General features: G+C 47.7%; 47 protein-coding genes, 2 tRNA genes and 1 pseudogene (1 of these 50 running past the window's edge). 29 read left to right on the plus strand and 21 right to left on the minus strand.

The annotated features are described in order from the left end of the window. Nucleotides 1-182 precede the first annotated feature (182 nt). The 3 genes from ACZND6_RS05790 to ACZND6_RS05800 form a co-directional block, all read right to left on the minus strand. Nucleotides 183-1724 (minus strand): FAD-dependent oxidoreductase, encoded by a 1542-nt coding sequence (locus ACZND6_RS05790; RefSeq protein WP_300874691.1) that lies wholly within the window; start codon nt 1722-1724, stop codon nt 183-185. A 4-nt stretch (nt 1725-1728) separates the two neighbouring features. Further along, a complete protein-coding gene (locus ACZND6_RS05795) occupies nt 1729-2040 on the minus strand; it encodes a cytochrome c3 family protein (RefSeq protein ID WP_008864068.1) in 312 nt (103 codons plus the stop codon). A 200-nt stretch (nt 2041-2240) separates the two neighbouring features. Then, nucleotides 2241-2792, minus strand: a complete 552-nt coding sequence (locus ACZND6_RS05800) for a biotin transporter BioY (protein WP_300874694.1) — start codon at nt 2790-2792, stop codon at nt 2241-2243. Between the two features lie 218 nt (nt 2793-3010). On the opposite strand from ACZND6_RS05800, the gene trhA reads away from it, so the two are divergent. After that, nucleotides 3011-3673: a PAQR family membrane homeostasis protein TrhA gene (gene trhA / locus ACZND6_RS05805; protein WP_293737466.1), complete on the plus strand. Its 663-nt coding sequence runs from the start codon at nt 3011-3013 to the stop codon at nt 3671-3673. A gap of 447 nt (nt 3674-4120) precedes the next feature. Here the strand turns inward: trhA and ACZND6_RS05810 are convergent, their stop codons facing one another. From ACZND6_RS05810 to ACZND6_RS05835, 6 genes are all read right to left on the minus strand, one after another. Next, entirely contained in the window at nt 4121-4741 is a 621-nt protein-coding gene (locus ACZND6_RS05810) for a PhzF family phenazine biosynthesis protein (protein ID WP_300874697.1), read from the minus strand. A gap of 118 nt (nt 4742-4859) precedes the next feature. Continuing rightward, nucleotides 4860-5672, minus strand: a complete 813-nt coding sequence (locus tag ACZND6_RS05815; RefSeq protein ID WP_300817113.1) for an MBL fold metallo-hydrolase — start codon at nt 5670-5672, stop codon at nt 4860-4862. A 121-nt stretch (nt 5673-5793) separates the two neighbouring features. After that, nucleotides 5794-6045: a hypothetical protein gene (locus ACZND6_RS05820; protein WP_300874702.1), complete on the minus strand. Its 252-nt coding sequence runs from the start codon at nt 6043-6045 to the stop codon at nt 5794-5796. Between the two features lie 232 nt (nt 6046-6277). Next, nucleotides 6278-7462 carry a site-specific integrase gene (locus ACZND6_RS05825; RefSeq protein ID WP_293737461.1) on the minus strand — a complete coding sequence of 395 codons (1185 nt, stop codon included), beginning with the start codon at nt 7460-7462 and terminating at the stop codon, nt 6278-6280. A gap of 671 nt (nt 7463-8133) precedes the next feature. After that, a tRNA-Met gene (locus tag ACZND6_RS05830) sits at nt 8134-8210 on the minus strand. Between the two features lie 78 nt (nt 8211-8288). Then, a tRNA-Met gene (locus ACZND6_RS05835) sits at nt 8289-8365 on the minus strand. A gap of 370 nt (nt 8366-8735) precedes the next feature. On the opposite strand from ACZND6_RS05835, the gene ACZND6_RS05840 reads away from it, so the two are divergent. From ACZND6_RS05840 to ACZND6_RS05885, 10 genes are all read left to right on the plus strand, one after another. Then, complete coding sequence (locus ACZND6_RS05840; RefSeq protein ID WP_293737460.1) at nt 8736-9692, plus strand: bile acid:sodium symporter family protein; 957 nt, start codon at nt 8736-8738, stop codon at nt 9690-9692. Nucleotides 9693-9776: 84 nt separating this feature from the next. Next, a complete protein-coding gene (locus ACZND6_RS05845) occupies nt 9777-10331 on the plus strand; it encodes a hypothetical protein (RefSeq protein WP_293737459.1) in 555 nt (184 codons plus the stop codon). Between the two features lie 54 nt (nt 10332-10385). Further along, nucleotides 10386-10949 (plus strand): NUDIX hydrolase, encoded by a 564-nt coding sequence (locus ACZND6_RS05850; protein WP_293737458.1) that lies wholly within the window; start codon nt 10386-10388, stop codon nt 10947-10949. Between the two features lie 199 nt (nt 10950-11148). Continuing rightward, nucleotides 11149-12558, plus strand: a complete 1410-nt coding sequence (locus tag ACZND6_RS05855; RefSeq protein ID WP_489524467.1) for an ISAs1 family transposase — start codon at nt 11149-11151, stop codon at nt 12556-12558. A 182-nt stretch (nt 12559-12740) separates the two neighbouring features. Continuing rightward, nucleotides 12741-13799, plus strand: a complete 1059-nt coding sequence (locus tag ACZND6_RS05860; protein WP_293738436.1) for a quinone-dependent dihydroorotate dehydrogenase — start codon at nt 12741-12743, stop codon at nt 13797-13799. Nucleotides 13800-13804: 5 nt separating this feature from the next. Further along, complete coding sequence (gene thpR, locus ACZND6_RS05865) at nt 13805-14302, plus strand: RNA 2',3'-cyclic phosphodiesterase (protein WP_293738438.1); 498 nt, start codon at nt 13805-13807, stop codon at nt 14300-14302. 16 nt (nt 14303-14318) lie between these two features. Beyond that, a complete protein-coding gene (locus ACZND6_RS05870; RefSeq protein WP_489524468.1) occupies nt 14319-16319 on the plus strand; it encodes a heterodisulfide reductase-related iron-sulfur binding cluster in 2001 nt (666 codons plus the stop codon). 59 nt (nt 16320-16378) lie between these two features. Then, the gene (locus ACZND6_RS05875; protein ID WP_300817084.1) at nt 16379-17182 is read left to right on the plus strand and encodes an IclR family transcriptional regulator; all 804 of its coding nucleotides are present in this window, start codon (nt 16379-16381) and stop codon (nt 17180-17182) included. 276 nt (nt 17183-17458) lie between these two features. Beyond that, a complete protein-coding gene (locus tag ACZND6_RS05880; RefSeq protein WP_370747713.1) occupies nt 17459-19855 on the plus strand; it encodes a DMSO/selenate family reductase complex A subunit in 2397 nt (798 codons plus the stop codon). Between the two features lie 11 nt (nt 19856-19866). Next, entirely contained in the window at nt 19867-20472 is a 606-nt protein-coding gene (locus ACZND6_RS05885; protein ID WP_021867342.1) for a DMSO/selenate family reductase complex B subunit, read from the plus strand. Between the two features lie 85 nt (nt 20473-20557). On the opposite strand, the gene ACZND6_RS05890 is transcribed toward ACZND6_RS05885, so the two are convergent. Continuing rightward, complete coding sequence (locus ACZND6_RS05890; RefSeq protein WP_293738444.1) at nt 20558-22318, minus strand: cation:proton antiporter; 1761 nt, start codon at nt 22316-22318, stop codon at nt 20558-20560. A 342-nt stretch (nt 22319-22660) separates the two neighbouring features. Then, the gene (locus ACZND6_RS05895) at nt 22661-24427 is read right to left on the minus strand and encodes a cation:proton antiporter (RefSeq protein WP_293738591.1); all 1767 of its coding nucleotides are present in this window, start codon (nt 24425-24427) and stop codon (nt 22661-22663) included. Between the two features lie 425 nt (nt 24428-24852). Between ACZND6_RS05895 and ACZND6_RS05900 the strand changes: the two genes are divergently transcribed. From ACZND6_RS05900 to ACZND6_RS05920, 5 genes and pseudogenes are all read left to right on the plus strand, one after another. Next, on the plus strand, nt 24853-25347 hold the full coding sequence (locus ACZND6_RS05900; RefSeq protein WP_008864051.1) for a phosphate-starvation-inducible PsiE family protein: 495 nt from the start codon (nt 24853-24855) through the stop codon (nt 25345-25347). A 119-nt stretch (nt 25348-25466) separates the two neighbouring features. Continuing rightward, the gene (locus ACZND6_RS05905) at nt 25467-27260 is read left to right on the plus strand and encodes a flavocytochrome c (protein WP_008811289.1); all 1794 of its coding nucleotides are present in this window, start codon (nt 25467-25469) and stop codon (nt 27258-27260) included. A 214-nt stretch (nt 27261-27474) separates the two neighbouring features. Continuing rightward, nucleotides 27475-28248 (plus strand): Sir2 family NAD-dependent protein deacetylase, encoded by a 774-nt coding sequence (locus ACZND6_RS05910; protein ID WP_293738570.1) that lies wholly within the window; start codon nt 27475-27477, stop codon nt 28246-28248. A gap of 131 nt (nt 28249-28379) precedes the next feature. After that, nucleotides 28380-28658, plus strand: a pseudogene (locus ACZND6_RS05915) (4Fe-4S binding protein); the annotation flags it as partial. Between the two features lie 159 nt (nt 28659-28817). After that, nucleotides 28818-29519, plus strand: coding sequence for an NADH-quinone oxidoreductase subunit I (locus tag ACZND6_RS05920; protein WP_293738571.1), 702 nt, complete (start codon nt 28818-28820; stop codon nt 29517-29519). Between the two features lie 5 nt (nt 29520-29524). On the opposite strand, the gene ACZND6_RS05925 is transcribed toward ACZND6_RS05920, so the two are convergent. Both ACZND6_RS05925 and ACZND6_RS05930 read right to left on the minus strand, forming a co-directional pair. After that, nucleotides 29525-30100, minus strand: a complete 576-nt coding sequence (locus ACZND6_RS05925; RefSeq protein WP_293738572.1) for an adenylate kinase — start codon at nt 30098-30100, stop codon at nt 29525-29527. A gap of 13 nt (nt 30101-30113) precedes the next feature. Next, nucleotides 30114-31391 (minus strand): amidase family protein, encoded by a 1278-nt coding sequence (locus ACZND6_RS05930; RefSeq protein WP_279174855.1) that lies wholly within the window; start codon nt 31389-31391, stop codon nt 30114-30116. Nucleotides 31392-31585: 194 nt separating this feature from the next. Between ACZND6_RS05930 and ACZND6_RS05935 the strand changes: the two genes are divergently transcribed. Continuing rightward, entirely contained in the window at nt 31586-33379 is a 1794-nt protein-coding gene (locus tag ACZND6_RS05935; RefSeq protein WP_489524469.1) for a flavocytochrome c, read from the plus strand. 390 nt (nt 33380-33769) lie between these two features. Here ACZND6_RS05935 and ACZND6_RS05940 read toward each other — a convergent pair whose 3' ends face one another. Next, entirely contained in the window at nt 33770-34222 is a 453-nt protein-coding gene (locus ACZND6_RS05940) for a DIP1984 family protein (RefSeq protein ID WP_489524470.1), read from the minus strand. Nucleotides 34223-34245: 23 nt separating this feature from the next. Beyond that, nucleotides 34246-35265, minus strand: a complete 1020-nt coding sequence (locus ACZND6_RS05945; protein WP_489524471.1) for a hypothetical protein — start codon at nt 35263-35265, stop codon at nt 34246-34248. 236 nt (nt 35266-35501) lie between these two features. On the opposite strand from ACZND6_RS05945, the gene ACZND6_RS05950 reads away from it, so the two are divergent. Both ACZND6_RS05950 and dcuC read left to right on the plus strand, forming a co-directional pair. Further along, nucleotides 35502-36911 (plus strand): amidohydrolase family protein, encoded by a 1410-nt coding sequence (locus ACZND6_RS05950; RefSeq protein WP_489524472.1) that lies wholly within the window; start codon nt 35502-35504, stop codon nt 36909-36911. Nucleotides 36912-37582: 671 nt separating this feature from the next. Continuing rightward, a complete protein-coding gene (dcuC, locus tag ACZND6_RS05955) occupies nt 37583-38965 on the plus strand; it encodes a C4-dicarboxylate transporter DcuC (protein WP_008811273.1) in 1383 nt (460 codons plus the stop codon). Between the two features lie 91 nt (nt 38966-39056). Here dcuC and ACZND6_RS05960 read toward each other — a convergent pair whose 3' ends face one another. From ACZND6_RS05960 to ACZND6_RS05975, 4 genes are all read right to left on the minus strand, one after another. Continuing rightward, the gene (locus ACZND6_RS05960) at nt 39057-40562 is read right to left on the minus strand and encodes an RtcB family protein (RefSeq protein WP_008811272.1); all 1506 of its coding nucleotides are present in this window, start codon (nt 40560-40562) and stop codon (nt 39057-39059) included. After that, complete coding sequence (locus ACZND6_RS05965) at nt 40555-40965, minus strand: RNA 3'-terminal phosphate cyclase (RefSeq protein ID WP_008811271.1); 411 nt, start codon at nt 40963-40965, stop codon at nt 40555-40557. Before ACZND6_RS05965 ends, ACZND6_RS05960 begins: the two co-directional genes overlap by 8 nt. Further along, the gene (gene iscB / locus ACZND6_RS05970; RefSeq protein WP_083769651.1) at nt 40931-42214 is read right to left on the minus strand and encodes an RNA-guided endonuclease IscB; all 1284 of its coding nucleotides are present in this window, start codon (nt 42212-42214) and stop codon (nt 40931-40933) included. Before iscB ends, ACZND6_RS05965 begins: the two co-directional genes overlap by 35 nt. A 207-nt stretch (nt 42215-42421) precedes the next feature. Beyond that, a complete protein-coding gene (locus ACZND6_RS05975; RefSeq protein ID WP_008811269.1) occupies nt 42422-42790 on the minus strand; it encodes an RNA 3'-terminal phosphate cyclase in 369 nt (122 codons plus the stop codon). 166 nt (nt 42791-42956) lie between these two features. Here ACZND6_RS05975 and rtcR point away from each other — a divergent pair, with 166 nt between their 5' ends. The 3 genes from rtcR to amrS all read left to right on the plus strand — a co-directional run bounded on the left by rtcR (nt 42957) and on the right by amrS (nt 46950). Next, nucleotides 42957-44549, plus strand: a complete 1593-nt coding sequence (gene rtcR / locus ACZND6_RS05980; RefSeq protein WP_293738621.1) for an RNA repair transcriptional activator RtcR — start codon at nt 42957-42959, stop codon at nt 44547-44549. A 167-nt stretch (nt 44550-44716) separates the two neighbouring features. Then, nucleotides 44717-46102 (plus strand): AmmeMemoRadiSam system protein A, encoded by a 1386-nt coding sequence (gene amrA / locus ACZND6_RS05985; RefSeq protein ID WP_418805465.1) that lies wholly within the window; start codon nt 44717-44719, stop codon nt 46100-46102. Further along, nucleotides 46099-46950, plus strand: a complete 852-nt coding sequence (gene amrS, locus ACZND6_RS05990) for an AmmeMemoRadiSam system radical SAM enzyme (RefSeq protein ID WP_487713116.1) — start codon at nt 46099-46101, stop codon at nt 46948-46950. The genes amrA and amrS overlap by 4 nt, the downstream gene beginning before the upstream one ends. Before the next feature lie 20 nt (nt 46951-46970). On the opposite strand, the gene ACZND6_RS05995 is transcribed toward amrS, so the two are convergent. Continuing rightward, complete coding sequence (locus ACZND6_RS05995) at nt 46971-48641, minus strand: putative transporter (protein ID WP_008811265.1); 1671 nt, start codon at nt 48639-48641, stop codon at nt 46971-46973. 651 nt (nt 48642-49292) lie between these two features. Here ACZND6_RS05995 and ACZND6_RS06000 point away from each other — a divergent pair. Together ACZND6_RS06000 and ACZND6_RS06005 are read left to right on the plus strand one after the other, a co-directional pair. Then, nucleotides 49293-50810: an FAD-dependent oxidoreductase gene (locus tag ACZND6_RS06000; RefSeq protein ID WP_418805948.1), complete on the plus strand. Its 1518-nt coding sequence runs from the start codon at nt 49293-49295 to the stop codon at nt 50808-50810. A 240-nt stretch (nt 50811-51050) separates the two neighbouring features. Beyond that, entirely contained in the window at nt 51051-52106 is a 1056-nt protein-coding gene (locus ACZND6_RS06005) for a C45 family autoproteolytic acyltransferase/hydrolase (RefSeq protein ID WP_418806104.1), read from the plus strand. A 148-nt stretch (nt 52107-52254) separates the two neighbouring features. Here ACZND6_RS06005 and ACZND6_RS06010 read toward each other — a convergent pair whose 3' ends face one another. Then, nucleotides 52255-53376, minus strand: coding sequence for a porin (locus ACZND6_RS06010; protein ID WP_418806102.1), 1122 nt, complete (start codon nt 53374-53376; stop codon nt 52255-52257). Nucleotides 53377-53561: 185 nt separating this feature from the next. Between ACZND6_RS06010 and ACZND6_RS06015 the strand changes: the two genes are divergently transcribed. The 5 genes in view from ACZND6_RS06015 to ACZND6_RS06035 are tightly spaced (at most 27 nt apart) and all read left to right on the plus strand, a layout consistent with a single transcriptional unit that may run on beyond the window. Beyond that, the gene (locus ACZND6_RS06015; protein WP_293737999.1) at nt 53562-54716 is read left to right on the plus strand and encodes a 2-hydroxyacyl-CoA dehydratase subunit D; all 1155 of its coding nucleotides are present in this window, start codon (nt 53562-53564) and stop codon (nt 54714-54716) included. 17 nt (nt 54717-54733) lie between these two features. Further along, nucleotides 54734-56038 (plus strand): 2-hydroxyacyl-CoA dehydratase, encoded by a 1305-nt coding sequence (locus ACZND6_RS06020; protein ID WP_300877037.1) that lies wholly within the window; start codon nt 54734-54736, stop codon nt 56036-56038. A 27-nt stretch (nt 56039-56065) separates the two neighbouring features. Next, on the plus strand, nt 56066-56887 hold the full coding sequence (locus ACZND6_RS06025; RefSeq protein WP_293738001.1) for an acyl-CoA dehydratase activase: 822 nt from the start codon (nt 56066-56068) through the stop codon (nt 56885-56887). 21 nt (nt 56888-56908) lie between these two features. After that, on the plus strand, nt 56909-57601 hold the full coding sequence (locus ACZND6_RS06030; protein WP_370747743.1) for a hypothetical protein: 693 nt from the start codon (nt 56909-56911) through the stop codon (nt 57599-57601). A gap of 12 nt (nt 57602-57613) precedes the next feature. Continuing rightward, nucleotides 57614-57671, plus strand: the 5' portion of a protein-coding gene (locus ACZND6_RS06035; protein WP_489524473.1) for an AAA family ATPase. 521 nt of this gene lie beyond the right edge of the window; 58 of the gene's 579 nt are visible here — the first part of the coding sequence; it begins with the start codon at nt 57614-57616; the stop codon falls past the right edge of the window.

The following is a 57671-nucleotide window of genomic DNA, read 5'->3' on the forward strand; positions in this document are numbered from 1 at the left end:
ACTGCAGACACCTTGGGGTTCGCTAGTCTTTCCCACTAGCGGGCAGACTCGGGACTTTCACCCTATAGAGAATGCTCATGCCGAGCACACCAAAAAACGGCGCCCGAAGACGCCGTTCTCATCCAAATTATCGGAGAGGGACGCCTTGCGGCGCCCCATTCTTTCGTCAGATCACAGGAGAATTAACCGATCTGTTTGCCCATAACCTTCTGGCCTGCAACCCAACCAGAGGTGTGAGCGAAGCCGCAGGCGTTACCGCCGCAGTAGAAGGCTCCGTGAACACCGGCAACGGTTTCACCGGCTGCATAGAAGTGGTTAACAGGTTTCATGTCCCAACCCAGAACCTGGAGGTCTTCGTTAACACGAACACCGCCGCAGGAGAGGTTGTTCCACGGTTCCATACGAATCATGTAGTACGGGCCTTTGCCGAGAGGATACATATCCTTGTCGCTGCGACCGAACTGCAGGTCATTATGGTTCTTAGCTGCTTCGTTCCATGTGGCGATCTGTTTCTTCAGACCGTCAAGGTTCATACCGGACTTCTGGCAGAGTTCTTCAAGAGTATCGCATTTCCAGAGGTTCTTACCGACTTTGAATTCTGCTTCAACACGTTCGGCAGGCCAACTCGGCAGACCGATCAAAGCACCGAGTTTGATCTTGCCGAGGGTACGATCCCAACCGGCTTGGTCGCAGAGGACATAGTGGCAACCGTCAGGCTGAGAAGCCAGGGACGGAGTAACGTGGCAGATACCTTCTTTTTCTGTAATGAAGCGCTGACCGTTCTTGTTGACCAAGATACCGCCGTTATTGGTGATGAACCACCAGCGGCAGTACGGGCCGTTACGTCCGTTGACAACGATACCGCAGGGATAAGAAGCGATGTACTGCATGTGAGACAGAGGAACGCCGACGTCGCGAACGGCAACCATCATAGCTGTACCGTCATTCTTCGGACCGCCGATGGCAACGCCCTTACCTGCAACGCTCGGAACCCAGCGGTCCAGAGACTGCGGTGTGCCGGTGATACCGCCGGTAGCCATAATAACGCCCTTATTGGCCTTGACGTTCTTGGCTTTGTCGCCTTCACCTACCTGAACGCCGACAACGGTGTTAGTAGCCGGGTCATAGTAGAACTTGGTAACTCCCATACCGTGGTTGATCTTGATGCCGCGCTTGTCGAGCTGTTTGACCAGAACTTCAATGTAGTCACGGCCCTTGAAAGAGTCCTGACGATGAGCGCGCAGACGGCTGTGGCCGGCATACGGTTCAAGGTGATGTTTGGCAAGACCGGCGTCTTCAAGGAAGTCGAATGCTTTGCCGGAGTTCTTTGCGAAGCAGTAAACCGGTTCCTTCAAGCTCATGTAGTTACCATAAGCCATGATGTCTTCGGCGAACTGCTGCCAGGAGTCTTTACGGCCTTCGGGGTCGGCATTCTGCATCTTGGAACCCCAAGCTGTGAACAAGCCGCCGCAGAGGTTGGTAGCTGTATGGAAGGGAGACTGACCTGCGTCATAAACGGCAACTTTACCGCCGGCATCGTGTGCCTGGCAGGCGGCCATCATACCGGCACCGCCGCAGCCCAAGACGACGACGTCAACTGTGTCATCCCATTTGGCAGGAAGATTGTTTCCGGAAGTGGAAGCAGCCATTGCAGGAGCGGCGACAGCGCTAACGGAAGCAGCAGCGGCTGTTCCAAGGAAAGTACGACGAGATACGCTTGTCATTTTATTATTCTCCTTTCATCTTGATTGCGAATGTATGGCAGTCATTGCATTCGAGGTGCGGTTTGCCCTTAACGCTATGGCAGTTGGTGCAGTTTTGTTCACCGCGGTGGTTGCTGTGAGGATTCGGATTCATCTTGGCTGTTTTTTGAGCTACGGCCTGATAGGACTGATGGCAAACCAAGCAATCTTTTGTTGTTGCATTGTCAGGAAGGTTGGCATGCATCGGCGAATTTTTCAACTGAGCTTGGGCGCTCATGCTGAAAGCGGCTGCGCAACAGAGTGCTGCGGCAAAGCTCAAAAGAGTCTTAACTTTCATATGTTTTCTCCGTGATCGAGGTGATTCGAAACATTGATTGTTTCGATATGTGAAATTTAAGACTTAGCTCAGGATTGGAATACATCCCAAAGTTCATAAGAAAAAACCCTGAGTAATGTGGTAAAAGCTAACCTCTTGAATAAGTATAAAAAAATCCGAAGATTAATACCTCCGGATTATGCCTTCAAGGAATATTCCTATTATTGTCTGCTGCTTAATTCTTTTGCATACAGAACTGCGGTTCCAAGGATTGCCTTAAGCAAGGCGCCGATGACAAACGGCACAAAGCCGACCAGAACAGCCTTTTCTACGCCGATGGAAGCAGAAAGCCAGAGTGCGCCGAAAGCGACAATAAAAATATTGGCGGCGTACTGGCTGATGAAGGAAGCAAAAACACGTTTGCCTGCCCAGCCTCTTTCAGCAAGCAAACCGCTGATGGCAGCGGCCATCGGGAAAGAAACTAAGTAACCGGCAGTCGGACCCATCAAAGCGGCCGGGCCGCAAAGCGGCGTGGCAAAAACGGGAAGACCTGCAAAACCGAGGGCTAAGTATGCGATAACAGCGGCGACGCCCTGACGCGTTCCGAGCCAAGCGCCGACGACAGCGACGGCAAATGTCTGCATGGTCAGAGGAACAGGACCGATCGCAAAAGAAACCTTAGACGCAGCAACTAACAGAGCAACAGCGGCAGCACACTTAATAACTGCCCTCTTATCAAAAGCTGCTGTTCTGTTCTGAGCAAAAACTTTCACAAAAAATCTCCTTGTGTATTAGAGGATTCAGAAATCTTAACCCATTGCCAGTTCATGCGCCTGAGGCAAAAGACGAGTTTTGCCTATTTGCCTCGCTGTGAATAGCTTTGTTACAAAGTCAGCTTTTTTACTTTCGCTAGGGATCTCAGAGACTTTTATATTGGGATTAACAATCAGACATAAGGGAGTCGGTTTCGAAAGAAACCGACTAGATAAGAATGGACCGTACTTATTCAGGTTTTCTGAGAACGCAGGAGAAGTTTTACACCTGTGGTGAGGAGATTGCCAACGCTATTTCTCACGGCTTGGCGGTCGTTGCTTCCATAGTGGGACTTGTCTTCTTAATTCTTTACGGAATCCGGCACGGAAATGCTTTGGCAGTAACTACTTTTAGTATTTTCGGGTCTTCTCTGATCGTTCTTTATTTAGCAAGTACGCTATATCACGCTATACCGAACGTCAGAGCCAAAAAGGCGCTCCAGTATGTTGACCACTCCTGCATTTTTCTTTTGATCGCAGGAACCTACACGCCTTTTATGCTGAATCTTATGCCGAATTGGATCGGCATCACGATTTGCACGGCCTGCTGGATTATTGCTGTCTTCGGTATTATTTTCCAGCCCTGGCTGATGAAGAAAAGCGACAGGCTTAACACCTTCCTGTATCTCTTTCAGGGTTGGCTGGTTCTGTTTGCCTTTAAACCGGTTGTAGAAGCCCTGCCCGTCACTGGCTTAGTCCTGCTTGTAGCCGGAGGTCTGCTCTATTCCTTCGGTACGATCTTCTATAACTGGCAAAGACTTCCTTATCACCATGCGGTTTGGCATTTATTTGTCTTAGGCGGAAGCGTCACGCATTATTTTGCCGTCATGTACACGATCTAAATTAAGCAGCAGATCAAACCGTATACAGACGGCAAACTCCGGTTTGCATTGAAGCTCTATAGACTTCGATGCACAGTTCTCCGCGAGAATTAAGGACGGCTTTACCTGCAAGTTTGACCCGCTTTCCGTCAAGCTCGCATTGACTTCCTCCTCTCCATAAATGAAGAGGATTCCTACCGCTTCTCCGACAGCCGTAGCTTAATGTCGAAGTTGCCTCGGCGGGTTTCTGCTTCAGCGAGATTGCCCAAAGGAGTACAGCTTGGTTTTTGCACATTCTCCAAAAGGAGATACGTGCTTGGACACAACCGTATACTCCTTCAGGTCTCACATCTCTCCACAGACTTAACTTAGGGACAGCCCGCCCCTAGATCTGAAAAGATAGAACCAGTTTAGTATAGCCAGTCCTTCGGACTGGGCCCTTATATCACCGTCATAAATGACGGTGCTTTACGGGCCTAGCTGGTAAAGGACGCCTCCTCGAGAAGAAGTCTGGTAGGCCAATATCTCTTTCTTTCCGAGCTTTTCCGACCATAGCGGCACTAAGTGGCAATGACCGGATCCGCATACCGGGTCTTCGTCTACGGCTAATTTCGGTGCAAACGTCCTGCTCACGCAGTCGTACTTGTCTTTTCCTTTGGCAGTTATGTGCAAAAGTAAACCGTCTAAAGCTTTGGCCTTTTCAAGATCCGGTTTGGCTTGGATAACTTGATCCTCGTTTTCAAGTACACAAACTAAGTCACGGCCGATCCAAGCTTCTAACGGCTTACAACCGATAGCCTTTTCCATTGCTTCAGTGACCTCAATTTTCTTAAGTTCGTACGCCGGAAAATCCATTTCGAAGAGATCGTTCTTTTTCTTTGCGGAAAGTTTTCCGCTGAGCGTGGAAAATTGAACCTCAGTTAGATCAGGCTCGACAAAGTTCATTAGCACAAATACAGTAGCCAGTGTTGCGTGCCCGCACAAATCGATTTCGCCGTCTGGCGTAAACCATCTGAGCTTCCAGCCGCTGGCTTCTTTCACTACAAAAGCGGTTTCTGAGAGGTTGTTCTCAGAAGCAATATCCTGCATCAGTTTGTCTGTCGGCCAATGCTCCGGAAGCAAATGGCGGCTGGATTTCCGTGGAAAATCTTATCGGTGAAGGCATCCGCAATGAATTGCTTAATCATTTTCGCTTCCTTTTCGTGAATTAGAGTACGTAGCTGCGGCCCGCACCGGCCCAGTCAACATCATCGAATCTAGCAGCCATGGCCGCCGCGGCTTTAAATCCCGTGCAATGATTCAGGCGCCATTTTTCGACAGGAAACTCAGCCAGTCGATCAAACCAAACGCCGTAATCTTCAGGATCGACACCGCAAAGGTGGGAACCTCCGACAACCATGTGCAGACGTTCGATGGCAAACAAGTCTTTTGCTCTCTGCATGATGTTCGGTAATCCCGCATGTGCGCAGCCAAGCAGCAAGCTCCAACCCTTTTCTCCTTTTACAGCCAAGGAGACATCGTCTTCAAAACGGTCAGCAAAAATTTGCCCGTCAGGACCAACTTCCCACATGTTGCGGCAGCAAACATACTGAGTACGGCGATTTTGCTCAGGGACTCGGAAGGCATATACGCCAGGCACGATTTCTACATAATCCTCGATGAGGTGTGCATTAGGAAAATGACCTACAGGCACGCCGCCGCTTCTTCTCGATGCGTCGGCATCTCCTCTTCTCTCAATCTCGATGCCTTTACCTGCGTAGATCGGAATTCCGGGGCAACTGAAAACAATATCAAGGAGACCTGAGATATGGTCATGGTGGCTGTGAGAAAGGACTAAAGCCGAGAGTTTCTTGAGATCAACTTTAAGAAAGTCGAGATTGTGCCTTAAAACATGACCGGTTCCGCCGGTGTCAATCATCACGCTGCCATGCTCTGTCTCTAAGAGACTGCAGTAGCCCCATTCAGCGAGCATGCCTGACTTGGCACAATAGTTATCGATGACGACCGTGAATTTCATCATTCTTCTCCGGAAAAAACTTTGATTTTTCTTTTGAGAAAAGTTTACAACGATGCCTTTGCTTGCTTGTGCGGAAAAACAAAAAAGCCCGAGATTTACTCGAGCTCTAAAGGAATGATGTTCATCAATCCGCAGCACTTGCCATAGCTTTTTGTTCTTCTACTTGTCTGGCTGCTGCAACTTGTCTTGCTTTAGGATGGAGCGTTCCATGTCCTGAACGAATCAGGAAGAACCATCCGGCCAACATAACCAAAAGGCCTGCAACAATGACGGCTGTACTATCGGCGCCGGCGACCGCAATAATATAACCAAGGGCAATCAGTCCGACAGATTCCATCATGTGGCGAACTGTCTTTCTTTCTAACTTACTAAACACAATTAATCTCGATTTATTTCGACATAAGGGATTCTACCTGAAATTTGTAAAATCTGCCTGCAAAATTGTGTTCAACTATTTGTTTTATATAAATTTTACCTACTTACACCCTCTCCAAACCCTTGATTTACATGGGTTTGATGAAGGTCATAAGTAATTTCCCGAATTGGTACTATATTTTGAAAATTTAGGCTTTTCAGAAGGAAAAAATCGGAAAATCTGCCATTTTTCACTATTTGAAAAACAAGTTGGCATCGAACGGCGCCATCACGTTTTTCTCGATCCAATCAGCCGGACAACACTGATTGAATTGGATTAGGAACTGTTCAGCGGTTGACTTCGTACTTATCGATGAAAGTTTTTCCATCAATACTTCTTCGGTATAGAGATTGCGTTTCTTTCCGAAAATCGCTTGCTTTCTTGCGGCCAATGCCTCCAAATCCCGACCTTCATCAGAAGAATAAACGCACCAAAACAGAACCGAAAATGCCAAGAATGTATGGGAGACAAGAAGCTCACGAAAGAACATTTTGAGCCTGTCCTCCGTGCTTGAATGCATCGGATTAGAGACCAAGGCAACTAATAATCCGGGGATTGTGTCTTGCCCGGCGCGTTCCATGTTTCCGACATAAACAGCCGTCACCTCGGCTCGGTGATGCCCAAGGTCTTCAGAGACTTCCAATGAGGACCTTTCGCCGTTTGGGTTATATCCGTCCATCATTCTCGAAGCAAAAGAATGTCTCATTGAATAGGCAGATCCTTCAAAAACTTCTTTTGAAAGTCCCAATTCCTCTACGAGCTGCTTTCTTTGAATTTTTAGGGCTTCTTGCACCGAAAGGCTAGGATCTCGGAAGAGTTCAATGCCCTTCTCTGTACAAAAAGTGCTGAGTTGTTCGAAGGCGTCGTGCTGATCAACGGTTTTCATCAGGATTTTTCTAGGCTTTCCGCCTTTTGACCCTTTCAGCACATGGATGTAAGGACGTCCGCCTTCGGAACAGAAAGACTCCTGATGCTCAAGACAGACCGACTCGGCCGGACGAAGTCCGAAATAAGCCATAGCCATCACTTGGACGCCTAAGTAATCACTGATTTTGAAAGCATCATCGACTTTCTTTCTAAGCGCAAAAGTGTCCGTATGAGCGCTGCGAAAGTTAGACATCGGACAGTTTTCCAGACGAAACCTTTCCGCTTTCATGATTTTTGAGAACTTCGGAATGCAATTGGGTTTTGAGATCCACCAAGCAAAGAATTTCAAATGACAGAGTTCGTTGTCTACTCTCTTAGCGATGGCCTTCGGATCCACTCCCCGGTTCAGTCGTTCGGTGATTTTGTAATGGAAGTAGGCTTCCACGTGTTCCGTTTTTAGTTGACGCGGATCAATCCTAAATTCTTTAGCCGCGTAGTGAAAAAACTTCATATAAAACTTTTTTCTGCCAACTGAGGTTTCTCTTGAACAACATTTGTTCTTAGTGGAATGGAAACAGTTGTAGATTCGGCACAGCGTTAAAACCACCAACTGCCAGTTATCCGGATGGCGCTTTAGGCCTACAAGACAATATTTATTTTTGGGCGGAAAAAGGAAACGATATCTGCGTAGCCCCTTAACTGCATCGGTTCTCCGTTTTGAGAATTCTTTCATGGGTTCTCCTAAAAAAGTGCGGCTGCGCGTTTACACGCAGCCTGAATATTGCTGAAAGATCTGTAAGACGATGTGCTATTTCCGTTGTCCGTAAAGGATCAATCGGGTTATTCCGTTTCCGTCCGGTGGTAAATCGGAGGCCGGGATAGCGTCGGCAATCAAAGGCCGTGGTTAAGAATGCGAAGCCCACATCAATGGGTAAAAATTAATTCGCACCAACCGATTTATGCAGGCATATGAACGGACATATGCGGAGAACCTGCATATAAATTTAGATGGTTAACAGCGCAATTATATAGTGAGTAATGATAATTAAAGAAAGGATTAACGGGAATTAACCCCTGATTACATTTTTGGGAAGGATTTTGGGATCTTCTGGAATCCAAAAAGCAGACATGAAAAAAGCAGCCCAACAGCTGCCTTAGACATCACCAATTCAAAAAAAGAATTGGTAGCGGAGACAGGATTTGAACCTGTGACCTTCGGGTTATGAGCCCGACGAGCTACCAGACTGCTCCACCCCGCAATTATTGGGTGTTTGACGTAACCGTCGTTTTACGTTTTGGTATGCCTTCCCAAAACAACCAACTCCTACAAAAGGAATTGGTAGCGGAGACAGGATTTGAACCTGTGACCTTCGGGTTATGAGCCCGACGAGCTACCAGACTGCTCCACCCCGCAATCAATGTGAAACATCTCGTGTAACGAGGAGTGTGACTATATCACTGTTCTATAAGTCATGCAAATTCCCGATGACAATAAAAACCTATTTTGAGTTTCTAAATATGAATCGAACAATGAAGAAAGCACGAGATTAAATTATAACTAATTGAATTTATTGGAATATAAAAATATCACGTTGCGAAAATTAATTTTGTCTTTCGAAAAGTTAAAAGCAATATTTTTTGGCGTTAAATTATTCATCACGTTGATCGGTGATCCCGACAACGTTTAAAAGGCAGTTAAAAGCTGCAAACCACGATTCGAATCGCTTTTACCCAAAGACGTTCGAACGTCTATAAGAGATTTTGTTTAACACTAGAAAATTAAAATGGCGTTCCTTGCATCTGTTAGTCAATTCCTTGGCAAAACATTTGCCCTGTGGGTTCTTGTTTTTGCCGGTCTTGCATATGTCTCTCCAGATTCTTTCAAGTTTTTTGCTCCTTACATCTCTCCGCTGCTAGGCATCATTATGTTCGGTATCGGTTTGACACTGAAGGCAAGCGATTTCTCCGAAGTATTCCGTCGGCCGATGGCTGTTGCCATCGGAACCCTAGGCCAATTCACAATCATGCCGATTTTGGCTTGGCTGCTCTGCTTAATCTTTAATCTTCCGCCCGACATTGCCGTCGGCGTCATTCTGGTCGGCTGCTGCCCTGGCGGTACAGCCTCCAACGTGATGACTTATCTGGCTCGCGGCGACGTCCCGCTTTCCGTGACCGTTTCCTCTCTGAGCACCATTCTTGCTCCGATCGTGACTCCGGCATTGATTTATCTCTTTGCTCACTCCTGGATTAACGTGAATCCTGTCGCGATGTTCTGGTCCATTATTCAGATCGTGATCCTGCCGATTATTCTCGGCTTGATCGTCAAAGCGATCTTCAAGTCCAAGATTGACGCTGCCGTGACTGCCCTTCCGGCCATTTCCGTTATCGCGATCATCATGATTGTGAGTGCTGTCGTTGCCGTCTCTCAGAAGAGGATTGCCGAAATCGGTCTCCTCGTCTTCGCCGTCGTCGTGCTTCACAACGGTTTAGGCCTCCTGCTCGGTTTCTTCTTAGGCAAGATCACCGGCATGGATGTGGCTAAGTGCAAAGCCTTGAGCCTTGAAATCGGTATGCAGAACTCCGGCTTAGGTGTCGCTCTTGCAACGGCACACTTCAATCCGATCGCCGCGGTTCCAAGCGCCATCTTCTCGGTTTGGCACAACATTTCTGGCCCGATCGCTGCCGCTATTTACCGTCGTATGCAGGATAAAGGCTCGGCCGACCAAAATGATCCGACTTGATCCCGCTTTTCTGTAATCTATCTAAAATCACAACGGACGGCTTCAAAACCGTCCGTTTTGCCTTTCAATTAAGCTATTAATAATATGTATTACATACCTACCACTTATCTAACGGTCAGAGATGACGAGGGTCCGATTGTTTTCCAGCGTGAAGATTTAATGCGCTACAGCGGAAATCGCGGCTTAATCGCGAGCGGCGTCACTTTCCGTCTTCTAAACGCAGCATTCGAAGACCTTTGTCCTAACGAGATTCCGCACCGCGAATATTTCCGCTTCCGCACTTCTTTCCCCGGAGACGAAGTCCGTGACGGCATTGAGTTGGTGACGCGTGCTGTCTTAAAAGGCAGATATTTTGTCGATACTTCGATCGCACCGGACTTTGCCCCTCAAACGCCTGCCAACGGCGCCATGTACTTTGAGGTCGCCTATTTAGACAGAGCTTTTGCCTACAGCTTTGATCACCATATCTTTACTAAGGAATGGACCGAAGAAGTCATCAAGCATCAGGAAGGCAGTCTTTCGGAAGAAGAGCACGCTCGATATCTTGAGTACAAGTATGAAGTCCTCGGAAAGCTGCTCACTCGAATGAACGTCTTTAATTACAGAGAACCGATTCCGGTTTCTCGGTTTAACCGCTAAGGCTCCTACAGGCAAAATCATTTGCCTGTTTCTCCTTCTTTTCGGAGGTCGGTAATGAGTAAAAAGCCAATTCTTTTCTGCACACAGTGCGGAGCGCCCGTAGAGAGAAAGATTCCTGAGGGCGACGATCATGAACGTTATGTCTGCACGGCCTGCGGAGAAATCTTCTACGAGAATCCGCTAAATATCGTGGGCACCCTTCCCGTCTGGGAAGACAAGGTTCTGCTTTGCCGCCGAGCCATAGATCCGAGAAAAGGCTATTGGACGCTCCCTGCCGGGCACCAGGAAATGAAGGAGACCACAAGAGAAGGTGCGGCTAGAGAGACCCGGGAAGAAGCCGGGATCGATTTCCGGATTGCCGACGAACCTTACGTCTATTTAGATTTAGCGCATGCCAGCCAGTCGCATGTGATTTTCCTTGCTGTCATGGAAAGCCCCGAAGCCAATCCCGGTCCCGAATCCTTTGAAGCCAGACTCTTCAGCGAAGACGAAATTTCGTGGGACAAGATTGCCTTCAACTCGGTCGACAAAATCCTCAGGCTTTATTTTGCAGATGCCAAAACAGGAAACTTTCCTTTCCACTACATCGAGCGGCACAAACAAGGGGAAATCCCATAATCACCATTGAAGGCGTATTTTCCTTCTAAATATTTGCAAGACGGCCTTGATTTTCCATGTCAAGGCCGTTTTCGTTCAGGGCTAACGCACATAATTTTTAACGAAACATCCTTAACTCATTAAAAAGTCGACAAAAACTGTTGATTTTTTTTGAAATATGACATATAATATATATGTCTATAATTCAATAGGTAGCATGATGGCTGTCAGCAAGGAAATCCTAGACCTTATCCCGGAAGGCTGCAAGGTCAACTGGAACGAGAAACAACAACGCTTCTGTGTGTACAAGTCCACTTATTACTACAGTAAGGAACACAAAAGATCTCGTGAACAGCGTACCCAGGTCGGTACGATCGTTAACGGCGTATTTACTTATGCCAAAAGCTACCTGCTTAAACAGCAAATCAAGGATTTGAAGCAGGAGGTTAAGTCTTCGACTGCTGATGTCGTTAACAAAACTTCTGAAATTCTGTCCAATGAGGTCATTGATCCCCGTCAGGCTGCGAAGGTTCAATATCCTTTGGCGTACGTGTATTTGGTTGCTCTGCTCAGCTCGTTGTCCGGGCAGACAAGCTGTGTTCAAATCGCTGATTATTGGAGCAACCATCGAGCGGCCCTGGAGACAGTATTTGAAGACTTTCCCAAGCAGGATGTTTCTCACGATACCGTTCGGCGTCTTCTTATGCTGATAGATCCCGAACAATTCCAGAGCTTTTACGGCAGACTTGTAGAACCGCTGCTCCACAAATTTACTTCTCGAGTTGTTGCAGTGGACGGTCAAGCAGTTAAAGCCTCTAGAAGAGGCGGTGAAAGAGCCGGTAAATACATCCTTACCTTCTATGACACTGAAAATGGAATTGCTTTAGGACAAAAGCTCATTGGGAATAAGGAAAATGAGATTACGCATGCCGCCTCAATGGTTGAGGGACTCAATTTGGCAGGATGTATTGTTACGGCTGACGCACTCAATACACAGGAAAAGTTTGCTTCAGCTCTAATCCAAAAAAAGGCAGACTACTGTCTTGCGGTGAAACAGAACCACAAATCGTTGTTCTATGACATACAGTTAAGCTTTATGGACCGCACTGAAACTCGTACCGTGGAGATCGAAAAAGTTGAACTCGGACATGGAAGAATCGAGACAAGAAAGATTTCGGTGCTTCCCGGAAGTTGTCTGCCCGCAGTCTTATTGAAGAAGTGGATAGGGCTCGATGAAGGCACGATCGTTAAAACTACGACTGAGAGCGTTAGCAAGACAACCGGCGAGATCAGTTCTCTTGATCGCTACTATATTAGCTCCCTGAACTTCTTGAATGCCCATATCGCAGAACAATGTGCCAGAGCCGTTAGACGTCACTGGGGAATTGAAAACGACCTCCACTACGTTCTGGATGTTAACTTCTATCAAGATAGGACACAGTGCAAAAACGCTAACTATCTGCAAAACAGAGTCCTCTTGAATAAATGGGCGCTCGGAATGATCAGAAAACTTCAAAAAGAAGAGGAAACCGAAACCGGAAAAGAGGCTAAAAGCGTGAAGCGGATCATGGCTAAGCTGCAGTCCCCGTCAGCGGCTCTGGAGGCGTTGGCCACGCTAATTAACAAATAAATTCATGCGTAGCCCCTGGTTTTCGTTTGATTTTCGTCACCACCTGAGTCCGATTTGAGCATTGATTCGGTATACTTTTCGGTTGATATTGAATTGCCTTCCGGCAGCTCAATAGCGTTCGGACCGTCCTTATCGGCGGATAATATCGGGAAGACCTTTTTACAGTCCTAAGACGAAAAAAAATGAACTCAATTTACAAACTTGCTAAGTCAGTTTTGTTCCGTTTTACCCCTGAACAAGCTCACCACATTATTCTTTCGAACCTTGACTGGGCTACTCAGCTTGGCGCTCAGAAACTTGTAACGCGTTCCTTCCCGGAAAACCCTATTGAAATCATGGGGCTGCGCTTCCCGAACTGCGTTGGCTTGGCAGCCGGCATGGATAAGGACGGCGAGCATGTCACAGCCTTCGGCGCCTTGGGTTTCGGTTCCGTTGAAATCGGTACTGTAACTCCTAAAGGTCAGCCCGGTAATCCCAAGCCCCGCCTCTTCCGCCTGATTCCCGATGAAGCCATCATCAACCGCATGGGCTTCAACAACGTCGGTGCTATTCAGGTTGCTAAGAATCTCCAGAGCGCCAGAGCCTTCCGCAACCGCGGAGGCATCTTAGGCATCAATATCGGCAAGAACAAAGTCACGCCCAACAGCGAAGCTTTATCGGATTACAAGAAGTGTATGGATCGCCTCTACACATCCGGTGATTACATCGCGATCAACATTTCTTCTCCGAACACTCCTAACCTTCGCGACCTGCAGGCTGATGCAGAACTCGATAAGCTCCTTCTTGGTATCGCTGAACATCGTCAGCGCTTAGCCGATGAAAACGACGGCAAGATCGTCCCGATCGCCGTAAAGATTGCACCTGACCTGTCTGATGACGGCGTCAAACATGCGCTGGACATCATTGTTAAACACGGCATGAACGGCGTAATCTGCACGAACACCACCATTTCCAGAGAACCGGTTGAGCACAACCCGCTCGCTAAAGAAACCGGCGGCCTTTCCGGCAAACCTCTTATGGCTCGTTCTACCGAAGTCACAAGAATTGCCTCCGAGCATCTCCAGGGTGCGCTGCCGATCATTGCTTCCGGCGGCATCATGAGCGCTCAGGACGCCGTCGAGAAAATGGAAGCCGGTGCTTCTATTGTTCAGCTCTACACAGGTTTCATCTACAAAGGTCCGGAACTGATCGCGGATTGTTCCGAAGCCATCGCTCAGTGGCGTGACCAGCACAACAGATAAGTTTTATGAAGTGTTTTATCGGACTTCCCGCTGCGCCTAGCGTCATTAATAAATTAGTGGACGCTCAGGATAGAGCTTTAAGTTTCGATGCGGGCGCGCGGCCTGTGCCGAAAGAAAATTTTCATTTGACTTTGGCTTTTATCGGAGAGATCGAACCCGATAAAGCCCGGTTAATCGCTCAGCTCCTGCCTCTTACGACTGACTTTAGCGGCAAAAGCTGGCTGATCGACAACAGCGGCCTTTTCATACGTCCTCAAGTCGCTTGGGTCGGAGGCAGCGCCTCTCCGGAGATAGAACACTTGGCCCGCGAATCGCGAGAGATTTTGGATCGTCTCCATATCTCTTACGACAAAGGCCGTTTTAAACCGCATATCACCATTCTTCGGAAATCGCATTTGGCTGAACCTGTCATTCAGCATCCTTTTGAATGGCCGATTTTGCGTCCGAGAATATTTGAATCTCGATTAAATTCCGACGGTCGTCGGGAATATGTACCTCTTTAACTTAGAGAGATTGACTATGAATGGAGTAGACATCGTCACTCGTCCGGGATTTTGGAATATTCCCGTCTGGGCCATTATCGGCATCTATGTTCTCGGCATCGCCGCTGCGATCTGCTGTGCAGTCGGCATCCGCAAGTCCTACCTGCTTTGGCGTGCCGGCAAGCCCTACGCCATGGACAAGGAAACCAAGCGCCGCTGGGGTTTCTTTGTTAAAGAAGGTCTGGAGCAAAAACGAATCATCCGCAAACCCTTAGGCAGCTGGCTGCACTTTTGGATTTTCTGGGGTTTCGTTTTCTTATTTTTCGGAACCTGCCTGGCCGTTTTAGACTGGGACATCGGCAAACTGGTCTTCGGCAAACAGTTCTTGGTCGGGAATGTTTACTACTTCTATAAGTTCATTCTCGATATTGCCGGTGTCGTCTGCTTGATCGGCTTAGGTATGGCCTTTTACCGCCGCTTTATCAAGCAGGGCAAGCAGTATGAAAAGTCCGTCCGCTTTCTGTGGATTTTGGGTTCTCTTGCCGTCATTATCCTTACCGGCTACATCGTTGAAGCGCTTCGCTTAGCTGCCGAGAATCCTTCGTATGCTTCTTGGTCTCCTGTCGGAAACTTCCTGGCTAAGGTTTTTTACTCTGGCATGAGCAAGGAACAGCTGGAAGCTCAGCACCTCTACATCTGGATCTTCCACGGCGTCATTTCTTTAATGTTCGTCGCCGCTATCCCGATGACGTACTTCGCTCATATGTATAAGAGCCCGACGAGCATCTACTGGCAGAGAACTAAACCCCGCGGCCTCGTGGAAAAGATTGACAACATTGAAGAACAGGAAAGCTTCGGTATTTCTAAGTTCGGTCAATTCAACTGGCACGATCGCTTGAACTTTGACGCCTGCGTGGAATGCGGCCGATGCACGTCTGTCTGCCCGGTCAATCGCGCCGGGGGTCCTTTGGATCCGCGCGAAATCATTCTTTCTTTGAAGAAACGAATGATGGAAGGCTACACCAAGACCGAAGAAGTCTTAGTACCGGATGTTGTTTCCAAAGAATCCCTTCTGGCTTGTACGACCTGCGGTGCCTGTGTCGAGCAGTGCCCTTCCCGCATTGAAATCGTCAATACGATCCAGCAGATGCGCCGTTCTCTGGCTCTAGAAGAAGGCCAGTTCGCCGAAGGCGTGGCTAAAACGCTTCAGAACATTCAGTCCGTCGGCAACCCCTGGGGCTTGGACCCGGATACCCGCTGGGCTTGGCTGGAAGGTTTAGACGTTGCCTTTGCCGAACCGGGCGTTCACTACGACATCCTTTACTGGGTCGGCTGCTCTGCTGCCTACGACAAACGCAATCAGAAGATTGCGAAGGCAATGATCAGGATCCTCAAGCATTCCGGCTTGTCCTTTGCCGTGATGCAGGAAGAAATGTGCAATGCCGAGTTTGCCCGCAGAGTCGGCGAAGAGTATCTCTATCAGATTCAGACACAGACCAACATTGATAATCTGCGCCAGTACAACTTCAGCCGTTTGTTGGCGGCGTGCCCGCACTGCTTCAACACTCTGAAGAATGAGTATCCCGAGTTTGAGCGCGGTCAGTTCAACGTGATTTCGCACCTGCAGTTCATTGCGGAACAGATGGATTCCGGCAGACTCAAGGCAGAACTTTCCGAAAAAGAAAGAGTCGCCATCCATGACGCGTGCTATTACGCTCGCTACAACGGTATCGCGAACGCTCCGAGATTTGATTTGAATAAAGTCAAAGGCTTAGAGACCGTCGATCCCAAGGAATGGGGCACTTGCACAACGTGCTGCGGCGCCGGCGGCGGACAGTTCTGGACCGATACGGACGCGCCCGAGCGACTGAACGTGATCCGTCTGAAGGCAGTCGTCAACGATACCGGCTGCGACAAAGTTGCAACGAGCTGCCCGTTCTGCTTATCCATGTTCGACTCTGCGAAATCTCAGGAAAAATCACTATCTGAAATTTCTATCTCAGATATCGCAGAAATTATTGCAAAAAATCTAAAATAACAATCATGGGCGGTTGATATTACCGCCTTTGATTTATCAATAAAAACAGATGCAGTCTCATGGATCAGTCCGTTAGTAAAGCAAACATTCAAGTACTTGATCGGGCCAGTGCAATTCTTCGAGTCCTGACCCAGCATCACGACCCTGTGAATTTGAAGGTCATTTCTGACGAAACCTGCCTTCACATCTCTACTTGCCACCGTATCCTTTCCGATTTAGTCCGCCTTCGTTTTGTGGAGAAAGGCGCCTCTGCCGGGACTTATCGTTTAGGTTTGCGGTTTCTTCAGCTCGGAAACCTGGTGAGAGAGAGAATCTCGGTTCGTGATACAGCAAGAACCGGAATGCAGCGTTTGCATAATCTCACGCGTCAAACGGTCAATCTCTCGATTCGTCAAAACGACAACATCGTCTATATCGACCGCATCATGCGAGAGCGTCCCGGCATTCAAGTTGTTCGCACGATCGGCGCTACTGCTCCACTGCACACCACGAGTTCAGGCAAACTCTTCTTAGCAGAAGATTCGTTTGAACAGATCCGCGCTTATGCTCTGCGCACCAACCTTGAAAAATCCACTCCGAACAGCATCGGGGACATCGACACCCTTCTGACTGAAATCTCCAAGATCAAAACTCTTGGTTTTGCGCGAGATGAAGAAGAACTGGAAATGGGGGTTCGCTGTGTAGCCGCAGGCATCCGTGACGACTCCGGCAAATTAGTTGCCTGCCTTTCGATCTCCTCTCCCGCCAGCAGTTTCTTAGAAGGCTGGATCTGCGAAATCAAACACACTGCGGATGATATTTCTGAACACTTAGGTTATGTAGCAACGCCCGGTGAGCTATACGTCCGCCCCAACTTTACCTAAAGAATTATTTCTCACTTAGGCCTCCGAATTGCGAGGACTATTTCTTTCTTACCATAAGACAAATATTGGATTTTTCCTATATCTCTTTTTGATTATTCGTTAGCTAAATATTCGTTGAGAGGGTTTATTGTTGTCGGGATTTCGCAGACAAACAACTACTCGTTATTACTAGATTCACACTCTTGACCTCATCCGAACGTATTAAATACAATTTAAGGCAACAAAGACCCCTAATCTTTGTCTACCCACCCCAAAATTAAAAAACAAGGAGAGCACATGTTCAATCTTCCACAGAGCACTTTCGGAAGAAGAAGTTTCCTGCGTTTTTCAGCACTCAGCGTTGCTACAGGCAGCTTTTTGATGAATCCGATCTCTAAAGCCGTTGCTCAGGCGGTTAAAGAAATTGAACCTTTCTACTGGAATGCCTGCGTGATTAACTGCGGCCAGCGCTGCCCGCAGCGCTGCTTTGTCAAAGGCGGCCAAGTCATTCGCGTTGAAACCGACAACACCGCCGGTGACGCCTGCGATCATCGTCAGATTCGCGCCTGCTTGCGCGGCCGTGCATTAAGACAGCGCCTGTACTCACCGGATCGACTGAAATATCCGATGAAACGCGTCGGTGAACGCGGCGAAGGCAAATTCGAACGCATTACTTGGGATGAAGCCATCAAAACCGTGGCAGACAACCTCAAGAGAACCGTTGAAAAATACGGCAATGAATCCGTCTATTGGCAGTATTGCTCCGGCCAGCAGTCTCTAGTGAACTCCAGACGCGCTTGGTGGCGCCTGCTCAACCTCATGGGCGGCTACCTTAAGTACTATGGTTCTTACTCCACCGCCCAGATCGGCGCAGCCATGCCTTACACCTACGGCGGTCGTCCCGGCTCAGACATGAGTGAAATCGGCAACGCCAAACTGTATGTCACATTCGGAGGCAATACTTTAGTCACACGCGGATCCGGCGGCGGTAAAGGCTATCAGCTCGAATGCGCTAAAGAAAAAGGTCATCCGAAATCCATCATGATCGACCCGATGTACAACGATACCGTTGCTGCAGGTATGGATCAGTGGATTCCGATTCGTCCGGGTACGGACGCTGCCTTAGTCGAAGCCATTGCCTACGAACTGATCAAGAATAACTGGGTCGATCAGGACTTCCTTGATAAATACTGCGTCGGCTACGACGAAAAAACACTCCCCGCCTCTGCCGCAAAAGGGAGTGACTACAAGAGCCACATCCTCGGCAAAGGCAAAGATGGAATCGCTAAAACTCCGGAATGGGCTGCCAAGATTACAGGTATCCCGGTAGAGACCATTGTTCAGCTTGCTAAGGAAATGGGCACGACTAAGCCCTGCTTCGTATCTCAGGGCTGGGGTCCTCAGCGTCAGGCTAACGGCGAAGAAACCGCTCGCGCCATCGCCATGCTGCCGATTCTTTTAGGTCAAGTCGGCTTGCCAGGCACGAACCCGGGTGATGCCGAAGGCAACTCTTCTCTGCCAGCTGTTTATCTCCCGATCGGCAAGAACCCTGTTAAAGCCACGATCCCTGTCTTCATGTGGACAGATGCCATTGTTCGCGGTAAAGACATGACCGACATTACCGACGGTATGCGCGGCGTCAAGAAGCTGGACCACGATATCAAGATGATCGTGAACTCCGGCGGCAACACCACGATTAACCAGCACTCCGACTCAAACGCAACGGATAAGATCCTTCGCGACACATCTAAGTGCGAATTCATCGTAGTCTGCGACAACATGATGACACCGACCTGCCGTTATGCCGATATTCTTCTTCCGGACGTCCTTGGTCCTGAAACCGACGACATCGCCTGCCAAGGCGGCTCTAACGGCGGTACGACTTCCATGCTGCCGATGCACAAGGCTGTCGAACCTCAGTGGGATCAGAAGACCTCGTACGAAATCTGCCGCTTGATTGCCAAGGAACTCGGCAAGGAACAGGAATTCACGGAAGGAAGAACTCAGCTGCAGTGGCTCGAATGGTGCTACAACGAAACACGCAAGAAAGTTCCTCAGCTGCCTGATTGGGATACGTTCTGGAAAGGCGGTCCTGCTCAAGTCTACGGCTGGAGAAATAATCCGGTTGCGCTTTCCGAATTCAGAGCCGACCCGGCTAAGAACCCGCTTAAGACTCCGTCCGGCAAGATTGAAATCTATTCCGAACGTCTTAACAATATCGCCAATACCTGGAAGCTGAATCCCGGCGATGTGATCTCTCCGATTCCTATCTACTTCAGAAACTGGGAGATGTACGGGGATGAACTGCAGAAGAAGTATCCGCTGCAGTGCTACGGTTTCCACCATCACGGCCGTATTCACTCCACCTTCCACAACCTTCCCTGGCTGCGTGAACAGCATCCTGACGTCGTCTTTATGAACGTTTTGGACGCTAAAGCACGCGGAATCAACAACGGCGATTTGGTTCAGATCTTTAACGATCGCGGTATCGTCGAACTTCCGGCAAAAGTCACTTCAAGAATTATGCCGGGCGTTGTGAGCATTCCTCAGGGCGCTTGGTACACGCCGGTCAACAAGAACGGTAATGTCGTCGACGTAGGCGGCAACATCAATACGCTCACCTCGCTGCGCCCGAGCCCGCTGGCCAAAGGCAATCCTCAGCACACCAACCTTGTAGAAGTCCGTAAGGCCTAGGAGAAAAAAAGATGACACAACTTGGATTTTTTGTTGACGTATCAAAATGCTCCGGCTGCAAGACTTGTGCCGTGGCATGCAAGGACGCACATAACCTTCCCGTGGGCATGAACTTCCGCAAAGTTCATGAATACGCCGGCGGAAACTGGAAACAGGCTGCTGACGGATCCTGGACACAAGACGTGTTCGGTTATTACGTCAGCTTAGGCTGCAACCACTGCTCCGACCCTGCCTGCGTTAAGGTTTGCCCGACAAAAGCACATCACAAACGTGCAGAAGACGGTTTGGTGGTCATTGATGCGACGAAGTGCATCGGCTGCGGACTTTGTGCACAGGCTTGCCCGTATCATGCACCGGTATTGGACGAAACTGCTCACAAGATGAGAAAGTGCGATGCCTGCTTTGACCGCCTGCAGAGAGGACTTCAGCCGATCTGTGTGGAAAGCTGTCCTAATCGCGCCATCGAATTCGGCGAAATTGAAGAGCTGCGTAAGAAGTACGGCAAACTTGCTGAAGTCGCTCCTTTGCCCTCTGCTTCTAAGACACAACCGAATTTGGTTTTGGTTGTTCCTGCTCAGGCTCGCCCTGCAGGAGATACTTCAGGTACTGAATACTAACCGAGTATTTAATTGAAATCGCAACAGGCGCCGAAAGGCGCCTGTTGCACATCGAGTTCAAAAACTCGAGCCAATTTAGGAAGAACTAGAGTGCTCCTCTTTCAACTGCTTTTCGTTCTTCTGCCTCCTCTGCCCGAATCTTTTGGTCTTCGGATTCTTTGCCAAAACGGCTCATCGTGAATTGAACGATGGCTTGCGCCAAGAGCTCGTCCGGTACAAAAGCCTGAGCAACACCGTCTGCCTTAAGAGCCTTTGCATCTTCTTCGTTTTCGGCAGGCATGACTGTTTCAATGGTCGGTCGCAGGATCTTGGCTGTTTCAACAATCTTGCGGCAAAGGATCTCATTTTCAATTGCCAGAACAAGAATGGCCGCTTCATGTATATGAGCTTGGATAAGGACAGCAGGATCTGTAGCATCTCCGTAAATAGAATTAACATTCCTCTCTCGAAGCTCTTCAATAACCGAATGGTGATCGTCTACCACTACAACAGAAAGATGTCTTTGAAGCAGCTCTTCGAGGATGATTTTCCCCTTTTCTCCGTAACCGACAAGAACCACATGACCGTGGAGGATGTCGCTGCCGACGCTGTCCGGCATAAGTGCCATTGGATCGATACGCGCGTCCATTCTTCTAGCGAATCCCCAACGCTTTTTTATGAAGTCGCGAGCCGGTCCGACCGTTGCGAAGGCAAACGGATTCAGGGCGATAGAAATAATGGCGCCGGCCAATACTAAACTCATGCCCTCTTGCGGCAGGATCTTGAGCTGAAGTCCAAGTGCAGCCAAAATGAACGAGAATTCACCGATCTGAGACAGTGCGGCAGCAACCGTCAAAGCAGTGTGAAGTGTATAACGGAATAACAAGACCAGACCAAAAGCAACAAGACCTTTGCCTAAGATAATAATGGCAAGCACGGCCAATACATGCAGGGGCTGTTCGTAAAGGACTTGGGGATCAAACATCATGCCGACACCCACAAAAAAGATAACCGAGAAGGCATCTCTAAGCGGAAGTGACTCCATCGCAGCGCGATGAGAGTAACGGCTTTCACGCATCACCATGCCGGAGAAGAAGGCACCCAATGCGAAACTGACATGGAAGATCTGTGCTGCACCGTAGGCAATACCGATTGCAAATACCAACACTGAAAGCGTAAAGAGCTCGCGGGAACCCGTCTTAGCAACCTGGCGAAGAAGCCACGGAAGCAGGCGTTTTCCGACAACCAGCATCAGGATGATGAAACCGAATACTTGAGCCAGCGTGATGCCGACAATCTGCCAAAGCGGCAAAGAAGCCTCGGTATTTTGCAGAGGAGAACCCAGCAAGGAAGCTAGCGGAGGCAGGAGCACCAGGATCAAGACGGTCATGATGTCTTCAACGACCAACCAGCCCACGGCGATTTGACCGTCGCCGCTTTCTAGAATGCCTCGGCTTTCCAACCCTTTCAGAAGCACAACCGTGGAGGCGCAGGAAAGACACATACCAAAGACGATGCTTTGTCCCCACGGCCACCCCCAGAAATGGGCCAAAACCGCGCCTAAACAGGTCGCCAGGCCCATCTGAAGAATAGCTCCGGGAACCGCGATATTCTTAACTCGAATGAGATCGGTCAGAGAAAAATGCAAGCCGACGCCGAACATCAGCAGCATGACACCGATTTCGGAGAGTTCGGAAGCAATATTAACATCCCCCACAAATCCGGGTGTTGCGGGCGAAATAATAATACCGGCGAGCAAGTAGCCAACCAATGCCGGTACTTTGATGCGCTCCATGAGGAAGCCAAGCGCCCAGGCAATCGCAAAACCGATCGCCAAGGTCGAAATCAAGCTAAAACTATGACTCATCGTTCGTTTGTCCTATGCGGGCAAAAATTTAATGCAGATTGCTAATTCTTTGAGCGTAATCGTTCTGTACACTTAAGCGAATTGCATGACTCGGAGGATCCAACCGGTTCGTCCACGCAAATTCAGGCAATATTCTACTTTCGAGAAAGCTTTCTGAGACTGACAAACGGGACTTTTCCGCCCATCTTAGAAATCTCGCTTTTGACGCATAATTTCTATAAGGAATCAAAGGGATAAATACTCTTATTCCTTATTCGCTATTTCTTAGAAATTGAACAATTCCCAAAGGCGACACACGAGATTAATAAGGAAGCTGAAAAACTCAGCTTCCTCAACAAAATATTAGGGATTGGCTTCAGGATGCTGTGAAGGGGGCGCCGGGTTGACATCACTGTTAACTGCGATTTCTTCGTCCACCAGAGAATCGCCTTTAAGGATTGCCAGACGGATCAACTTATCCATTTCTTGGGACAGAATCACAGAAGCTTGAACGACCGTTCCCAGGTTATCCGCTCTGAAGTGGTTAGCTTCTTGGTCAGTAGCGGCTCGAAGAATAACCTTAACACCTTGATTGATCAGCTTGGCAGTCTCTACGACCTTGCGTTCCAAAATCTCATCACGGATTGTCAGAACAATCACGGCAGCGTTTTGCACGTGAGCTTGAAGCAGAACAGACGGATCCGCGGCATCGCCTTGAATAGCGGTATATCCGTTCTTACGCAGCTGAGCCACCAGGGAATCGTCTTTGTCGACGATAACGGTTGGGATTTCATCTTTCTGAAGAGCTGCTGTTAACTTACAGCCGACGTCGCCGTAACCCACAATGACGATATGACCGGTGATTTTCTTCTTTTCGATTTCGTCCGGCATAAGAGACTGCGGATCCGGGCGAGCAGCCGAAATACGAGCCAGTTTGCTGCGTTTTTTAAGGAATTCAGCGACTTTCGGAAGGGTGGCAAAAGCAATCGGGTTAAGCGCAATCGTCAAAATCGCTGTTGCTAAGACGAGATTCATGCCTTCGTCAGAGACGATGTCCATGGACTTTCCTAGGCTCGCCAAGATGAACGAGAATTCACCGATCTGTCCTAAACATGCGCCGAGTGTCAAGGCGGTGTGCAAGGGATAACGGAACAGCATCACTAATAATGCGGCGATGATCGGGTTAATGAAGAGGATTAAAAGCAGCACGCAAAGCAGATGCCAAGGATGTTCGACGATCACCATCGGATTGAACATCATGCCGACACCGACGAAGAAAATGACCGAAAAGGCATCTCTCAGCGGAAGGGATTCCACGGCTGCTCTATGGGCATACTTGGATTCACGCATCACCATGCCGGCGAAGAAGGCACCCAAAGCAAAGGACACATGGAAGACTTCAGCGGCGCCGAAGGCAATACCGATGGCCACTGCCAATACGCAAAGCGTAAAGAGTTCGCGGGAACCGGTTTTAGCAACCTGCCAGAGGAGGTACGGCAACAGACGGCGCCCGACCACCAGCATCAGTACGATAAAGACGACAACCTGAGCCAAGGTTATAAGCAGAAGCTGCCAGAGCGGCTGAGAAGAAGTCTGAGCCTGGCCTGTGAACACTGAAGCCATTGGCGGCAGGAGAACTAAGAGCAAGACCGTGACCATGTCCTGCACGATCAACCAGCCCACTGCTACGTTGCCGTCGAAGCCTTCGAGCATGCCTCTTGCCTCCAAGGCTTTGAGAACAACGACCGTGGAAGCACAGGATAAACAGCAGCCGAGAAGAACTGAATGACCTACGTCCCAGCCCCAGAGCCAGCTTAAGCCAAAACCGATTAAGGCTGACAAAAGCATTTGGCAGATCGCGCCCGGAACAACAAGGCCTTTGACCTTCAGCAAGTCTGTCAAGGAGAAATGCAGGCCCACGCCGAACATCAGGAGCATGATGCCGATTTCAGCCAGCTGGTTGGCCAAGTTCAAATCCACATCAAAGCCGAATACCGACGGCGAAACCAAAATACCGGCGAGCAAGTAGCCGACCAATGCCGGCACTTTTAATTTTTCTGCCAAAAAACCCAGGACCAAAGCGACACCGAAACCGATCGCTAAGGTCGAAATGAGAGAAATACCTTCCATACTTTTACCGCGTGCGTTTATTCGTTATTCCGCATCCTTTTAAGAGAGCGAGTTTGGTTCGCACTTGAGCACAATCCAATGCCCCCTCCACTTATTAATCGCTGCCATTACCTGGCAAAAATGTGCTCCAATTCTAAACACTCAGATCGAAGGATTCCTCTCAAAATTTAAAAACAAGTATTTTTTGTTTGTCTAGTAGTTTGCTAAATAATTTTTCAGCGATCAACCGTTTGTTCAACAGTTACTTTTCTATTTATTTTCAAATAGATGAATCGAACAGTTTGATTTTTGATGAACAAAAAGTTGCAATCCAAGATCGCTTTCGCCCATTCTTGGTAGATTGCTACTTATTAAGCCGCACTAGCCTCTTTTTTTTCTCATAATGCAGGCATGGGTCGCGGGACCCATTATTAATCAAGAAAAAAATGAATAAACCAATCATCGCAAAAATTAACGACAAGTTCGAAACCCTTCTTCTGATCATTCAGGCAGGCGCCCTGATCATCATCACAATTGCGACCGCAGTCGCGATCGTGGCCGAAGGTTATGACATGTTTGCGACCAAGAGCATCGGCTTGGCTAACTTACTGCTCTTGTTCTTATTCATCGAGATTTTGTCGATGGTCAGACAGTATTCGCTCGGACAGCATGAGTTAAAACTCAAGACGCCTCTGGTCATTACTGTTGTGGCTGTTGCTCGTTACCTCATTATTAATATGGAACATCTAACGAGCAAGTGGATTCTTCTTACTTCTGTTTCAATTCTCATCTTAACGATCTCCCTCCTGATATCCCGTCAGATTAAAGGCCTTCATGATGATATTGAGGAAGAAAACCTCTCTTCCCTACAGAAGCTGAGCGGCAAGCTCTCCGGAATAGTCTGCAAAAAGAAAGACATCCAGAAAGACGATAACCCATAGTACTTATACCTATTCATTTTCTCCTATTGTCTCTTACAATTTGTAATAAGTACCTCTTGTGGGTACTTTTGTAAGACAACGGTATGGATCTTTCCCGTACCTACCAAAGGAGAAAACTAATGCTTTTGACCAAACTTTCCGTGGCTGTCGGACTTGCCGGCGTTGCACTCGCAGCCAATGCAGTCACCTATACACCCGGAACTTACACTGAAAAAGTCAACGGTCATAATGCTGCCTTCACCGTCAAGGTAACCGTCAGCAAGAACAAGATTGAAAAGATTGAATATCCTGACAACCTTGAAACTATCGGTGTCGGCAAAGTCGCTCTGGACAAACTGTCCAAGAAGATTATCGATCGCCAATCTCTCGGCGTAGACAATGTTACCGGCGCAACCATTACTTCCTTCGCATTGAAGGGCGCCGTTAAGAAAGCACTCGAACAGGCTAAGGTTTCCAAGGCTGACATGGCCAAGCTGATGAAGAACAGCGAAAAATACACTGCTCTTCCCGCTGAAATCAAGACTAATGTTGTCGTTGTCGGCGGCGGCGGATCCGGCTTAGCTTCTGCTATCGCTGCTCAGCAGGCCGGTGCCAAAGTTATCGTTCTTGAAAAACTCGGCATCCTCGGCGGCTCCACCAACGTTTCTGAAGGCGCTTTGAACGCAGCTGACCCGCAGCGTCAGGGCAAACAGGGTATCGAAGACTCTATCCAGAAACACTATGAACAGACCATGAAGGGCGGCCACAATATCGGCAATCCTGATCTGGTTCATTACCTGACTGACCATGCTTTAGAGTCCGTTCATTGGCTGGAAAGCATCGGCGTTAAGTTTAAAGACGAAGTCGGTACTGCTACGGGTGCTTTGTGGCAGCGTTCTCACTATCCTGCTACTCCGTCCGGCAACACCTATATTCGTTCCTTCGAAAAATACATCGCCGCTCATGGCAACGACATGAAGGTCTACACCGACATGGACGCAGTCTCCCTGATTCAGGACAAGGCCGGCCGTGTTATCGGTGTAGTAGCTAAAGACAACCACACCGGCAAGACCACCAAGTTCATGGCTGACAAGGGCGTCATCCTGGCAACAGGCGGCTTCGGTGCTAATGTTGCTCTTCGTCAGAAAGTCAACACCGGCGTGTTCAAAGACTATGACCTCGGCAAGGGCATCGGCTGCACGAACTTCAACAAGTCTGCTCAGGGCTCCGGCATCATCATGGGTGAAAAAGTCGGTGCACACGTTATCGGTATGTCCGACATTCAGGTTCATCCCTGCGGAACTCCGGGTACAGGTTTGATGGAAATGGTTCGTACATCCGGCCGTAACCGTCTGTTCATCAACAAGGAAGGCAACCGCTTCGTAAACGAAGGTGCTCCTCGTGACGTCTTGGCCAAGGCTATCTTTGCACAACCCGGCTCTACTTACTACGTCCTGGTTAACCACCTCCGTTATCCGTCTCTTGACTGGGTTGACGCCAACGGCGCCAAGATGAAAGACATGATCGACCTCGGTCGTGTTGTTTCTGCTCCGACACTTGACGAACTGGCCAAAAAACTCAACATGCCTGCTGCTAACCTGAAGAAGGCTGTTGAAGACTACAACGGTGTTGTTGCCGGTACATACAAGGATCCGCTGGGCTTCGTCGCCAACAACAAGGCTGACAAGCAGATGACTGAAGGTCCTTGGTACGCCTGCCAGAAGGTTCCGACTGTTCACCACACCATGGGCGGACTGGAAATCAACACCAAGGCTCAGGTTCTTGACGCCAACGGTAAGGTTATCCCAGGTCTTTATGCTGCCGGTGAAACCACAGGCGGTATCCACGGTTCTAACCGTTTGGGCGGCAACGCCATTGCTGACATCATGACTTTCGGTCGTGATGCCGGTACACATGCTGCTAAAGGAAACTAATCTTTCCAATAGCTGAGATTGTTTGATCTCTAACATGTTCGGGGATCGGAAATTTTCCGATCCCCTTTTTGCATCTTCGTTCTTTCCCTATTCTTCTGCATCGTGGATCCTTTATCTCCATGTCGCGACAAATATTAACGTAAGTCTGTTTAAGATTACTAATAAGGCAAGAATCTTCTTAGGTTCTAACTGATAAAGTGACCTGGAGAAAATAATGGAAATAAACTTCAAAGAATTAACGCTTAAAGGTGATCGCCCTCTTGTATTCATCTTGTCCGGAGCGGGTCTTTCTGCAGAGAGCGGAATCCCGACTTTTAGAGATGCCAACGGCCTCTGGAGAAAATACGATCCAAAGGAGCTCGCTTCTATCGGCGCACTTGAAAGGCATACACAAGATGTATTTGACTTCTATAACGAAAGAATCAAAAACGCCGAACCGTGTCGGCCTAACGCAGCTCATATAGCAATTGCAAATTTTCAGAAGGACGTCGCTGCTTTTTGTGATGTAATTCATGTCACTCAAAACGTCGACAATCTAAATGAATTAGCCGGCGCTCCGAGAGTTTTCCATCTGCACGGCGACTTCCAAACTTCCTTGTGCAGAAAGTGCAAAAAGACTTTCCCAAGAGTCGGCTTCTACGATCGAGAACAGGTTTGTCCGGTTTGCGGAGCGACCAATTTCGCAGTGAGACCCAATGTTGTGCTTTTCGGAGAAGTACCTTACGGCATGGATTGGATACCTTCGTACCTCAAGAAAGCCTGCGTCTTTATTTCCGTAGGCACTTCCGGCACCGTCTATCCTGCGGCCAATTTCGTGAGAGAAACGAAAGCATCGATAAGAATCAATCTTGATTTAGATCCGCTTATCCATCCATATTCCAAATTTAATCATAGAAGTTATGGAAAATGCACTGAGACGCTTCCCCAGCTTCTTGAAGAATTAAAGAAAGAATTAACGTCGCGACTGAAAGAAAAGGCCACCGAATAACAAATTCAGAACATGAGTTTTCATACATCTCTCCTAGCTCACTCTCCAAATCTTTCGGAGGGCGATTTTTTGTTCTGTTCTTCCTGCTATCTCCTAGAATAGAGGCCATCACAACCTGCTAGAAAGAAAAGATGTCCCTTAATAAAACACAGGTAATTGAACATCTGCTTGGACTGTGCCGTTCTGACATTGAGAAAAGGTACGGCGAACAAGCTTTAGATATTCATAACGCCAAGCTCACATTTGAGAAAAACCGATGCGTTAGGACTCTTTTTCCAAAATCTTCTTGTCGTCGCTGTGTTGAAGCATGCCGTGAAGAAGCCATTTTCCTCAATAACGGAACGATCGGTTTAGAAAATATCAAATGTACTGTTTGCGGAGCGTGCGTAAGTTCTTGTCCTACTGAGGCGTTTGCTTTTGCAAAGTACCCTCTATATTCTGCTCTGTTTCAACTCAAAAAATTACTGGAAGAGAATCAAGAACATCAATCGACCAATCTCTCAGCTATCTTTACTTGCCCTAAAAGTTCGCAAGCAAAAGAACGAATTTCCGTCGGTTGTTTAGGAAGTATGAGCCCTGCGCTCTTCGTATTGGCCCAATTAACAACGGAAGCTAAAGTTGTTGTTTATTGCGGAAACTGCAGAAACTGCGCGATCAGTAACGAAGGAGACCTTGCCAAAAGCATGGCTCAAAAAATTTCCAGACTCTCAGACATACTGAAGATACAGCCGAAGATTGAAATTGCTGAAACGGCCTCCGAAGAATTAGACAATTTAAAGCGCAGAAAGATCTTTAGAAAGATCTCTAATGAATTGCTGGAAAGGTCAGAAATTGCAAGCTTGAAAGGCAATGCTCCGAAAACTGAGAAAGTTTTCCCAGTGCTTGATCGAGAGATGCTTATTGACTGCATCAAGCTGATCCGTGACAAAAAAACGGAGTATGAGATTACTGAGAAGATATTTCCGCTTCCCGGTGTTTACAAAAATACATGCACCGGGTGCAACATCTGTGTGCTGCTTTGCCCTTCCGGCTGCTTAACCTCACGAGAGAAGGACGGTCACTTTAAACTCCTGGCAGACCCTCTCAGATGCGTGGACTGCAAACGGTGTGTGGAAGCGTGCCCGGAACAAACTTTAGTTATGCGAAAACTCTCCGGTATCCCACAGATACTGGCAGACGACGTCCAAATTTTATTAACTGGAGTACGAAAGCCTATTGAAGAAGACGCGGCCTCGATAGAGGCTAGAACGAGAGAGATATTCAATATTTAATTTCCTTAGAGACTATTTCTCCTAGCTTTGAAATCCGAACCTTCTTTCAATTGTTTTTCAATGCTGGCAACGGCCTGCGGAAAAACTTCGTATTTGTCATCTATGTCCATATGACCTAGGTGGTATTCCAAGCAGTTTTGAAAATTTCTTTCATTACACGAAATCATGTCTTCCAAAGCGAGCTCGTAGCATTGCCGCTGTTCGATGACGTTTTCGTGTTTTCTGATCAGATTGAAGTTCTTTTCCAGATAGGCTCGACTGAAAATTAAACAAAGATAACTAATTGATTTTCCTTCTTCTTCTGTGAAATCTTTTTTCCAGTCCCATGGAATATAACAGCCTTCGACAATAAGGCTCTGGTTGTTTTCGATACAAGTTTTGATCATTTCCCTGACGACCGGCCAAAGCTTTTCCGTCAAAGCATCATCGTCACTTTCAGGAGTGAGGTCAGTATTACCGCTTCTGATAAGTCCCATCTTTAGGTGGTCAATCGAAACATACGGGATCTTGTAATGCTCAAGAAGTTTCTGAGCAAGATTCGTCTTGCCTGTATGAGTGTCGCCGGCGATGAGGATAATCATTCTGCTTTATTGCTTAATTGTCAGTATGTTGAGCGGCTTTTGCTACTTCAGAAAACTCTTGCACGATATCAAGAAGAGCCAAATCATTTCCGACTCTCGAGCCCAGCATGATAGAAATTGGAGGTTTAGTCTCAAAAGAAACCGGCAAAGTGCTGCTAGGTCCTCCTCCAATGGAGAACCAGTCTACGAAGTTCAGAAAACCAACAAAGTCAGCATCGTAACGATCCAGAATGCTATTGATTAAGTTCCTGGCTTTCACCACATTTTCCTGAACCAATTTTTTCAATTCAGATTTTTCAATTTGAGGCATAGCTAACGCGTCTTCCAAACGCTCCATGCCGTAAAGATGTGCATGAGGCCTTTCTCGATAGCATTCTACGAGTCCCTCGAAAGAGCGTGGCTCATTGTCTGAGCCATATCGATGTAGGAACTTAGTTATATCAGCTCGAATATCGGTCGAACTAATTGTTTTGTAATCAAAACTGACTTCAGGCAAATCAATAAAGATAATCTCGAATCCATTGAGTTTTAGTTGAGCTAAGAAAGAACGCAGCTTAGTTTGCAGTAACTCCATCTCTCCGAGACTGCGGTTTACACATAAGATGATTCTTTTTCTACTAGGCTTGCTTTCCTTACTCCTCAATTCAAAAGATTGATCGTCAGCCGGATCGACGCCAATCATTGATAGGAAAACCTCTTTCAATAGAGCCGGATTTCGAGTCAATACACCCGGCGCATCAAAAGATGAAGACAACGGAATAATTCCGGTTCTGGAGACTAATCCTCTAGTTGGCTTAAATGAATACACACCATTTCTAAAACCCGGGATCATTAGGCTTCCTCTGGTTTCAGTGCCAAGGGCTGCATCGCAAAAACCGGCTGCGACGGCAATGGCAGATCCTGCGCTTGAACCCCCGCAGGGAAAGTTTCCATGGGGATTTTGACCGAAACCTCCTAACTCTGAATAGCCATACGGAAGCACATTGGAAGTCACAAAGCCGGCCAATTCCGTGAGATGGGTTTTGCCGAAGATTTCGATTTTGGGATTCCGGCGCAGTCTTTGAATGCAAAAAGCATCGGGAAGCTCCAAATCTTTTAATGCATGGCTGCCGGCCGACGTCGGAAAGCCTGTGACTCCGATGTTGTCCTTGACCAAAAGATGAATAGCCTTATCTGCCTGAGGATCTTTCCATTTTCTAACAGCGTGAAGTTTCCCATTAAGCCGCAATAAACGCCTTTTCATTTCAAGGGGCGACAAAGGCTTATCAAGTGGAAATGAGAGGTCGGCCATTTGAAATCCTTGTTCCAAATCTATTCAATTAACTAACAACAGCTTAATCTTAAGTCCCTGAAGTTTATATAGACAAAGAAATTTTCCATTTCTTCAACATCAGTATTTTCCTGAGTTTTTGATTTTTAGCAAACTACCTAGGTAGTCGCCGATGCTATAAAACTACTTGTCCCGCAATGCATCAAGGAGAATTGATGAGGAAAAAACTTGCTTTGATTCCTTTTATGTTATCCATGGCTTTTGCCGGTCAATCTCAGGCTGCACTGACTGACGGAGTTTACGAAACCACTGTCAACGGTCACAATGCACCGATGACTGTCAAGGTCACGATTAAAGATCACAAAATTGCCGCCATCGATGCCAGCAAAAACCTGGAAAGTTTCGGCGTCGGTAAAGTTGCTTTGGACAAAACAGCTGCCGCAATATTAAAAGACCAAACTATTGGTGTCGACAATATTACCGGCGCTTCCCTCTCAAGCCTCGCACTTAAATCTGCCGTTAGAACGTGTCTTCAGAAGGCCGGAGCTACGGACCAGGAACTAAAAAACTACACAAGAAAAGTCTCCCACATCTCTTCTACTCCTGTTGAATACAAGGCTGACGTAGCCATTATCGGCGGTGGCGGAACGGGCTTAGCGGCTGCCGTCTCTGCTCTCGAAAACGGCGCAAAGAAAGTGGTCATTCTGGAAAAACTTGGTTATCTCGGTGGCTCTACCAACGTTTCCGGTGGTGCCTTAAACGCTGTTGATGACAAACGTCAGAAAGCACAAGGTATTGACGATTCTGTTCAGAAATTCTATGAAGCAACGATGAAAGGTGGCCACAATGTCGGCAATCCTGAACTCGTCAAATACCTTACTGATAATGCTTATCCGACCGTTGAATGGATGGAAAAAGAAGGTGTCGTATTCCGCGACAAAATCGGTGCCGCAACCGGCTCTTTAGGTCAGAGAAGCCATTACGGTAAGAAACCGGCTGGTTATGCTTATACATCTGTCTTTGAAAACAAACTCAAAGAATACGGGGACCGCGTTGTCGTTTTAACGGAAACACCAGCGACAAAGTTGATTATGGACAAATCCGGGAGAGTTATAGGAGTCTCCGGATTACACGCAGGAAAGCAGCCGGTCACTGTCATTGCTCCGAGTGTGATATTGGCCACCGGCGGCTTTGGCGCAAATGTTAAGTTCCGGCAGGAAGTTAACACCGACGTCTGGAAGGAAGTCACGCTGGATAACAGAATCGGTACCACTAATATTAATAAGGCAGCACAAGGTGACGGTTTGAAGTTAGCTAAGAGCGCTCATGCCGACATTATCGGTTTGTCTGATATTCAGCTCCATCCGAACGGAACGCCCGGAACTGGCCTCATGCAGGATATTGCAACCTCCGGCCGAAATCGTCTGTTCATCAATAAGAACGGAGACAGATTTGTTTCTGAATCCGCTGCCCGCGACACGCTTTGCAAAGCTATCTTCAAGCAGCCGGACGGGACATACTGGTTGTTAATGAACAAACTTCGTTATCCGGACGAAAACAAACCCGACCGCATGGGCGTCACAATGAAGGATATGTTGGCACTCGGTCGGGTGAAAAAAGCTGATACTCTTGATGAAATGGCAAAGCTCATCAACGTCCCTGTTGATCATCTCAAAGCTGCAGTCGCCCAGTACAACAAAGCTGCATCTAACAAAGGCACTAAAGACAAGTTCGGATTTGTTGCAACTAACACAGACGACGCACCGATGACTGAAGGACCATGGTATGCATGCCTTAAAGTTCCAACGGTTCACCACACGATGGGCGGCGTCCGCATCGATACGCTTGCCAGAGCTTTGGACAAGGATGGTAAACCCGTTCCCGGGCTGTATGCTGCCGGCGAAGTCACAGGCGGGATTCATGGCGCTAACCGTCTTGGCGGTAATGCCATTGCCGACGTCTTCACCTTTGGAAGACAAGCGGGAACCTCAGCTGCACAACAAAAATAATGGTTAAGCAGTAACTTTGAGAGCCGCAGTTGCGGCTCTTTTTCTTTGAAGATTTTTCGAGATCAAGAATTAATACTCTGTGAAGTCCGCGGCAATAAAAGAGGTAACAAAAGCACTAAACGAACTGTAAAAATAAGGCTCTTGTTAAATGACAGGAAACTTCGCCGATATGGCGTACTAGTAAAAAGATCTTGATCCCCAAACCCACCCTCGAGCAATCAAATCAAAGCGCGGTAGTCAAATGTTCTAGAGAAACTGAAAAGTACAGCCGTCGTTCTCATGTGAACTTAGTTACTTCGCAGGCCTTTACAATTAATTTTGGCCCGGGCCTTCGGGCCATGAGCAAGTAAGTTTTTTGCTTTCGCCTTTGACCGCTCTACCAATCAACTTTTAGATTAATTCAGTATTCCAGTTAGTAGCTTGAATCAAATTGTCCAATTCGCGAATGTCTTTGGCCAACTGATCAACTTTTTTCTGAGTTTCCTTAACGTTAATTGAAGGAAGGACAAGAATTTCAGATCGAGAATAACGATTTGAAACTTGAGAGGCCGCGGCAATCAAATTATTCAAAGCTGTAACTTCTGTGATTCTTGTATCCCGATCAATTACTAAATCTCCAAGAAAGAAGTCTCCAACCTTGACGGATGCGTTAGTTGCATTGATCCTTTTGATCAGGGCTGCAAGCTCGCCTCTTGTAGATTCAAGCGCTTTAATCAACTCAGCGGGATCTTCGACTGGCTTTGAACCTTCTTGATAAGTCGCGTTGTCAATTAACTTTTGACGTAGCGTGCCCATCTTTATCTGTAATTGTTTACGCTCGCGTAAAGCTTCAGCTAACTTCATATCTTTTTCAACCTTTTCTTGTTTTAGAAACGGTATTCAAGTGCGGCAAAGAAACTGTTGCGCTTGATAAAACCTGCTTCCGTCACGATGTTGAAAGAAGGCGTGATTTCCCAGCGGAAACCCGCCAACATGTTCCATGGAGATTCCATCTTTTGCTTAACGTTGAATGTACCATCCCCTTTATTAACAGCACTAATCAGACTCTGAAGTTTGGGAGAAAAGCTTAACTTGGACAGTTTTCCATGAAAATTTTGGTCAACGTTCTGGTACATCGTGCCGACCCAGAGACTAAATTTACTTTGGGGCAATTTAATGGTATCAACAGCTGGCAATGTAAACCGATAGCCAACTCTTGGGACTAAAGTAAAAGCTTTGATGTTACCGTCGATGATATTCAGCTTAGTTCTCGTGTAGTTCAAATCTAGAAGCCCAAACCAATTGCCAACACCACCGGCAAAGGTTGTTCCCAAACCATAGGTGGTTCCTTTGAATTTCAGCACAAAATCGATACCATCCATATCTCCCATAGACTTAATGAGTTTATTCACGATAGAGTTGGTAGAGCCGACGTTTATCTTTGAAATCGAACGGCCTTTGGTATGACCGACTACTCCATAAACGTTCATAAAAGGAAAGACCCAAGCATCTAAACGCAGAGTTTCTGTATGGCTCCTTTGACGAGTGCTTAGAACATCAATTTTGAACAAACTTGGAGGTAACGGCTTGTTGAATATCGGCACTGTCAATCCATCAAATTGAATAGATTTAACATTGATATTCTGGTGAATATTCATGTAATTCACATTGATGCCATAACTTTTTGGCAGTTCGTAGCCCTTTTCTCTGGCCTCTTTACCAAAAATCGGAAGAAACGGTTCGTCGTCTTCAACTTCTTCCTTCTGAATAGTTGAAGTTTCACCGGCTGGAGTGATCTCGACATTAGCGGTATCCAACGAGTAGTCCAGGGATTTTTGAGAATCTTGCTGAGCAAAAGCCGTCGTCGTAAGCAATACAGATGCCGTCAATGCAACAAGTTCTGTCAAGGAGTAAATTTTCAAAATTAGGCCTTTAATTATGTTCCTTCCGTATAGGTACGAATTGTATGAAAAGCCTTTCTACTGCTGATATTCGAATGATCTAAATGGGTAACAAAAATCAAGAAAATACAAGGAAAGTGTTTTCAAAATCTTGCAGGTTAGTCTCAATATTCAAGAGACCTTGTTGCTCATACAATCTCAGGCACGCAACACCAAAATTCAATCCCAGGAGAAAATTCAAAATGTTTGACTTGATCATCCGAGGTGCGCTTGTCGTAGATCCTCTTAACAAGGTTAATGCAATTAAAGATCTTGCCGTCTCAGAAGGAAAAATCGCCGCAGTTAAAGACGAAATCTCTCTTCCTGCAAAGAAGCTCATCGAGGCTTCAGGAAAAGTCTTGATTCCCGGCATCATTGATATGCATACGCATATGCGCACGGTGTTAGGCCATAAACACGCCCAGCGCATGATTGCTCTGGCCGGCGTTTGCACTACTCTGGATATGGCCGGACCTTTAGAAGACATTCTGACATCCATTCCCGGAAGCGGCGCCGGTGTCAACATTGCAATCCTTGACGCTGCCAGAGACGGACAGACACTAACCTCTTCCCGCCCATCTCAGCAGGAACAATCCGACTTCCTGGATAGAACGCTGGAAAACGGCGGCATCGGCATCAAACTTCTCGGCGGCCATTTCCCGATGGATGTTGATATCAGTGAAAGTTTTATCGAGTTAGCTAACCAGAAAAAATCCTGGATTGCCTGGCATGTCGGAAGCACCGCTCACGGCTCAAATATCGAAGGCTTTAGAGAAGCCGTTGCAGCAGCTAAAGACAACTTCCTGCATATTGCTCACATCAACAGCTATTGCCGCGGACAAATCTCCAACGAAACAGATGAAGCACTTGAGGCCATATCCCTTCTCAAAGCACATCCGCATATCTTCTCCGAATCTTATCTTTCTCCGTTGAACGGAACTCGGCTCGTCGTTCAGAACGATGCTCCTATCAGCAAAGTTACTGTTACATGCCTCAAGAAGTTGGGCTATGAACCGACGTATAACGGCATGAAGAAGGCAATCTTTGACGGCGCGGCCGGTGTGTTAGTCGATGACGGAACGATCGGCAAACTCTTAAGCGGAAAGGAAGGCGTCGAATATTGGGAAAGCAAAGAAACCAAAACAACTGGCAGTTTCAAAGTTAATCCTGCTATTAGCCGTTTCCTGATTGCTTCCGCAAAACGCGCCGACGGTTCTTTCGTTGTTGACTCCTTCTCAACCGACGGCGGCTGCTACCTGCGCAACGTCATCGTTGAAAATGGACTCCTCCTTGTGAAGTTCGGAGCTCTGAATCTCAATGAATATGCGGTTAAAGCCAGCCTTAACGGAGCTAGAGCTTTAGGCCTAAAGAGCAAAGGACATCTCTCCGTCGGAGCCGATGCAGACATCTCCATTCTGGACATTCAAAATGAAAAGGCCTTTGCCACTATTGTTGAAGGCAACGTCATCATGCTGGACGGTCAGCTTTTAGGAAAAGGCACAACAATCATTTGCGATGAAAGGGGCGCCTCCACTCTGGCTAAACGCGGTATCAAGCACATTGTGAAAGAGGAATTCTCTCTGAAACAGATCACCGATCGTTTCATTCCTTAATCCTGCAGTCGATTATTCTCGGCCGTCCTTTTCGGACGGCCATCTCTTGGACGTGGGTAGGCTTGTCTGAAATTTCTTCTATAAAAGAAATTTTTATGTTTATGAGATTTTTTTTCTTTCGTAAAAGAATTTTTATTATTTTTGAAGAATTTTCATTTGTCTTAGCAAGGAAACAAAGGAATTTGGTTACTTTACAAAAAGCAAATTCCTGCCGAGCTCAAATCACAAACTTTCCGATCGATCCATTTCTTTTGAACAACCTTGGAAACCATAAGCGGGATCTAACATAGTTGAATGCGATTTGTTTCAAATCTTGTCAAGGTTTTCACGGACAAAACCTCCCAAATTCAAGTTTGCCCACGTTTCTGCCTTAACAAATATTGAGGTAATTTCTGATAACAATTTTGCGGGATAGCCCTGATAATGACTCCGTGAGAAGTCTTATGCGCCAATCGGTCTGACTAGGTTTTGTTTCTAAAACCTCTTCTTTGCCTCCAACTGACAGGTTTTAGGCAAACGAGGCAATTAGGTCTTCAACCTTCGATCGAAGGAGAGGAGCCGACCCCATTAGCGGCTTAGCAAATAGCTCTGATTTTCCTCCCAGAAAGTCACTTCTTTGATTCGATGACTAAAACTAAATTTATTTATCTCAACCGCCCAAGGAAATTTATATGTTAAGTATCTGCATCGTTATTGCTTCGATTGCGGCCGCGGCTTACTTGATTTTCAAGAAGTATTACGCGCCCGGCGCCTTGTTGTTTGTGGGCCTCATCACATTAGGTGTTGTCGCCTGCATCAGCCCGGACCCTCTGATTACCGGTAAAAAGGCTACTCATCTTGCCGGTCTTGATGTCATTCAGATCTTTACTAACCTGCTTCAGACAAGAACAGCCGGTTTAGGTATGAACATCATGGCAATTGCCGGCTTCACTTACTTTATGGACCAGATCGGTGCTTCCGGCGCCCTGGTGAGATTAAGCGTTAAGCCGCTCAAGCTGATTAAAGCTCCGTACATCGTTATGACACTGGGCTTCATTCTGAGCTTAATCCTTAACGTTTTCATTCCGTCTGCAGCCGGCTTAGCCCTCCTGTTGATGGTCTCCCTCTACCCGGTTATGGTCATGGGCGGTATCTCCCGTCAGTCTGCCGCAGCAACCATCTTGGTCGGCGGCTGCTGCTGTTTTGGCCCGTCCGGCGGCAACAACCTTCTGGCTGCTGATCTCACAAAGATGCACGTCATGGACTTCTTCCTGAATGTTCAGTGGACCATCGGCTGGGTTGCTGTTATCGCTATGCTCGTTGCCCACTTCTTTATCCAGCGCTGGTTCGATAAGAGAGACCTCGCCAAAGGCATCCTGACTAAGGAAGACTTCGAAGTTCCTCAGCTGACTAAAGAAGACGCCAAAGCCGAAAACGCTCCGCTTTGGTACGCACTCTTCCCGCTGATCCCGGTTATCCTCCTGTTCGTCTTCTCTCCGCTAATGTACAAAGGCATCCGCATGGAAGTTGTGACTGCCCTGCTGGTCTCCACTTTCGTTGCCCTCATCCTTGACGGCATCAGAAGAATGAACCTCAAAGAATCCATCGGCACGATAAAGACTTTTGCTCAGGGTATGGGTAAGGTCTTTACCTCCACCGTCTTCCTGATTGTCTGCGCGGAAGTGTTCGCAGCTGGTTTAACGAAGTCCGGTGGTATTGCTGAAATCATCAACTCCGTTTCCGGTATGCAGGCTGGCGGTTACGCTGTCTTCACCGTTATGTTCCTCATCGTCGTCGGTTCCGCCTTCGTGATGGGCTCCGGCAACGCCGCTTTCTTCAGCTTCGCTCCAATGATTCCGGATATCGCAGCCAAAGTTGGTTTGAACGCTGCATTCATGATTTCTCCGCTCCAGTTAGCCTCCGGTATGGCTCGTTCTTCCAGCCCGATCGCAGGTGTGACGATTGCTATTGCAGGTTTGAGCGGACTCAATCCGTTTGATTTGATCAGAAGATCCATCCCCGTCATGGTAATTGCCATTATCGCTACTTACCTCCGTTCGCTGATGCTGATCTAGTTTTAGACTGATCTGATTCAACAAGAGGCAGCCAGCTGCCTCTTGTTGTTTCTGCCTATCCGTTTTAAGCCGGATGGAACAGATGCCCTCCCTACATACAAACATCTCCATCACCTTTGTTCTCCGGCTTTTTCTTCTTCTTTTTGTTGCCCCACTGGTTGCCTTCAGCAGCCATACGGACAAGCTTCGGCTCGAATTTCGCCAGGACATCTACCAAATCTCTCTGGCCGTCGATCACCTTATTGATGTCTTTATAGACTTCAGGAGATTCGTCCAGGGTTCCTCCGATCAAAGAGATGCTCTGTTCCTTGAGGATCTTTTTCATATCGGCATGTTTCAAGGTTCTGAAAGCAGCCGCTCGGCTCATCACTCTGCCTGCGCCATGAGAACAGGAATTGAAAGATTCCGCATTTCCTTTACCTCGAACAATGAATCCGGACGAACCCATAGATCCCGGCACCACACCTAACTTACCTTTGCCGGCCGGCGTTGCGCCTTTTCGATGCACAATGAGTTCTTCTCCGTCATACATCTCTTTCCAGGCGAAGTTGTGGTGGTTTTCTACAAAACCCAATACGCCGCAGCCTAAAGCTCCGATCACGCTCTCATGGATCAGCTCATGGTTGGCTTCAGCGTATTTACCGCAGAGCTCCATGGCCTCCCAGTAATCTTTTCCTTCCTGAGAATCTAATTCCAGCCAAGCCAAACGCTTTAAGTTCTCAGGCAGTTCCGGATGGAGCTGCTGAGCCAGTTCAGAGAAGTGATTCGCAACATGCAGGCCTAAGCCTCGGCTTCCGGAGTGAGACAAAAGCGCTGTATAGATCCCGGCCTTAATTTTTAAGGTCGGTTCATCAACGTCGTTCTCCACCGTGAGCTTTCCGAATTCAACGAAATGGTTTCCGTGACCGCTCGTTCCCAACTGAGAAGCTGCACGCTTGAAATTCTCTTTGACGACGCCAGATTTCCTCCATAACGGATCCTCCATTACCTTGTGCGTACGCTTTCCGGGCTCGAACGTCACACCTACGCCGAAACGCGTTTCATCCAAAAGTGTTGCGCCGAATTTGCGGCGATCTTTTTCGAATTCTTCGTAAGGAATATCAAGAATCGATATTCTCATGCGGCAGGCAATATCCACGCCGACAGCATACGGAATCACTGCGTTTTTAGTCGCCAGCACGCCGCCGATCGGGAGACCGTAACCCTGGTGAGCATCCGGCATCAGAGCGCCTCCGACGGAAATCGGCAAACTAACAGCCTCATCCATCTGTTCAAGCGCTCTGGCTTCGACCTTTTCTGTGCCCCACAACTTCCAAGGTGCCTTTTCTTTCCTCTCGCTGTAAACGATTCGGCCACTTCGGAATTTCTCCAGTTCTTCGGCTGCAGCTTTGAAATTTTCTCTAACTTCTTCCGGGATATCTACCTGCTCCAAGACTTCTGTCGGATTGGCAGATACCGCCAGTTTGCCGACCAGAGGTTTTAATTCAGAATCCTTTTTACCGGCTGCATAGGATTTTCCGAGGGCTTCATAGAGTTTTGCTCTGATCTCGGCAACTTTGGGAACTTTCAATTCCTCTAAATCTTTTCCTTTAATCATGATTCTCTCTCTTAAATTTAGGCACGTTGACGACCAGGCACTTTCCGTCTTTTTCTGTCTTTACTTTTTGACCTGTAAACAATTCCAGAACCTTGATGCAGCTTTCAAGATGCTCTGATGAGCCCTTGGTTAAAAAGCTCCCTCCTGCTGCAAAGAAAAGCGGAAGAATGATCTGGTCAGCTAAATGAGTTTCAATCGGTGCTGATGCCGCAAGAAAACCTCTAATCTTTCTTGCCAGTGCTTCAGAAGTGTCACCGTACTGAGCAATTTCACTGAATACCGTAGGATTCCGTCCTGTCGTCCTAACGATTACCGCAGCTCCCGGTTCCTCGATGTCGGGATTTTCAGTGATCTCCAATTCATCAAATTTAGGTGCGGAGACTCCTGCCTTCAGGCAGGGCAAGAAGCGCCTCCTCCTTTCGAATTTCTGTTAAATAGGTTCGTCTCTTTTCCAGCAGATGCAGCTTCTTGCAGCTGATGCCAGCCGAAATTCGGGTTCCGTCAAGCTTCCGAACATCAAAGAACCCGGATGATCGACGGCCGAAAATGAAGCCTTCTTCTCCCTGGCAGGCAACTTTGTCAAAAAGACGAAAGCCATTGACCTCAAAGGGCGCCTGATTGCGCTTTCGAATGCCGCCTTTGAGGATGGAAAGCTTATGAATCTGCCGGTTGTTCCGACGCGTCTGCTTCTGGAAGAAGAATTCGCCGAGCCTTTCGGCGCCGAGGTTGCCGGCGATGCAGAAAGCATCTGCACAATGCGACTTAGCGATGTCGTTCGCGATCCGTGCGTGCTTAGTCCGATAGCCGTAGGTGTTGTTCACTTCCAGCTCAGGATGCGACGCCTTCAGGCGATTCAGCACCTCCCAGCGCATAATTCCCATGAAGGCTTCCGCGCGGAACGATTGTCCGCGCTTTGCCTTCAGCGTGATTTCACCGCGATGAAGCGCCTTATGGCATGTCTCACAAAGCGTAATCAGGTTGCCGGGTGAATCGCCGCCTGTACGTCTGCTCTCCAAGTGATGAACATTGAGCACCGGGTCTTTTGATCTGCCGTGACAATGCTGGCAAACGTGCCCGTCTCTGAAAAGAACATACTCGCGGACGTTCCAGAAGCCGAGCTGTTCACCTTCTTGGTACTCTTTCCCTGAAATGTCGGGATTCTTCAGCAGCTGCATGTCGAAAGACGCCGTTTCCACGGTGATCTTTGTGACCGGCAGCAATCGAAGAACCGCTTCTATGCGCGACAAGTGCGCGTTGATTCGGTTTTCAACCGACGGTGCAAGCCAGCCTTTGCGCTTGGTGCGGATGCGGTTGTCGAACCTCGGTGCGCGGTAGCGAGTTTTACGATTTCTGCGAGCCCGGCGCAACTCACGACGCGCAGAGAGCAGATCGGTGATGTCCTGCCGCAGTTCGACTTCGGATGCATAAAGTTCAGCCTTTTCCGTGGATGCGGAAAGGCCGACATGTTTGTACCCGGCATCAACGCCCAGACTCACCGGCTGTTTGGTCTCACCCGTTGCAATCGTCAGCTGAATAGTGAAAGGCGTGCGCCTTACCACAATAGCTTTCTTCTCTTTAAGCAGAAGGCGCGCTTTTGCCGGTGAACAGGGCATCAGCGGTTTTCCGCGTTTGTTCCTAACAAATACTCTCAAGTTTGTCTCCTCGGTCTTTCGACCGGTTGTGATCCTTCGCCAATGTTGGAAGGGGTTTCAAGCCGACAGCACCGCTCCTGCCTCTCAGAGCTTTTAACCATCGGCCGCAGAGCGCGGGACTAGGATCTGCATCCCGCGGTGCCTATAGGTTCCCGACCAACGTAGTCCGCCAAACGACGGCCTGAGGCTAGTCAACTAGAGGCTTTTTCAAGCCTCGGCCTTTAGGCCGAGGTAGTTGACTTTCTGTACTGCTAACGGAAGAAGCACGCTTTGAAGGACCAGCGAGACACTCCCTCCTGTGCCCACAGCAAACTGATAAGTTCCTGCTTTAATCTTTTTAGGGATAAAGAGAAGATCCTCTGAACCGAGTTCAGCACCTTCAAGTTTTGCTCCGCAAATTTCGGCAGTAGCTAAAACACCGCAAAGATGCTGTCTGCGCAGACCGGATTGGTTGCGATCCTTTCGAATGGAGTGCATTTCGAATGGTTTTCCGAGAATGGCAGAAAGCGCTAAAGCGGAACGAAGAATCTGGCCGCCCCCGTGGCCGATGCTTCCGTCGATTTTTAAAGTTTCCATTTTGTTTTTTCCTTTTTACTATCTGCCATTCTTACTGCAAGAGCCGTGCCAACTTTTCAATATTTCGATAAATCAAATAGTTATCGATAAAGAGAAAATCAAACGTAATTCTAGCCTTATTAAAAATTATAATTTCATATAACTTTATATAAAAATTTATAATCCAATGAAAAAGAAAATTGTCGTATTAGGCTTTCTGGGAACGAATCTAGATCAAGGCGGAAAGCCTCGTTGGGGACGTTGGCGTCCGACGATTTCTTTAGGTCAACAGGACGACCTTCTTGTAGATAGGTTCGAATTGTTTTATGAAAAGAACTTCCTGGACCTAGCTCAGCTGGTTCAGAAAGACTTTCAGCAAGTCTCGCCCGAAACCGAATTCAATCTCCGCGAAGTTGTTCTAAAGGATCTCTGGGATTTTCAGACAGTCTACAGCGGGATCTTCGACAATTTAAAAGACTATAAATTTGATACGGACAATGAAGAGTATTTGGTTCACATCACGACAGGTACTCATGTCATTCAGATCTGCCTCTTCCTTCTGACCGAATCACACCATATTCCGGGAAAACTTCTCCAAACACACATGCAGAAATCTCGGAATCCGAACGGAACCTATACGATCATCGATCTTGATCTTTCCAAGTATGACAAGATTGCCGAACGATTCCATCAGGAGCAGAAAGACGGTATTCGCTTTTTAAAGTCAGGGATTGAAACTCGGAATGCCAAATTCAATGAGATGATTCGTGAATTGGCAACGGTCAGCGTCAAATCTAAGGCACCTATTCTCCTTACCGGCAAAACCGGCGTCGGCAAAACCAAGATGGCTCGCCTCGTTTACGAGTGGAAGAAGCAAAAACGCATGGTTAGTGGCAATTTTGTAGAACTCAACTGCGCCACTTTAAGAGGCGACGCCTGTATGTCTGCACTCTTCGGCCATGTCAAAGGTGCATTTACCGGCGCCGTTGAAAATCGTAAGGGCCTGCTCAAAGCCGCTGACGGTGGCCTTCTCTTCCTCGATGAAATCGGTGAGCTCGGACTGGATGAACAGGCGATGCTGCTTGGAGCCCTGGAAGAAAAGCGGTTTTTCCCGTTGGGTTCCGACAGCGAGGTCACGAGCGACTTCCAGCTGATTTGCGGTACCAACAAAAATCTTTCCCTGATGGTTAAAGAGAAAAAGTTCCGTGAAGACCTTCTCGCCCGTATTCAGCTTTGGTCATTCAACATTCCTTCGCTGAAAGACAGACACGAGGACATTGAACCGAACCTGGATTATGAACTTCAGCAGGTTTCATTAACTACCGGAAATCTGTTTAGTTTTAACAAGGAAGCTAGAGAAAAATTTCTTTCTTTATCCAATTCCTCTGAAGCCTTATGGAAGTCGAACTTCCGGGACTTGTCCGGTGCGGTCACGAGAATGTCTACGCTTTCGGAAGGCGGGCGAATTACCGAAAGTGATGTCGAATCCGAATGGAATCGACTGCTCAGGCAGTGGTACCCGGAAGGACAAACAGAAAGTGAGAAACCTTCTCTGCCGCCGGTTCTTTCCGAGGAGCAATGGAAAGAACTCGATCTCTTTGACCGTTGCCAGTTAGAAAAAGTCATCGACGTTTGCCAATCCTCCAAGAATCTCGCTGATGCCAGCCGTAAACTTTTCGCTCACTCACTTTCAGAAAAGAAGTCAACGAATCACTCAGATCGACTGAGAAAGTACTTAGCTAAATTCGGTTTGAGCTGGACTGATTTACATAAGGATTGATTTACCGAGTTAGGAGAGGACAAAGACTTATCGACTTAGATCCTAAACCACGGAAAATTTACTCAATCTGGCTTTCCTCCGGCTCAGATTCGTTTCTTCAAGTCCATACTTGAAAAATCGCAATGAAAGAACGACCTGCTATTGGTTTGTTCAAGGGAGTCAAAGAAATGCCAGTACTCGCAGCCGTCGCCGTACCTCATCCGCCGCTTATTATTCCTGAAGTCGGCAAAGGCGAAGAAAAAAGAATCCAGCACACCATCAATGCCTACCAACAGGCTATGCGGTTTTTAGCCCGCTTTAAACCGGACACTGTGGTTCTGACGACTCCGCACACCGTGATGTATGCGGATTATTTTCATATTTCTCCGGGCAAGAGCGCCTGCGGCGATTTATCTCGCTTTAATGCTCCTCAAGCAAAAGTCGAAATTCCCTACGACGAAGATTTCGTTCATCAGCTTGAAAGCTACTGCCAGGAGCATCATATCCACGCAGGCACTTTAGGCGAACGCGATCCTTCTTTGGACCATGCCACCGTGGTTCCGCTTCTCTTCTTAGAAGATTATCTGAATGATTTTGAGTTGGTCAGAGTCGGTCTGTCCGGCCTTTCAATTGCCGATCACTATCGTTTAGGCGAAGCGATTTCTGCTGTTGCCGATAAAACCGACAAGCGTGTCGTGATGATTGCAAGCGGTGACTTGTCTCATAAAGTCACCGCCGAAGGTCCCTACGGATTCTCGCCGGAAGGCCCTAAGTTCGATAAAGAACTGATGGAATGTTTTGAAGACGCCGACTTCCTGCGCATGATGACCATCAAGCCGGAAATCTGCGAATCGGCTGCCGAATGCGGCCATCGTTCCTTTGTCATTATGGCCGGTGCCTTTGACCGCAGAAACGTTGACGCTCACGTTCTGTCTTATGAAGGTCCGTTCGGTGTTGGTTACGGCGTTGCCACCTTTGAAGGCGAAGGTTCTGATCCGGATCGCGATTTCTTGGACAAGCTCGAAGCTATTGAGGATAAGGAATATCACGAGAGACTCGACAAAGAAGATCCGTATGTAAAACTGGCTCGTTTGAGCGTTGAAACTTTTGTGAAGACCGGCCAATACGCTCCTCTTCCGAATAATCTTCCGGCCGACATGATGGATAAAAGAGCCGGTGTGTTTGTATCTCTGCACGAACACGGACGTCTGAGGGGATGCATCGGTACAACAGAACCGACTCAAGCCAATATCGCGCTCGAAATCATCGCCAACGGTGTTTCTGCCTGCTCTCGAGACCCGCGCTTCCCGCCTGTCCAGCCTGAAGAGCTGAAATATCTTGTTTACAAGGTTGATGTCCTGGAACCGGCTGAAAAGATCTCGTCTGAAGACGAACTCGATCCGAAAGTTTACGGCGTCATCGTTGAAAAAGGAAGCCGCCGCGGCTTGCTCCTGCCGGATCTCGAAGGCGTGGACTCGGTTGCTCAGCAAGTCAGCATCGCCAAACAAAAGGCCGGTATTGCTGAAAACGAATCCGTTCAGCTTTATCGCTTCAAAGTCGTAAGACATTCATGATTATGAACCGCGAACAAGTTCTTTGTGACGTTTGTCCTAAGTTCTGTAAGCTGAGAGAGGGTCAGATCGGCTTCTGCCGAGCAAGATCCAATATCGGCGGGAAGATTGTTCCTATCAATTACGGGCAGGCAACTTCCCTAGCCTTGGATCCGATCGAAAAGAAGCCGCTGATGCGTTTCTGCCCCGGAACTTATATCCTTTCTTACGGCAGCTACGGCTGCAACCTTCGCTGTCCGTACTGCCAGAACGCCTCTATTTCGATGGCGGGACCGGACAACTGCCCTCACCGTTTGATCACTCCTGAGGGCTTGACGGATCTAGCAGTTGATTTGAGCAAGCAGGAACCCGGCAACATCGGGGTTGCTTTTACTTATAACGAACCGACGGTGTGTTTTGAATTTATTCGAGATACATCCAAGCTGCTGCATGAAGCCGGATTGAAGTCCGTCGTTGTAACTAACGGAGGTCTCGTCCGGAAGTACGCTGATGAACTCCTTCCGCACGTCGATGCTTTAAATATCGATTTGAAAGGGTTTTCTGACGAGTTCTACCGTTATGTGAAAGGTGAGTTCGACACCGTTAAGGAATTTATCAAGGCGGCCGTCGAACACAAATGTCATGTAGAACTGACAACTTTGGTGATCCCGACTAAGAACGACGATCCGGAAGAAATGGAACGGGAAGCCGAGTGGATTGCCTCTATATCACCTGACATCCCACTGCATTTGAGTCGGTTTTTCCCGCGATATAAGGTCGATGATCTGCCGCCTACTCCTGCTGAAACCATCTATCGGCTGAAGGATATTGCTGAGAAGAAGCTGAAATACGTATACACCGGAAATCTCTAACAGCTGTCGGGGGTTTTTGTTCAAGCCGTCCAAAGAAGCATTAGCAATACTTGTCCAGAGATAATTCTCAAGAACATGGCTAACGGATACACGGTTGAATAAGAAATTAGAGCTATCCCTTTGTCCGACAAACTGGAAGCAAATCCTAACAGGGAGGTATTGGTTGAACATCCGGCTAAAAGACCCGCAATCGAATGGAAATTCATGCGGTAGCGGGTTCTTGCCAAAATACCGACAGTTGCCAAAGGAATAATGGTGATCGGAAGGCCCAACGCGACGTAAAAGAAGCCGCCTCCGTTGATAAACGAATTGAAGAAAGGCTCTCCGGCCGCCAAACCTACACTGGCTAAGAAAAATGCCTGTCCCCACTCTCTAAGCATTAGATTTGCGGAATGAGTCGTGTAAGTAACCAGATGAAACCTCGGTCCGAAGTAACCGAGAAGAATGGCAGCGATCAGAGGGCCGCCCGCTAAACCCAACTGAATCGTGACCGGCATATAGGGAAAAGCAATCGGAAAGGCTCCGATAATCACACCGAAAGCCAAACCGGCAAAAATTGCTACCACGTTGGGTTTTTCCAGCTGCTTCTCTCGATTACCCATCAATGCTGCCAAACGGGCAATGGCATTTTTAGGACCTACGCAGCTTAAAGTGTCCCCCAATTGGAGGCGAAGCGTGTTGTAAGGAAAAAATGTGACGCCTGCCCTCGTTACTCGAGTGATGTTGACTCCGTCAAATCTGGACAGATGGAGATCCTCAATCATCACTCCGTTCATTTTGCTGTCAGTCACTCTGATTCTTTCGTTACGTATCGGCGAATGAGCGGTGGCAAGGTCAATGGATGGATCTTCTTCTCCGCAAAAGGCACAAACCGCAGTCTTATGTTCTGCATTGGAAACAATTCGCAGACGATCACCCAAATAAATATAGCTGTCGGCGGTAGGACTGGTAATCGTGCCGTCATGCATAACTCTTGAACAGATGAAGGGACGGCCGATTATTTCTCGAATTTCTCTCAGCGTGATGCCTTGGAGCGCTTTATTAGTCGTTTTGACGTGGTAATAGATCGGAGCTCTGTTCTTGACTTGCTGAGCCTCTTCCCAGTATTTGTCCTCCTGAGCTAAATTAACGCCAAATAACTTCTTCAGACCAAGAATGACTCCTATCACAGAAAGGATCGCAAATGGATAAGCGCAGGCATACCCGACAGTAATATCCTGTTTGGAGCCTAATGACTGAAGAGCCTCTTGTGTTGCACCGAGACCGGGCGTGCTGGTGACTGCCCCAAACATAATGCCAAGGATTTCAGGAAGGGAAATGCTGTTTGAAAATAGGAAATACAGTGAAATAGTGATTAAAAGGCTTAATCCGACAGCGAGCATCATCAAGCCGGTCAGCTCGAACCCGCTGCTTTTGAAAGTCGCAAAGAAAGACGGACCAACCTGCAGGCCGATAAAGAAGACAAAAAGGACAAGGCCGAAATTTCTAAAGAACGCCATCATTGCCGGATCAACTTTGACACCGGCGTAACCCACGATCAAACCCACAAACAAAACACAAGTTGCGCCCAGTGATAGTCCGAAGATTTTTTTGCGTCCAAGACCAATGCCAAAAGAAATGATGACACTGTAGACAAGGAACCCGTGTGCGAAGGATGAAGTATCAAAGATGAGTGACAGCAGCCAATTCATGACGGTTGATTTTATGGAATTTGAGGTTCCCAAAATCATAAAAAAGTTAATCTCCAAAAACAGAATCAAAACTTAGGATTTCCCTTACATTGCTCCTCGGATTTGATTTAAATCAGCCGCCTAATGTTCTTTCTTATGGCTGCAAGCTTCGTTGTCCAACGAGATGACTCGATTTCGAAGAGTCTCTTAACACCCCCTCTAATTTTGAATTCCTGTTAAGAGAGTTTCGCAATTACATTCGCTCGAAAGTAATTCATTTTAATAATAAGTAAAAAAGTGATGTTGCGATAATCATGGGGATAAAAATTAATAAAATTTTTATCTTATTGATTTTTAGTATTTAATACTTGAAATTGATACGAGTGATATATATCAATTTTGTTGATACATAATTGATACTAAGAAAATCATTAAAGGATCAGCATCTATTCAAGGATTTTTTGGACTTCTTCTCCTCTAACCTCTGTCTTAAAACCACGACCAACTTCTTCTCTTCAGTTTCCGGCTTTTAGCCTCAAAAAGCGTTAACCACTTAACTAAATTGACGGCAATCACTTCCTTTCCTTTGAAAGTGTTTCCCATTGAACACTTCATTTTTTCTGCTTTTGTTAACCTGCAATCATCTCAAGGAATCTACAAGGAGCATCAAAAATGAGTTCACCCGCAATCAAATTATTGACTGCCTCCGTCGTCCTTTGCTTCGGCTGCGCTTCTTTTGCCGCCAATCAAACGATCAATACGGACTTAGTCGTTGTCGGCGCCGGTTCTGCCGGCCTCTCTGCTGCCGTTCAAGGCGCAGAACTCGGCAAAAAAGTCGTTCTTCTTGAAAAAAATCCGTATGTCGGCGGCAACTCTCAGCACGCCGAAGGCTTGTTTGCCGTAGATTCCGAATGGAACCGCTTACGGAGCGATCCCCTGACACGCCAACAGGCATATGAAGCCTTCATAAAAAAACAGAACCATTTAGTCGATCCGTACAAAAACAAGGATTTCGTCGAAGGTTCCGGTGAAAACATCTCCTGGCTCGCCTCTCACGGCATCGAATTTGAAGTCCGCCGCGAAACCCCGGACAAAGACAATACTTGGCACATCATTAAAAACTACAAAGGCACTGACCACGGCGCAGGCCTGATCAAAGGTATGAAAGACGCCGCTGATAAATTAGGCGTCACGACGATGGTTTCTACGCCTGCCACAGACCTTATTACGAAAGACGGTAAAGTCGTAGGCGTAGTTGCCAAAGATGCCAAAGGCAATACGTACACGATCAACAGCAAAGCCGTGATTTTGGCTTCCGGCAGTTTCGGCGACGATCCGAAGAAAGTCAAAGAATGGGGCCACCGCGATCCTGAAGGCTGGAAGAGCTCCGTGCCTATCAACAAGACCGGTGACGGAATTGTGATGGCCACCAAGATCGGTGCTGAAAGAGGCCCGGTCAGCTTTATCGGCCACCTTGGTACTGAAGGCAAAGGCATTAAATTCCTCAGCAACCTCTATGCCGTTTCTTGGCAGCCGTTCAATCTCTGGGTCAATTCCGACGGCCAGAGATTCACAGACGAATCCACCAGCAATGCTTTCAGCGAAGCTGCCAACGGCATTTATGCTCAGCACGGCCATTACGGCTGGGCCATCTTCGATACCAATACAATCGACTACTGCATGACCAAGGGTATTGATTCGGGCATCGGCGTTTTGGTACCGGTCGGCACACAGCTCAAGAACCTCCAGCAGGACATCAAAGATGCATTAGCAGTAGACAGCGACGGTTTCAAAGAAGCCAACAGCATTGCAGCTTTGGCCAAGAAGATCAACGTTCCTGCCAAGAACCTTGAGGAAACAGTTGCTGAGTACAACAAGACCTGCGAACTTCAACACGACCCGATGTTCCTGAAAGATCGCCGCTATCTGAAACCGATCAACGGCAAGAAGTACTACGCTCTGAAGCTTAAGTCTTACTTCTTCAGCGCCTACGGCGGCTTGGTCACGAACAGACAGCATCAAGTTCTGGATACACATCACAAACCGATACCCGGACTCTATGCTGCCGGCTTGGAAGTCTCCAATATGGTCGGACCGACCTACCCTGACTTCTTCTCCGGCCACGCATTTGGATTTGCTTCTTATTCCGGACGCCATGCCGCAATCAATGCTGCAGAAACAATGAAATAGTCTCTTTATTCTCCTTTTGAATCGATAATTGTCTGCCCCGGGTTTCTCTATGAAATCCGGGCTTTTTTGTCTTACAACAATCTATGAAGCTATTTTCCATCCTGTTTTCCGTCCAATAGAAGCGATCGAATAGATCAAAGCTATAGAAAACCAGAGCTTCTTTGCCTATATTTGGTTACAACCATTGACATTTAACCTCCTCTGACAAACAATTGTTAGTACAAACCATGGAGGAGTTATATGTCAGGTTATCCTTTCCTCACCTTGACCGGTACCGCTAGAGAACGCGGTTATCAATACGGAAGTCAAGTCCCAGAACTCATCAAAAAGAATATTGCTTTCTATCGAACCATGTTCGAAGGATTCGGCGTACCTTGGGAAACCGCCGGGAAAATCTCTAAAAAATTTGAACCGTTTATTCAAGATTACTATCCGGAAGCTTTAGAAGAGATTTCAGGTGTCGCTGAAGGAGCCAACCTCTCTTACGAAGATATTCTGACTATCAACTGCAGAAGCGAGATTTTGTTTGCGAAACCCGACGGCTGCACGACCTTCGGAATCTTGCCGGAACAATCCTGCGACGGCCATACTTATCTCGGTCAAACTTGGGACTGGCTCAAACCGGCTCGCGACACGACGGTCATTTTGGAAGTTCATGTTGAGGGACAGCCGAAGATTTTGATTGCAGTTGAAGCCGGCATTATCGGCGGCAAAGGCTTGAACTCCGAAGGTATTGGTGTCTGCCTTAACGCTTTAAGTACTGGCAAAGGCGGATTGGGCGTTCCGCTTCACATCCTTTATCGGGCTATCCTTGCCCAAACAAATATCAGTAATGCTTTAGAAGCAGTGACTCAGCCTCAGCGCGCAGGCTGCGGCAACTTTGCCATCGGCTCTGCTCAGGGCTTCCTGATGTGCGTTGAATACACACCGGAAAACTTTGACGTTTTAATGCCGATTGATAAACCGATGTGCCACACCAACCATTACTTGTCCCCGCTCTTTAGACCTCAGGACACGTTCAAACGTGATTTGACGGAGACGTTTATCCGCTTGAATCGTCTCGAGAGACTGGCGTATGGCGTCAAGCACCCCTTCACTCAAAAGGATATGTGGCAAATCTTATCTGACCACGCTAACTATCCGGATTCCATCTGCAGTCATCAGGATCCGAAGGATCCGGTCACAAGGAGATTCTGCACGATTTACACATTGGTGATGGACTTGAACGAAAGGACATTCTGCATTACCGAAGGCGAACCTTGCGATCAAAAGATCTCTAGCTATGTATTGAAGTAGAAAAGAATAACTAAGAATTATTCGAAAATTCTGATTCTTTCCAAACCGCCGGAAGAAATTTTCGCGGCTTCCTTTTTTCACAAGAAAAAATCAGCCTCCGAAGATTTCTCCTCAGAGGCTTTTGTTCAGTTAGCTTTGAAAGCTTCTACTAGAACTGGTGGTTGATACCGACGAAGATCTGCTGAACATTTTTGCCAAGATAATCCGTCCCGTAGCCCGTTATCAACTTGTTCGCATCGAAGTTGAAGTGCAGAGAGCTGTCGGGGCCGGCTTCAATTGCATAACCTGCATTGCTGTCATTGAAGACCGCTTCGACACCGGCATAGAGGCGAGTGCGTTTAGAAAGCGGATAGGCATACTTCGTTCCAAGAGACCAGGCGTTGGCATCATCTTTTGTCTGATTCTTCATGTAGGAAGCTGAAACCATCCACTTGCCTCCCCACAGGGGAGTAGATGTTCCTAACTGAGCCATCCAGAACTTATCTTGAACTGCTTCATTGCTGGCAAATTTCTTTGTGAATTGGAAGACCGGTTTGGTTACGCCAAAGTCATAGCTCACAGCGAAGTTCAAGTATTGGTTATGGGAAGCGTCTTTTGTCGGACCCATCGCAACGTTGCGGTACAAATAGCTCCCCATGATGGAGAAGTTGCCGTTGTCATACTTGGCAGCGTAGTTGTAAATATTGCCGAGCTTATTGGAGTCCTGCGTTCCGGAAGCGTTCTGATGTTCCCCTAATGCAACATAGAAGAAGTTAGTCAGACCGAAAGATGTCGGAAGAACATACTGGATGGAGTTATCAGCACGAACCAAGCCGCCGTCCCAGCCGGTTACAGCAGCAGGTCCGGGGAAGAAGTACGGAGAGTCAGAAGAACCTAAACTCAGTTCCGTCGGATCGTACATAGCAAATACCAGGAAATGCGGCGTGTACTGACGGCCGAAAGACAATTGACCGTATTTACCGCGGATACCGACGTTTGCTTCACGGCTGAAAGCCTTACCTTCATTTCCGAAAGTCTTGCTGCCGTTATCAGCTAAGAAAGCCTGGTCTAAATTGAAGAATACCTGTGTGCCGCCGCCGAGGTCTTCGGTTCCTTTCAAACCGATATGGGAAGCTGTCAAACCGCCGGACTGAAGCCCGGTTCTCCATTCGCCGCCGGCATTGTTCACGCCGACATACATGTCAACGGCACCGAAAATATCAACTTGAGCTGCTTGTGCTGCGGTACCTAAAAAGGCTGCACAAATGAGCGCGGGAAGAGTCTTTTTCATGGTTTTCTCCTTGAAGGATTGGGATATGTTTCCATATTAAAAAAGACCATCACACCAACTTGTTAAGGGCTTAACGAAAACGGCGATAACCACCGCGTAATGTTAAGTGCTTAACACTTTCTTAACCACACTAAAACTAATATGACCTTATGGCAACAGACCTCAATTATCCCAAGGAGGCAAGCATGAATACTCTCAAGCAACTTCCGGAATTGACTGCGTTAGTCGAAGCCGGACAAAATCCTTTCAACCAAGTTCTCATGGATTACGTCGACCAAGGCGGTAAAACGGTCGGATTCATGTATCAGGACACTCCAGAAGAAATCATCACGGCAGCAGGCGCTGCTCCGATTTACCTTCGCGGCACCACTTCCGAAGGAACAGAGATGGCCGAAGCTTTTTTCCGTCAGCTCACCTGTAATTACACCAAGCACACTTACAACGAAATCCTTGACGGCAAATGGGACTTCTTAGATGGCGCTGTTTTGTATAACCTCTGCGACCATTCTAGACGTATCTACGATAACTGGAAGACAATTCCCGGCAATCCTGCGTATCACTTCATGTATGTCCCGAAAAAACGCAGCGAACTGTCTAAAGAGTTCTATCGTGAAGAGATCAATAAACTGATCAAAGCCACCGAAGAACATTTCGGCGTCGAAATCACGAAAGAAAAATTAGCCGAAGCCATCAAGCTTCATAATGAAACACGCCGTCTGCAGCAAGAGATCTATGAAATGCAGAAAGGCGAAGAAGTTTACCTGAGCGGTTTAGAACTTCTGATGGTGATGTTAGCCGGCGTCTCCCTTCCTCGTCCTAAATACAACAAGATGATGAAGGATCTGATTGCCGCATTGAAAGCCGTTGGTCCCAGAATTAAACCCAAAGTCCGCCTGCTCTACACCGGCGGACATGCCGACAACCCAGAGTTCTTCGAACTTCTGCAGCAGAATGACGCGCATGTCGTATCCGACAACACGGGATTCGGCACCCGCGCCGCAGACGTTTTAATCCGTGAAGACGGAGATCCGCTCGAAGCCATCATCGATTATTACTTTGAAGAAAAACCAGCTGCCACTCGGCAGATGGGCACCCAGGTAGAACGCATGGAACGCCTGCTTGACTTGGTCAAACAGTACAAGGCCGACGGCGTTGTAGCCTCCCGACTCTACATGTGCGACCTTTGGGCATTCGAACATTTCCTGATGCGCAAGCGCCTGCATGAAAACAATGTTCCTTTCCTCGAACTCGAGGTAGATTACACGCCGGAAGGCCAAGGCCAGATCAAGACTCGCGTTCAGGCCTTTGTTGAAAGCCTCGCCGACCGTCAAACCGCTTAATAAGAAGGAAAAGAATCATGGCTGAATATGTTACCGGTCTTGAAAGAACTCAAGAATATATCGATCGTCTGCAAGGTGTGCTGCAGTTTTTTGAAACCCTCCCTCAGGAAAAACGCAATCCTGTTCAGGAAGCCGTTGTCGGTTTGATGCTCGATCATTCCAAAAACGTCTTAGATGCTGCCAAGAACCACAAGCCTTTAATGTGCACTTGGTACGGCAACTGCCAGGAAATCCTGGCTGCGATGGGTATCGTCTATTACAACCCGGTTTTTGACCTAATGTTCCATTTGGGTCTTACCGATTATGCCGATGCTAAGGAATGCGATCGCTTCAACCTTGACGATAAGATGTGCTCTCTTGTGCGTTATGCCGTCTATTCCATGGTCAATCGTCTGCATCCGCGTCCCGACTGCTTCGTCGCGATGGCCGAACCCTGCGACGGACAGCTGATGCTGCACCAGGCTTTCGCTGAAAGCGATTACCTCAAGGGCGTTCCCGTCTACACAATCGACCCGAGCTACGGTCATACTGATAAAGACTTTGAGTATGTTGCCAAGCAGCTCAAGGAAATGATCACCTTTATTGAAAAGAACACCAGCGCTAAATACGACGTCGAGAAACTTCGTGAAGTCGTTGAAGAAACGAACAAGCAGTATGAAATCTGGGCTGAAGTCAACGAACTAATGCGTGCTTCTCCGGCTCCGATGCCTTCTTTTGCTGTCGGCGACGCTTTCTGGGCTTTAACTCAGCATCTGCCCTGCGGCGATCCTCGTGCCACCGCTCTGATGGGTGCCGTTCGCGACTTTGCTAAGGCAAACGTAGAAAAAGGCGTCGGCCCGGTGATGAACGAACAAATCCGCGTCTTCTGGCCTGACTTGAATCCCCTCTGGGGCGAAAAACTCGGTCAATGGCTTGCTGAAGAATGGAATGCCGTCGTTGTCAGTTCCTTCCAGCAAATGACACCTTACGAAAAGATCGATACCTCCACAGAAGAAAGCATGCTCTTCGGCTTAGCGCGCAGAGCTATTGCAGAAGTTCCGATGATTCGTCAGGGCCGCGGCTGGGTCGATGTCGTTGTCGAAGACCTTCGTAATGAAATTCAGAACAACTCGATTGACGCGGTTCTGTTCTCCGGTCATCAGGGCCATAAAGACCAGTCCGGCATCAACCAGTTCATGAAGAAGGCCTGCCGCGATATGAACGTTCCTCTGCTCTCGCTGACAACGAGCCTCTTTGACGAGCGCTATACGCCGTTGGACAAAGTTAAGAGCGATATCTCCAACTTCTTCAGCGCCAACGGCTTCAAGAGAAACGTCCATTAAAATTCGAACATTTTGGAGTGAAAACACATGATTTTTGTCGGATGCGATTTAGGTTCTACGACCGGAAAAATTGTTGTATTAGATGAGAACCTCAGCGTTCTCGGCTCCTCCATTGTTCGCTCTTCCCACGGCCCGATTAAAACTTTTGAAAAGGCCGTGGAGAAGACCGCGGAATCCATGGGTATCTCTACCGAAGAACTGTTGACTAAATTTAAGAATGAAGGCCGTGTCGTCACTACCGGTTACGGCCGCAGCAATCTTCCCGGTTACACGGATGAAGTCTCTGAAATTTCCTGCCACGCCAAAGGCGCCAGTCATCTTTGCCCCTCTGTCCGCACGATTATTGATATCGGCGGTCAGGACTGTAAAGTTATCTCTGTTGGGCCACAAGGGAAAGTTTTGGACTTCCAGATGAATGACAAGTGCTCTGCAGGCACGGGACGTTTTTTTGAAGTTATGTCCCGTGTACTCGACATTGATCTGACGCATTTAGCCGAAGAAGCCCTGAAATCCAAAAAGCCCTGCTCGATTTCTAAACAGTGCAGCGTCTTTGCCGAGTCGGAAGTCATTTCGCTCGTCAATAACAGCGTTCCGCTGCCGGATATTGCCGCAGGCATCCATGAATCTATCGCCAGACGTATTCATGGAATGGCCTTTAAGGTGGGTGTGGAAGAAGATGTTGCGCTGACCGGCGGCTGCTCAAGCAACAAGGCGCTCAGAAAAGCTTTGGAAAAACGTCTTCATTTGCCCTTAGCTGAACTCACCATGGATCCTCAGCTGATGGGCGCTCTTGGCGCAGCCCTTTTTGCTAAGGAACATTACGAAGAAGAGAAAGCTCAGGCTTCTTAAAGAGTTAAACGGGGATTCATTATGACCGACTTTAAGACAACTTTATTAGAACTCGCAGAGCCATCCGATAAGACGTATGCTTCGGAGGATCTGAAAGCATTGGAATCGAAATCCAACTTCGTCTTAAAGTCGGATGCTGTTGAAGACCTCGGAGGCCCTGAAGGTTCAGCGGTCTTTCTGGAGTATTCCGCCTCCTCAAACCAACCCTCCTTTGCCGGAATGCTCTGCGAAGATGCATCATCGAACTCTTTAGGGCTTTTTCTTCATTTTTACGGTCAAAAACTTAACGATGAACTTTTTTATCTGGTTCTGCAGAATTTTCGTTCCATGCTTCGTCTTCCCGGCGTCATGGTCAAAGGTGCAGGTAAAGATCTTTGGATCCGAATCGGTAAAAAAGCTCAGGCGCAAGGCATCGGCTTAAAGGAACTTGCTGCGGTTCTTTCCGCACGCATTCAAGAAGAATTTCCTGAAATTGAATCGGTTCAAGCCTGCTTCCTTCGCGGGCAAGGACCGATTTACAAACAGCTGGACCAGGTCTCGGAAGTTTTTTATCAGAATTCTGAAAAATTAAAAGCAAAAGTCTGGGAAGACCGCGGTTTTAACTTTAAAGACTGCCATGTCCTGGGACACTGCGGCAAATGTGCTGATAAGAAGCTTTGTGCCAACGTCCGCAGAATCGGACGATTAAGCGAAGCACATCGTATCAATCAATAAGGGGAATAAGAAATGAATAATCATCGAGTGATTGCCGTTTGCGGCAAAGGCGGCGTGGGAAAGACCGCTT

The organism is Parasutterella sp., from assembly GCF_057870745.1.

What these genes read in the sequence shown, in the direction of transcription:
- ACZND6_RS05790 (WP_300874691.1), bottom strand. Translation starts at nt 1,724, where the DNA reads ATGACAAGCGTATCTCGTCGTACTTTCCTTGGAACAGCCGCTGCTGCT.
- ACZND6_RS05795 (WP_008864068.1), bottom strand. Translation starts at nt 2,040, where the DNA reads ATGAAAGTTAAGACTCTTTTGAGCTTTGCCGCAGCACTCTGTTGCGCA.
- trhA (WP_293737466.1), top strand. Translation starts at nt 3,011, where the DNA reads ATGGACCGTACTTATTCAGGTTTTCTGAGAACGCAGGAGAAGTTTTAC.
- ACZND6_RS05810 (WP_300874697.1), bottom strand. Translation starts at nt 4,741, where the DNA reads ATGCAGGATATTGCTTCTGAGAACAACCTCTCAGAAACCGCTTTTGTA.
- ACZND6_RS05815 (WP_300817113.1), bottom strand. Translation starts at nt 5,672, where the DNA reads ATGATGAAATTCACGGTCGTCATCGATAACTATTGTGCCAAGTCAGGC.
- ACZND6_RS05825 (WP_293737461.1), bottom strand. Translation starts at nt 7,462, where the DNA reads ATGAAGTTTTTTCACTACGCGGCTAAAGAATTTAGGATTGATCCGCGT.
- ACZND6_RS05840 (WP_293737460.1), top strand. Translation starts at nt 8,736, where the DNA reads ATGGCGTTCCTTGCATCTGTTAGTCAATTCCTTGGCAAAACATTTGCC.
- ACZND6_RS05845 (WP_293737459.1), top strand. Translation starts at nt 9,777, where the DNA reads ATGTATTACATACCTACCACTTATCTAACGGTCAGAGATGACGAGGGT.
- ACZND6_RS05850 (WP_293737458.1), top strand. Translation starts at nt 10,386, where the DNA reads ATGAGTAAAAAGCCAATTCTTTTCTGCACACAGTGCGGAGCGCCCGTA.
- ACZND6_RS05855 (WP_489524467.1), top strand. Translation starts at nt 11,149, where the DNA reads ATGGCTGTCAGCAAGGAAATCCTAGACCTTATCCCGGAAGGCTGCAAG.
- ACZND6_RS05860 (WP_293738436.1), top strand. Translation starts at nt 12,741, where the DNA reads ATGAACTCAATTTACAAACTTGCTAAGTCAGTTTTGTTCCGTTTTACC.
- thpR (WP_293738438.1), top strand. Translation starts at nt 13,805, where the DNA reads ATGAAGTGTTTTATCGGACTTCCCGCTGCGCCTAGCGTCATTAATAAA.
- ACZND6_RS05870 (WP_489524468.1), top strand. Translation starts at nt 14,319, where the DNA reads ATGAATGGAGTAGACATCGTCACTCGTCCGGGATTTTGGAATATTCCC.
- ACZND6_RS05875 (WP_300817084.1), top strand. Translation starts at nt 16,379, where the DNA reads ATGGATCAGTCCGTTAGTAAAGCAAACATTCAAGTACTTGATCGGGCC.
- ACZND6_RS05880 (WP_370747713.1), top strand. Translation starts at nt 17,459, where the DNA reads ATGTTCAATCTTCCACAGAGCACTTTCGGAAGAAGAAGTTTCCTGCGT.
- ACZND6_RS05885 (WP_021867342.1), top strand. Translation starts at nt 19,867, where the DNA reads ATGACACAACTTGGATTTTTTGTTGACGTATCAAAATGCTCCGGCTGC.
- ACZND6_RS05890 (WP_293738444.1), bottom strand. Translation starts at nt 22,318, where the DNA reads ATGAGTCATAGTTTTAGCTTGATTTCGACCTTGGCGATCGGTTTTGCG.
- ACZND6_RS05895 (WP_293738591.1), bottom strand. Translation starts at nt 24,427, where the DNA reads ATGGAAGGTATTTCTCTCATTTCGACCTTAGCGATCGGTTTCGGTGTC.
- ACZND6_RS05900 (WP_008864051.1), top strand. Translation starts at nt 24,853, where the DNA reads ATGAATAAACCAATCATCGCAAAAATTAACGACAAGTTCGAAACCCTT.
- ACZND6_RS05905 (WP_008811289.1), top strand. Translation starts at nt 25,467, where the DNA reads ATGCTTTTGACCAAACTTTCCGTGGCTGTCGGACTTGCCGGCGTTGCA.
- ACZND6_RS05910 (WP_293738570.1), top strand. Translation starts at nt 27,475, where the DNA reads ATGGAAATAAACTTCAAAGAATTAACGCTTAAAGGTGATCGCCCTCTT.
- ACZND6_RS05920 (WP_293738571.1), top strand. Translation starts at nt 28,818, where the DNA reads ATGAGCCCTGCGCTCTTCGTATTGGCCCAATTAACAACGGAAGCTAAA.
- ACZND6_RS05925 (WP_293738572.1), bottom strand. Translation starts at nt 30,100, where the DNA reads ATGATTATCCTCATCGCCGGCGACACTCATACAGGCAAGACGAATCTT.
- ACZND6_RS05930 (WP_279174855.1), bottom strand. Translation starts at nt 31,391, where the DNA reads ATGGCCGACCTCTCATTTCCACTTGATAAGCCTTTGTCGCCCCTTGAA.
- ACZND6_RS05935 (WP_489524469.1), top strand. Translation starts at nt 31,586, where the DNA reads ATGAGGAAAAAACTTGCTTTGATTCCTTTTATGTTATCCATGGCTTTT.
- ACZND6_RS05940 (WP_489524470.1), bottom strand. Translation starts at nt 34,222, where the DNA reads ATGAAGTTAGCTGAAGCTTTACGCGAGCGTAAACAATTACAGATAAAG.
- ACZND6_RS05950 (WP_489524472.1), top strand. Translation starts at nt 35,502, where the DNA reads ATGTTTGACTTGATCATCCGAGGTGCGCTTGTCGTAGATCCTCTTAAC.
- dcuC (WP_008811273.1), top strand. Translation starts at nt 37,583, where the DNA reads ATGTTAAGTATCTGCATCGTTATTGCTTCGATTGCGGCCGCGGCTTAC.
- ACZND6_RS05960 (WP_008811272.1), bottom strand. Translation starts at nt 40,562, where the DNA reads ATGATTAAAGGAAAAGATTTAGAGGAATTGAAAGTTCCCAAAGTTGCC.
- ACZND6_RS05975 (WP_008811269.1), bottom strand. Translation starts at nt 42,790, where the DNA reads ATGGAAACTTTAAAAATCGACGGAAGCATCGGCCACGGGGGCGGCCAG.
- rtcR (WP_293738621.1), top strand. Translation starts at nt 42,957, where the DNA reads ATGAAAAAGAAAATTGTCGTATTAGGCTTTCTGGGAACGAATCTAGAT.
- amrA (WP_418805465.1), top strand. Translation starts at nt 44,717, where the DNA reads ATGCCAGTACTCGCAGCCGTCGCCGTACCTCATCCGCCGCTTATTATT.
- amrS (WP_487713116.1), top strand. Translation starts at nt 46,099, where the DNA reads ATGATTATGAACCGCGAACAAGTTCTTTGTGACGTTTGTCCTAAGTTC.
- ACZND6_RS05995 (WP_008811265.1), bottom strand. Translation starts at nt 48,641, where the DNA reads ATGAATTGGCTGCTGTCACTCATCTTTGATACTTCATCCTTCGCACAC.
- ACZND6_RS06000 (WP_418805948.1), top strand. Translation starts at nt 49,293, where the DNA reads ATGAGTTCACCCGCAATCAAATTATTGACTGCCTCCGTCGTCCTTTGC.
- ACZND6_RS06005 (WP_418806104.1), top strand. Translation starts at nt 51,051, where the DNA reads ATGTCAGGTTATCCTTTCCTCACCTTGACCGGTACCGCTAGAGAACGC.
- ACZND6_RS06010 (WP_418806102.1), bottom strand. Translation starts at nt 53,376, where the DNA reads ATGAAAAAGACTCTTCCCGCGCTCATTTGTGCAGCCTTTTTAGGTACC.
- ACZND6_RS06015 (WP_293737999.1), top strand. Translation starts at nt 53,562, where the DNA reads ATGAATACTCTCAAGCAACTTCCGGAATTGACTGCGTTAGTCGAAGCC.
- ACZND6_RS06020 (WP_300877037.1), top strand. Translation starts at nt 54,734, where the DNA reads ATGGCTGAATATGTTACCGGTCTTGAAAGAACTCAAGAATATATCGAT.
- ACZND6_RS06025 (WP_293738001.1), top strand. Translation starts at nt 56,066, where the DNA reads ATGATTTTTGTCGGATGCGATTTAGGTTCTACGACCGGAAAAATTGTT.
- ACZND6_RS06030 (WP_370747743.1), top strand. Translation starts at nt 56,909, where the DNA reads ATGACCGACTTTAAGACAACTTTATTAGAACTCGCAGAGCCATCCGAT.